The 57,671-nt window shown below is 71.1% G+C and carries 42 protein-coding genes (1 of these 42 running past the window's edge); 22 read left to right on the forward strand and 20 right to left on the reverse strand.

The genetic code is table 11. The features are described from left to right. Positions 1-285: 285 nt before the first annotated feature. The 3 genes from IE226_RS17555 (at position 286) to IE226_RS17565 (ending at position 3,819) form a co-directional block, all read left to right on the forward strand. The gene (locus IE226_RS17555) at positions 286-1,113 is read left to right on the forward strand and encodes a TIM barrel protein (RefSeq protein WP_190082205.1); all 828 of its coding nucleotides are present in this window, start codon (positions 286-288) and stop codon (positions 1,111-1,113) included. Positions 1,114-1,203: 90 nt separating this feature from the next. Continuing rightward, positions 1,204-2,094, forward strand: a complete 891-nt coding sequence (locus tag IE226_RS17560) for a 2-hydroxy-3-oxopropionate reductase (RefSeq protein ID WP_190082206.1) — start codon at positions 1,204-1,206, stop codon at positions 2,092-2,094. A 258-nt stretch (positions 2,095-2,352) separates the two neighbouring features. Next, on the forward strand, positions 2,353-3,819 hold the full coding sequence (locus IE226_RS17565) for a catalase (RefSeq protein WP_190082207.1): 1,467 nt from the start codon (positions 2,353-2,355) through the stop codon (positions 3,817-3,819). 458 nt (positions 3,820-4,277) lie between these two features. Here IE226_RS17565 and IE226_RS17570 read toward each other — a convergent pair whose 3' ends face one another. Both IE226_RS17570 and gcl read right to left on the reverse strand, forming a co-directional pair. Beyond that, a complete protein-coding gene (locus IE226_RS17570) occupies positions 4,278-4,856 on the reverse strand; it encodes a YdeI/OmpD-associated family protein (protein ID WP_190082208.1) in 579 nt (192 codons plus the stop codon). 70 nt (positions 4,857-4,926) lie between these two features. Beyond that, positions 4,927-6,714, reverse strand: coding sequence for a glyoxylate carboligase (gene gcl / locus IE226_RS17575; RefSeq protein ID WP_190082209.1), 1,788 nt, complete (start codon positions 6,712-6,714; stop codon positions 4,927-4,929). A gap of 290 nt (positions 6,715-7,004) precedes the next feature. On the opposite strand from gcl, the gene IE226_RS17580 reads away from it, so the two are divergent. After that, positions 7,005-7,943, forward strand: coding sequence for a protein kinase domain-containing protein (locus IE226_RS17580; RefSeq protein WP_190082210.1), 939 nt, complete (start codon positions 7,005-7,007; stop codon positions 7,941-7,943). 18 nt (positions 7,944-7,961) lie between these two features. Continuing rightward, a complete protein-coding gene (locus tag IE226_RS17585; RefSeq protein ID WP_190082211.1) occupies positions 7,962-8,687 on the forward strand; it encodes a hypothetical protein in 726 nt (241 codons plus the stop codon). A gap of 33 nt (positions 8,688-8,720) precedes the next feature. On the opposite strand, the gene IE226_RS17590 is transcribed toward IE226_RS17585, so the two are convergent. Next, a complete protein-coding gene (locus IE226_RS17590) occupies positions 8,721-10,328 on the reverse strand; it encodes an AMP-binding protein (protein WP_190082212.1) in 1,608 nt (535 codons plus the stop codon). Positions 10,329-10,403: 75 nt separating this feature from the next. Beyond that, positions 10,404-11,693 carry an MFS transporter gene (locus tag IE226_RS17595; RefSeq protein WP_190082213.1) on the reverse strand — a complete coding sequence of 430 codons (1,290 nt, stop codon included), beginning with the start codon at positions 11,691-11,693 and terminating at the stop codon, positions 10,404-10,406. 148 nt (positions 11,694-11,841) lie between these two features. Between IE226_RS17595 and IE226_RS45065 the strand changes: the two genes are divergently transcribed. Beyond that, positions 11,842-12,870, forward strand: a complete 1,029-nt coding sequence (locus IE226_RS45065) for a LysR family transcriptional regulator (protein WP_190082214.1) — start codon at positions 11,842-11,844, stop codon at positions 12,868-12,870. Here IE226_RS45065 and IE226_RS17605 read toward each other — a convergent pair. The 5 genes from IE226_RS17605 to IE226_RS17625 form a co-directional block, all read right to left on the reverse strand. Further along, complete coding sequence (locus IE226_RS17605; protein WP_190082215.1) at positions 12,852-13,619, reverse strand: thioesterase II family protein; 768 nt, start codon at positions 13,617-13,619, stop codon at positions 12,852-12,854. The two genes, IE226_RS45065 and IE226_RS17605, sit on opposite strands and share 19 nt — an antisense overlap. Continuing rightward, complete coding sequence (locus tag IE226_RS17610; RefSeq protein WP_190082216.1) at positions 13,616-18,448, reverse strand: non-ribosomal peptide synthetase; 4,833 nt, start codon at positions 18,446-18,448, stop codon at positions 13,616-13,618. The genes IE226_RS17605 and IE226_RS17610 overlap by 4 nt, the downstream gene beginning before the upstream one ends. A gap of 108 nt (positions 18,449-18,556) precedes the next feature. Continuing rightward, complete coding sequence (locus IE226_RS17615) at positions 18,557-20,344, reverse strand: class I SAM-dependent methyltransferase (protein ID WP_190082217.1); 1,788 nt, start codon at positions 20,342-20,344, stop codon at positions 18,557-18,559. Next, positions 20,341-21,921, reverse strand: coding sequence for an AMP-binding protein (locus tag IE226_RS17620; RefSeq protein WP_190082218.1), 1,581 nt, complete (start codon positions 21,919-21,921; stop codon positions 20,341-20,343). Before IE226_RS17620 ends, IE226_RS17615 begins: the two co-directional genes overlap by 4 nt. Positions 21,922-22,068: 147 nt before the next feature. After that, entirely contained in the window at positions 22,069-23,193 is a 1,125-nt protein-coding gene (locus IE226_RS17625) for an SAM-dependent methyltransferase (protein WP_190082219.1), read from the reverse strand. A gap of 217 nt (positions 23,194-23,410) precedes the next feature. Here IE226_RS17625 and IE226_RS17630 point away from each other — a divergent pair, with 217 nt between their 5' ends. Genes IE226_RS17630 through IE226_RS17645 form a run of 4 tightly spaced genes read left to right on the forward strand, consistent with a single transcriptional unit; the run spans position 23,411 to position 31,506 of the window. Further along, entirely contained in the window at positions 23,411-25,924 is a 2,514-nt protein-coding gene (locus IE226_RS17630) for an AMP-binding protein (RefSeq protein ID WP_190082220.1), read from the forward strand. A 55-nt stretch (positions 25,925-25,979) separates the two neighbouring features. Further along, positions 25,980-27,041 carry a TauD/TfdA family dioxygenase gene (locus tag IE226_RS17635; protein ID WP_190082221.1) on the forward strand — a complete coding sequence of 354 codons (1,062 nt, stop codon included), beginning with the start codon at positions 25,980-25,982 and terminating at the stop codon, positions 27,039-27,041. Positions 27,042-27,101: 60 nt separating this feature from the next. Continuing rightward, complete coding sequence (locus tag IE226_RS17640; protein WP_190082222.1) at positions 27,102-28,316, forward strand: cytochrome P450; 1,215 nt, start codon at positions 27,102-27,104, stop codon at positions 28,314-28,316. A gap of 52 nt (positions 28,317-28,368) precedes the next feature. Then, entirely contained in the window at positions 28,369-31,506 is a 3,138-nt protein-coding gene (locus tag IE226_RS17645) for a non-ribosomal peptide synthetase (protein WP_190082223.1), read from the forward strand. A 48-nt stretch (positions 31,507-31,554) separates the two neighbouring features. Here IE226_RS17645 and IE226_RS17650 read toward each other — a convergent pair whose 3' ends face one another. Beyond that, positions 31,555-33,255 (reverse strand): AMP-binding protein, encoded by a 1,701-nt coding sequence (locus IE226_RS17650; protein ID WP_190082224.1) that lies wholly within the window; start codon positions 33,253-33,255, stop codon positions 31,555-31,557. 153 nt (positions 33,256-33,408) lie between these two features. Between IE226_RS17650 and IE226_RS17655 the strand changes: the two genes are divergently transcribed. Both IE226_RS17655 and IE226_RS17660 read left to right on the forward strand, forming a co-directional pair. Next, positions 33,409-34,245: a helix-turn-helix transcriptional regulator gene (locus IE226_RS17655; protein ID WP_190082225.1), complete on the forward strand. Its 837-nt coding sequence runs from the start codon at positions 33,409-33,411 to the stop codon at positions 34,243-34,245. Between the two features lie 59 nt (positions 34,246-34,304). Continuing rightward, the gene (locus IE226_RS17660) at positions 34,305-34,955 is read left to right on the forward strand and encodes a LysE family translocator (protein ID WP_190082226.1); all 651 of its coding nucleotides are present in this window, start codon (positions 34,305-34,307) and stop codon (positions 34,953-34,955) included. A 44-nt stretch (positions 34,956-34,999) separates the two neighbouring features. Here IE226_RS17660 and IE226_RS17665 read toward each other — a convergent pair whose 3' ends face one another. Continuing rightward, the gene (locus IE226_RS17665) at positions 35,000-36,163 is read right to left on the reverse strand and encodes a winged helix DNA-binding domain-containing protein (RefSeq protein WP_229871140.1); all 1,164 of its coding nucleotides are present in this window, start codon (positions 36,161-36,163) and stop codon (positions 35,000-35,002) included. A 207-nt stretch (positions 36,164-36,370) separates the two neighbouring features. On the opposite strand from IE226_RS17665, the gene IE226_RS17670 reads away from it, so the two are divergent. After that, positions 36,371-37,543: a magnesium and cobalt transport protein CorA gene (locus IE226_RS17670; RefSeq protein WP_190082228.1), complete on the forward strand. Its 1,173-nt coding sequence runs from the start codon at positions 36,371-36,373 to the stop codon at positions 37,541-37,543. Between the two features lie 33 nt (positions 37,544-37,576). Here IE226_RS17670 and IE226_RS17675 read toward each other — a convergent pair whose 3' ends face one another. The 3 genes from IE226_RS17675 to IE226_RS17685 are packed head-to-tail and all read right to left on the reverse strand — an operon-like array spanning position 37,577 to position 41,072. Then, entirely contained in the window at positions 37,577-38,647 is a 1,071-nt protein-coding gene (locus tag IE226_RS17675; protein WP_229871142.1) for an LCP family protein, read from the reverse strand. Further along, complete coding sequence (locus tag IE226_RS17680; protein ID WP_190082230.1) at positions 38,644-40,740, reverse strand: bifunctional polysaccharide deacetylase/glycosyltransferase family 2 protein; 2,097 nt, start codon at positions 40,738-40,740, stop codon at positions 38,644-38,646. The genes IE226_RS17675 and IE226_RS17680 overlap by 4 nt, the downstream gene beginning before the upstream one ends. Next, positions 40,737-41,072, reverse strand: a complete 336-nt coding sequence (locus IE226_RS17685) for a hypothetical protein (RefSeq protein WP_190082231.1) — start codon at positions 41,070-41,072, stop codon at positions 40,737-40,739. Before IE226_RS17685 ends, IE226_RS17680 begins: the two co-directional genes overlap by 4 nt. 680 nt (positions 41,073-41,752) lie before the next feature. On the opposite strand from IE226_RS17685, the gene IE226_RS17690 reads away from it, so the two are divergent. The 9 genes from IE226_RS17690 (at position 41,753) to IE226_RS17730 (ending at position 52,235) form a co-directional block, all read left to right on the forward strand. Continuing rightward, positions 41,753-43,096 carry a phytase gene (locus IE226_RS17690; RefSeq protein WP_190082232.1) on the forward strand — a complete coding sequence of 448 codons (1,344 nt, stop codon included), beginning with the start codon at positions 41,753-41,755 and terminating at the stop codon, positions 43,094-43,096. A gap of 749 nt (positions 43,097-43,845) precedes the next feature. After that, on the forward strand, positions 43,846-45,372 hold the full coding sequence (locus IE226_RS17695; protein WP_190082233.1) for a pyridoxal phosphate-dependent decarboxylase family protein: 1,527 nt from the start codon (positions 43,846-43,848) through the stop codon (positions 45,370-45,372). A 9-nt stretch (positions 45,373-45,381) separates the two neighbouring features. Then, positions 45,382-46,959 carry a phenylacetate--CoA ligase family protein gene (locus IE226_RS17700; RefSeq protein ID WP_190082234.1) on the forward strand — a complete coding sequence of 526 codons (1,578 nt, stop codon included), beginning with the start codon at positions 45,382-45,384 and terminating at the stop codon, positions 46,957-46,959. A 20-nt stretch (positions 46,960-46,979) separates the two neighbouring features. After that, on the forward strand, positions 46,980-47,498 hold the full coding sequence (locus IE226_RS17705) for a DUF8788 domain-containing protein (protein ID WP_190082235.1): 519 nt from the start codon (positions 46,980-46,982) through the stop codon (positions 47,496-47,498). A gap of 57 nt (positions 47,499-47,555) precedes the next feature. Next, positions 47,556-48,371, forward strand: a complete 816-nt coding sequence (locus IE226_RS17710; RefSeq protein WP_190082236.1) for a DUF8788 domain-containing protein — start codon at positions 47,556-47,558, stop codon at positions 48,369-48,371. 33 nt (positions 48,372-48,404) lie between these two features. Further along, positions 48,405-48,845, forward strand: a complete 441-nt coding sequence (locus IE226_RS17715; protein WP_190082237.1) for a DUF8788 domain-containing protein — start codon at positions 48,405-48,407, stop codon at positions 48,843-48,845. Between the two features lie 34 nt (positions 48,846-48,879). Next, positions 48,880-49,446, forward strand: a complete 567-nt coding sequence (locus IE226_RS17720; protein ID WP_190082238.1) for a DUF8788 domain-containing protein — start codon at positions 48,880-48,882, stop codon at positions 49,444-49,446. A 93-nt stretch (positions 49,447-49,539) separates the two neighbouring features. Continuing rightward, positions 49,540-51,282 carry a CotH kinase family protein gene (locus IE226_RS17725; RefSeq protein ID WP_190082239.1) on the forward strand — a complete coding sequence of 581 codons (1,743 nt, stop codon included), beginning with the start codon at positions 49,540-49,542 and terminating at the stop codon, positions 51,280-51,282. Continuing rightward, complete coding sequence (locus tag IE226_RS17730) at positions 51,279-52,235, forward strand: SdiA-regulated/phytase-like domain-containing protein (protein ID WP_190082240.1); 957 nt, start codon at positions 51,279-51,281, stop codon at positions 52,233-52,235. The genes IE226_RS17725 and IE226_RS17730 overlap by 4 nt, the downstream gene beginning before the upstream one ends. A gap of 31 nt (positions 52,236-52,266) precedes the next feature. Here the strand turns inward: IE226_RS17730 and IE226_RS17735 are convergent, their stop codons facing one another. From IE226_RS17735 to IE226_RS17760, 6 genes are all read right to left on the reverse strand, one after another. After that, positions 52,267-52,971 (reverse strand): GntR family transcriptional regulator, encoded by a 705-nt coding sequence (locus tag IE226_RS17735; protein WP_190082241.1) that lies wholly within the window; start codon positions 52,969-52,971, stop codon positions 52,267-52,269. Between the two features lie 77 nt (positions 52,972-53,048). Beyond that, on the reverse strand, positions 53,049-54,050 hold the full coding sequence (locus IE226_RS17740; protein WP_190082242.1) for a proline racemase family protein: 1,002 nt from the start codon (positions 54,048-54,050) through the stop codon (positions 53,049-53,051). 37 nt (positions 54,051-54,087) lie between these two features. Continuing rightward, positions 54,088-54,996 carry a dihydrodipicolinate synthase family protein gene (locus IE226_RS17745; protein ID WP_190082243.1) on the reverse strand — a complete coding sequence of 303 codons (909 nt, stop codon included), beginning with the start codon at positions 54,994-54,996 and terminating at the stop codon, positions 54,088-54,090. A 29-nt stretch (positions 54,997-55,025) separates the two neighbouring features. Beyond that, positions 55,026-56,522, reverse strand: a complete 1,497-nt coding sequence (locus IE226_RS17750) for an FAD-dependent oxidoreductase (RefSeq protein WP_190082244.1) — start codon at positions 56,520-56,522, stop codon at positions 55,026-55,028. After that, positions 56,519-56,848 carry a (2Fe-2S)-binding protein gene (locus tag IE226_RS17755; protein WP_190082245.1) on the reverse strand — a complete coding sequence of 110 codons (330 nt, stop codon included), beginning with the start codon at positions 56,846-56,848 and terminating at the stop codon, positions 56,519-56,521. Before IE226_RS17755 ends, IE226_RS17750 begins: the two co-directional genes overlap by 4 nt. Further along, a protein-coding gene (locus IE226_RS17760; protein WP_190082246.1) for an NAD(P)/FAD-dependent oxidoreductase crosses the window boundary here: on the reverse strand, positions 56,845-57,671 show its 3' portion. The gene runs 352 nt beyond the window's last position; only the last 827 of its 1,179 coding nucleotides appear in the window; its start codon lies beyond the right edge, outside the window; its stop codon occupies positions 56,845-56,847. Before IE226_RS17760 ends, IE226_RS17755 begins: the two co-directional genes overlap by 4 nt.

Genomic DNA, 57,671 nt, shown 5'->3' on the forward strand with positions numbered 1-57,671 from the left:
GCAAGGCCAAATCATCCCAACCCCGACAGGGGCGCCTTGACGAAGGACATAGAGGCACCCCCCCGCTGCCCCCGCTACTTCTCGCCGCTCCCCGCCGCTTTCCGCCCGCGCAAGGCCCCGATGGCCGCCTCCCCGGAGGCGGCCATCGGGCCTTTCCCGACCCGCGGCCTCGGGTGGGCGTGGCGTTTTTCCGCAGGACCCCTCTTGACAAGAGCGGAGACTCGACGGCAATCTTCCATCAGACAGAAATTAACTTCCGCAATACGGAAGGAGCGCGGAAGCCCCATGGGATACTCCGACCAGCGCTTCAATGTGAACCTGTCGACCCTCTTCACGGAACTCCCGCTCCTGGAGCGCCCCGCGGCCGCCGCCGCGGCGGGCTTCACGGCGGTCGAGCTGTGGTGGCCCTGGGTCGACGCCCCCACCCCCGAGCAGTCCGAGCTCGACGCCCTTCGGGCCGCGATCACGGACGCCGGCGTACAGCTGGTGGGCCTGAACTTCTACGCCGGCCAGCTGCCGGGACCGGACCGCGGCGCCCTGTCGATCCCTGGCGAGGAGAGCGAGAAGTTCCGCGCGAACCTCCCGGTGGCGGCGGACTTCGCCGAGTCCCTCGGCTGCAAGGCGCTCAACGCCCTTTACGGCAACCGGGTCGAGGGCGTGGACCCCGCGGTCCAGGACGAACTCGCCCTGGAGAACCTGGTGCTCGCGGCCCGCGAGGCCGACCGCGTGGGTGCGGTGCTGCTGATCGAGGCCCTGAACAAGCCCGAGTCGCCGCGCTGCCCGATCGTCAGCGCGGACGCCGCGATCGCCGTGGTGGACAAGGTGAACTCCGCGACCGGGCTCGGCAACGCGAAGTTCCTCATGGACCTGTACCACCTGTCCATGAACGGCGAGGACCTGCCGGCCGTCATCGATCGGTACGTCGCCCAGACCGCGCACGTGCAGATCGCCGACAATCCTGGCCGTGGGGCCCCGGGCACGGGGTCGCTGCCTCTGGAGGAGCTGTTGGATCAGCTCCAGAAGGCCGGTTACGAGGGGTACGTCGGCCTGGAGTACAAGGCCGGAGACCGTCCCAGCTCCGAAGCCTTCGGCTGGCTGCCGACTGCGGACTAGCCGCCGCTTCGCGGCGAATTTCTCCCGCACACCCACCCGGCACCCAGCACCCGATTCGTTGCAGCAGAAGAGTTTTCAGAGAGGTCCGTCATGAGCAACCTTCCCAAGATCGCGTGGATCGGACTCGGCATCATGGGGTCCCCCATGTCCGAGAACCTGATCAAGGCTGGTTACTCCGTCACCGGCTTCACCCTCGAGCAGGACAAGCTGGACCGCCTCGCCGCGGCCGGCGGCACCGCCGCCAAGTCGATCGCGGAGGCCGTCAAGGACGCCGACGTCATCGTGACGATGGTGCCCGCGTCGCCGCAGGTGGAGGCCATCGCGTACGGCGAGGACGGCATCCTGGAGAACGCGAAGTCGGGCGCGCTGATCATCGACATGTCGTCGATCACCCCGCAGACTTCCGTGGACCTGGCCAAGGCCGCCAAGGACAAGGGCATCCGCGTCCTGGACGCCCCCGTCTCGGGTGGCGAGGCCGGTGCCATCGAGGCCGTGCTCTCCATCATGGTCGGCGGCGAGCAGGCCGACTTCGACGAGGCCAAGCCCCTCCTCGACGCCCTCGGCAAGACCATCGTGCTGTGCGGTCCGCACGGCTCGGGGCAGACCGTGAAGGCCGCCAACCAGCTCATCGTCGCCGTGAACATCCAGGCGTGCGCCGAGGCCGTCGTCTTCCTGGAGAAGTCCGGGGTGGACCTGACCGCCGCCCTCGACGTCCTGAACGGAGGGCTTGCGGGCTCGACCGTCCTGACCCGCAAGAAGGACAACTTCCTCAAGCGCGACTTCAAGCCCGGCTTCCGGATCGACCTGCACCACAAGGACATGGGCATCGTCACCGACGCCGCCCGCAATGTCGGTGCCTCGCTCCCGGTCGGCGCCGTGGTCGCCCAGCTCGTCGCCTCGCTGCGCACGCAGGGTGACGGCGGTCTTGACCACTCCGCGCTCCTGCGCGGTGTCGAGCGCCTCTCGGGCGCCGAGCTCTGAGCAGCCTCACGAGGCTCTAGCTGCTCACTGAGGCTCTAGCGAGTCACGAGGCCCAAGAGGCTCAGAGAGCTCCCTCGACTTCCGGGTCGCGGCGGCGCTGACACCTGTCCTGTCGCGCCCAGGCGTCGCCGCGGCCCGGAACCCATGCCTCATCGAAAACTTCAACAAACTGTTGACGCAGCTGGTCAGGCGTACTTACGCTCACGTCACCTCACTCAGCAGTTTCAGTAGTCCGTACGGAAGGTCAACTCCGCCACCATGTCGAAGCGTGTGCTCACGACCGAGTCCGGCGCCCCCGTCGCCGACAACCAGAACTCCGCCACCGCCGGCGTCGGTGGCCCGCTTCTCCTCCAGGACCAGCACCTCCTCGAGAAGCTCGCCCGCTTCAACCGCGAGCGCATCCCGGAGCGCGTCGTGCACGCCCGCGGTTCCGGTGCCTACGGCTACTTCGAGGTGACCGACGACGTCACCGCGTACACCTCGGCCGACTTCCTGAGCACCGTCGGCAAGCGCACCGAGACGTTCCTGCGCTTCTCCACGGTGGCGGACAGCCTCGGCGGCGCGGACGCGGTCCGCGACCCGCGCGGCTTCGCGCTGAAGTTCTACACCGAAGAGGGCAACTACGACCTCGTCGGCAACAACACCCCGGTGTTCTTCATCAAGGACCCGATCAAGTTCCCCGACTTCATCCACTCCCAGAAGCGCGACCCCTTCACGGGCAAGCAGGAGCCGGACAACGTCTGGGACTTCTGGGCGCACTCCCCCGAGGCCACGCACCAGGTGACGTGGCTGATGGGTGACCGCGGCATCCCCGCGTCATACCGCCACATGAACGGCTACGGCTCGCACACCTACCAGTGGACGAACGAGGCGGGCGAGGCCTTCTTCGTGAAGTACCACTTCAAGACGAACCAGGGCGTACGCAGCCTGTCGTCGGAGCAGGCCGCCGAGCTGGCCGGCAAGGACGCCAACTCGCACCAGACGGACCTTCTCCAGGCCATCGAGCGCGGCGTGAACCCGTCCTGGACGCTGCACGTGCAGATCATGCCCGCGGCGGAGGCGGCCGACTACCGCTTCAACCCCTTCGACCTGACGAAGGTGTGGCCGCACAGCGACTACCCGCTGCAGCGCGTGGGCCGTCTGGTCCTCGACCGCAACCCCGACAACGTCTTCGCCGAGGTCGAGCAGGCCGCCTTCTCCCCGAACAACTTCGTTCCGGGCATCGGCCCCTCCCCCGACAAGATGCTCCAGGGCCGCCTGTTCGCCTACGCGGACGCGCACCGCTACCGCCTGGGCGTCAACCACACCCTGCTCGCGGTGAACGCGCCGAAGGCCGTGCTCGGCGGCAAGGCCGACAACTACGGCCGTGACGGCCTGATGGCGTCCAACGCGTACGGCCGTGACCGCAAGAACTACGAGCCCAACTCGTACGACGGCCCCGCCGAGACCGGCAAGGCCCTCTCGGCCCCGCTCGCCGTCAACGGCCACACGGGCACGCACGAGGCGCCGCTGCACACCAAGGACGACCACTTCTTCCAGGCGGGCGAGCTGTACCGCCTGATGTCGGCCGAGGAGCAGGCCCGTCTGGTGGCGAACATCGCCGGCAGCCTCTCGCAGGTCACGCGCGACGACGTCATCGAGAAGAACCTGGCCCACTTCCACGCCGCCGACACCGACTACGGCAAGCGCGTGGAGGAGGCTGTCCGCGCCCTGCGCGAGGACTAGGACTCCGAGAACTCCCGGACTGCGCCGGGGAATTGACGGGAGGTCAGTTCCCCGGTGCTGCGCCCGCACCATCACGGACCCGGATGAGGGGTGGTCCCGTGGTGTACGGGCCGGACGAGGACCGCGGCGGCTTCGCGAGCCAGTGCGGTGGTGAAGGTCCGGCGGCTCCCTTCTCGACCTGAGGGAGGGGAATCCCGCCGAGCCATTCGCGGCCGCCGCGGTCCCAGCCGTTCTCTGGCCCCCGGGCCTTGGGTTTCATGTGACTCCGTCCGGCGGCGCGTATGCATGTTCCGCCAGTCGCGCGCGGTCGGACGGCTACAACTTCACACGGCAGTACGGCATTTCAGCTGAGCCAGAGCGCCGAGTACGGACGGTCCCGTACTCGGCGTTCTTTGTTGTCCGCGAGTGCGTGGGGACTGCGCGAGCAACCACGACGCGCCCGCAGAGGCACGCCGGCCTCAGCGCACCCTCTCGCCCGAAGCCAGCTTCGCGACCATCCGCTCCAGGCGGGCAGCACGCGTACCCGGCGTCTTGGCCGTCATCAGCCTGTGCAACACCACGTACTGGTCCGTCTTGCCCAGGGCCTCGAAGGTCTGGCGAGCCCCCGGGCTGGCCGCGAGGGCCGCGGCCAGGTCGTCCGGGACCGTCGCCGTCCGCTGAGACGCGTACGCCGCCTCCCAGCGCCCGTCAGCCCGCGCCGCGGCCACCTCCGCGAGGCCCGGCTCGCGCATGCGGCCCTCCGCGGTCAGCTCCTCGACCCGGTCGATGTTCACCTGTGACCACAGGCTGCGCGGGCGGCGGCGGGTGATCTTCTGCAGGTAGTGGACGTCGTCGTACGCCTTCCGGTGGCCGGTGATCCAGCCGTAGCAGAGCGCCACGTCATTGACCTCCGCAGCCGTCACTGAGGCCACTCCCGAATTCTTCTTGGCGAGCTTCACCCAGATTCCGGGCGAGGCGGCGTGGTGCTCGTCCAGCCAGGCCTCCAACTCGGCCCGGTCCGCGCAGGTCACGACCTTCAGCTCAGCGAGCGATTCCATCCGCCCAAGATAAAGGGGCGGCCCACCCTCCACGGGTGGACCGCCCCTTTCGACGCTCAGCGCCGGGGGGTCACACCTTCAGCGGCCGGATGGCCGTGGGCGCGTGGCCCGGCTCGGTGGCGAGCTCCTCGAACTCCTTGACCGCGCTGATGTCGGCCGTGGGGCTCATGGAGATGTTGGTGATGCGTTCCAGGATGGCCTCGACGACGACCGGGACCTGGTGCTCCTGGGCCAGCTTCTTGGCCTGCTCGAAGGCCTCGCCAAGGTCGTTCGGGTCGGTGACGCGGATGGCCTTGCAGCCCAGGCCCTCGGCGACCTTGACGTGGTCGACGCCGTAGACGCCCAGCTCGGGGCTGTTCTGGTTCTCGAATTCCAGGTTGACCTGGAAGTTGATGTCCAGGCCGATCTGCGCCTGGCGGATCAGGCCCAGGTAGGCGTTGTTCACCAGGACGTGGACGTACGGGATGCGGTGCTGCGCGCCGACCGCCAGCTCCTCGATCATGAACTGGAAGTCGTAGTCACCGGAGAGCGCGACGACCGGGGTGTCGCGGTCCGCGGTGGCGACGCCGAGCGCGGCCGGGATCGTCCAGCCGAGGGGGCCCGCCTGGCCGCAGTTGATCCAGTGGCGCGGCTTGTAGACGTGCAGCATCTGGGCGCCCGCGATCTGCGAGAGGCCGATGGTGGTGACGAAGCGCGTGTCCGGGCCGAAGGCCTTGTTCATCTCCTCGTAGACGCGCTGCGGCTTCATGGGGATGTTGTCGAAGTGCGTGCGGCGCTGGAGGGTCTCCTTGCGCTCCAGGTGGGAGGCGACCCACGCGGAACGGTCCGGGAGCTTGCCCGCGGCCTTGAGCTCCTTGGCGACCTCGACGAAGAGCTCCAGGGCGACCTTGGCGTCGGAGGCGATCCCGTAGTCCGGCGCGAAGATCTTGCCGATCTGGGTCGGCTCGATGTCGACGTGCACGAACTTGCGGCCCTGGGTGTAGACGTCCAGCTTGTAGCCGGTGTGGCGGTTGGCCCAGCGGTTGCCGATGCCGAGGACGAAGTCCGACTCCAGGAACGTGGCGTTGCCGTAGCGGTGGCCGGTCTGCTGGCCGACCATGCCCGCGTTCAGGTCGTGGTCGTCGGGGATGGTGCCCCAGCCCATCAGGGTCGGCACCACCGGGGTGTTGGTGATCTCGGCGAACTCGACCAGGAGGTCGGAGGCGTCGGCGTTGATGATGCCGCCGCCGGCGACGATCAGCGGACGCTCGGACTCGACCAGGAAGGTGATGGCCTTCTCGATCTGCGCGCGGGTCGCGGTCGGCTTGTAGACCGGCAGCGGCTCGTACGTGTCGATGTCGAACTCGATCTCGGTCTGCTGGACGTCGATCGGCAGGTCGATGAGGACGGGACCCGGGCGGCCGGAGCGCATCAGGTGGAAGGCCTGCTGGAAGATGCCGGGGACCTGGGCGGCCTCCAGGACCGTGACGGCCATCTTGGTGACCGGCTTGGCGATCGTCGCGATGTCGACGGCCTGGAAGTCCTCCTTGTGGAGCAGGTGCGTCGGTGCCTGGCCCGTGATGCAGAGGATCGGGATCGAGTCACCGATGGCGGAGTACAGACCGGTGATCATGTCGGTGCCCGCCGGGCCCGACGTACCGATGCAGACGCCGATGTTGCCGGGGTTGGCGCGGGTGTAGCCCTCGGCCATGTGCGAGGCGCCCTCGACGTGCCGGGCGAGCGTGTGGTCGATGCCACCGCCCTCCTGGAGCGCCTTGTAGAACGGGTTGATCGCGGCGCCGGGCACACCGAACGCGTTGGTGACGCCCTCGCGCTTGAGGATCTCAACTGCCGCGCGGACAGCGGTCATACGAGCCATGGGGTTCTCCTGCTTCGACAACAGCTTCGACAGCTGCATCAGCTATTCGGCTGACGGATACGGCTGGCGGATCCGGCTCCCGTCGCGCCCCGCGGTGAGCTTCTGTTTCCGCATTGTGGAAATTTTGTTCTGCTATATGGAAGCAATGTAGGCGGGTGCGGTGGAGACCGTCAAGAGAGATCCGGGAACCGGGCCGCGCGGGGAGCGCGTCCCAGTCGTTGAATCCGGCATTGAATTCCCGGCTTGAATTCCCGGCACTGAATTCGGGGCACACCATCGGGGGGTGTCGCGTGGCCACTTCACCGGACGCGCCGCCTGCCGGGCAGGGACGGCCGAGCGGCCGGCGGTACGGCCGCTGGGCGGCCGGGCCGCTGCTCGGGCAGGGCAGCCTCGGTCCGGTCTACCTCGCGCACGACGGGACGGGGCGGGCCGCCTCGCTGCGGGTGGTGCGTGCCTCGCTCGCTGGTGACGCGTCGTTCCGTACGCGCTTGGCCCGCGAGGTCCTCGCGCTCGGCGCGGTGCGGGGGCGCGGGGTCGCCGCGCTGCTCGACGCCGATGCGTACGGGGTGGTGCCGTGGCTCGCCGTGGAGTACGTCGCCGGTCCGACGCTGGCCGCGCGCGTGGGGAGGGGCGGTGGGCCACTGGGTACGGCGGGGCTTCGCGCCTTGGCGAGCGCACTCGCGGGGGCGCTGGACGACATTCACCGGGCGGGGCTCGTACACGGGGGCTTGCGGCCGTCGAACGTGCTCCTGGGCGCTGACGGGCCGCACGTGACTGATTTCGGCGTGAGCGCGGGGGCAGATGTGAGCGCGGGGGCAGACGTGTCTGCGGGGGCAGAAGCGGGGACACCGGGATTCACCGCGCCGGAGACCCTGGCGCAGGGCGTGGCCAAGCCGCCCGCGGACATCTTCTCGCTGGGCGCGGTCCTCGCCTACGCGGCGACGGGGCGGGGGCCTTCCGAGCCCGGAGACGGAAGCGGGGAGGACGTGCCGGGAGTACAGAGCCTGACGGGGGTCCCGGAGGAGCTTCTCCCTCTCGTCACCGCATGTCTCTCCAGGCACCCCGCGGCCAGGCCCGCGCCGCGCACCGTCGCCCGTATGGCGGGGCTCCCGCTGCCGGGCTCCCGCCGCCGGGCACTGACCCTGGCCGGCGCCCTGTTCTTGGCTCAACTAGCTGCCGTGGCATACCCATTTGGTGGACGATGGGAAGGACGAACCGGCGTGCGGTGACGGTGACGGGTGAGGGTGATGACGGACAGCTGCGTCCCGGTGAGGTGCCCGGTCTGTAGACGCGACCATACGTACGCCCCACCGTCCTATCCCTGTGCGTGCGGTGCCCCGGTGGTGCCGCCGATGGCGCGCGGCGCGACGGTGACTCCGGTGACGGACCGGACCTGGGCGGACGAGTGGGTCACCGTCCGGTGCCGGACGTGCGGTCGCCGGGACCAGTGGCCGCATCCCGAGCTGGAGTGCGGCTGCGGAGCGGTGCTGCGTATCCCGGTGCGAGCGGTACAGGCACCTACGGCAACACCTCCCGCCCCCACGACACCCCCGGCCACCACCCCGCCGGCCCTGCCCCGTAGCGCCCCACGCCCCCGCCCCGCCTTCCAGCCCGTGCCGGTGCGGACGGCGCAGGACGCGGTGACGGTGGCGGCGCTGTACCTGCGGTGGCTGGGGTTCGGCGACATCCGGGGCGGGGTCAAGCGGGCGCCTTCGGGGGTGCGGGTGGCGGCGCGGGGCTTGATCGCCCTGATCGAGCCGTCCGTGCAGCCGTCGTCGCTGCGTGACGTGGAGTGCGTGTGGCTCAGCGCGATGGCCGAGTCCGTCACTTGCGTCTGCTTCTCCCTGGCGGGCTACGAGGAAGCCGCCCGAACCCGCGCGGACGCCCTGTCCATCCCCCTGTTCGTCATCGACCTCACCGGAACTCCCCAGCCGGTGAACAACGCGGCAGCAGAACTGACACCGCCGGGGTAGGGGCACGCGGGGCAAAGCCCCACCCCGGCGGGATCACCCCCCGTACCGCTCCCTGAGTTCGATCTTCCGTACCTTTCCGGACACCGTCATGGGGAAGCTCTCCAGGATGCGCAGCCCGGCCGGGATCTTGTAGTGCGCCAGCCGCCCCGCGCAGAAGTCCCGCAGTTCCTCCGGCGTCGGCGGGTCCTGGGCGTCCCGCGGGATCACGCAGGCCAGCGGAACCTCCCCGTACCGTTCGTCCGCGACGCCCACCACCTGCACGTCCGCGATCTTCGGGTGGCCGTAGAGGAACTCCTCGATCTCGCGCGGGTAGATGTTCTCGCCACCCCGGATGATCATGTCCTTGATGCGGCCGACGATCTGGACGTACCCGTCCTCCCGCATGACCGCCAGGTCCCCGGTGTGCATCCACCGCCCGGCGTCGATCACCTCCGACGTACGCGAAGGCTCGTCCCAGTAGCCCAGCATCACGCTGTAGCCCCGGGTGCACAGCTCTCCGGACGCACCCCGCGGCAGGGTCACGCCGCTGACCGGGTCGACCACCTTCACCTCGATGTGCGGAAGGACGCGTCCCACCGTGCCGGTCCGCCGCTCCAGGTCGTCCGTGCGGCGCGTCTGCGTCGAGACGGGGGACGTCTCCGTCATGCCGTAACAGATGGAGACCTCCTCCATGTGCATCTCGGCGACCACCCGCTTCATCACCTCGACCGGGCAGGGCGAGCCCGCCATGATGCCGGTGCGCAGCGAACTCAGGTCGTACGTCGCGAAGTCGGCGAGGTTCAGTTCCGCGATGAACATCGTCGGCACCCCGTACAGCGAGGTGCACCGCTCGCGCTCGACCGCCCGCAGCGTGGCGGCCGGATCGAAGGACGGGGCGGGGATGACGATGCAGGCACCGTGCGAGGTGGCTCCCAGATTTCCCATCACCATGCCGAAGCAGTGATAGAAGGGCACGGGCAGGCACACCCGGTCCTGCTCCGTGTAGCCGACCGTACGGCCCACCCAGTAACCGTTGTTGAGGATGTTGTGATGGGAGAGGGTCGCCCCCTTGGGGAAGCCGGTCGTTCCCGAGGTGTACTGGATGTTGACCGGGTCGTCGCAGCTCAACTCCGCCTCGCGGGCCAGCAGTTCGACTGCCGTAACCGACTCGGCTGCGCCCGTCAGCTCGTCCCACGAGCCGTCGCCGATGTAGTGGACGGACCGCAGCCCGGGGCAGGAGGGCCGCACCTGCTCCACCAGCGCGCGGTAGTCGCTCGACTTGTGCGACTGCGAGGCCACCAGGACCGACACCCCGGCCTGCTTGAGCACGTACTCCAGCTCATGGGCCCGGTAAGCGGGGTTGATGTTCACCATGATCGCGCCGATCCGCGCGGTGGCGTACTGCACGAGCACCCACTCGGCGCAGTTCACCGCCCAGATGCCGACCCGGTCCCCCTTGGCGACCCCGGCACCCATGAAGCCGCGCGCCAACTCCTCGACTGCGGCACCGAATTCGGCGTACGTCCAGCGCGTTCCCGCCGCCACGTCCACCAGCGCGTCCCGCTCGGGCCACGTCTCGACCGCCCGGCCGAGATTGCGCCCGATGGTGTCACCGAGCAGGGGCGTACCGCTCACACCGTGCGCGTACGAGAGTTCACTCACCGGTCAGTCCTCCTCGCGGACTCGGCGTCGGAGCCCGCGGGCCTTGCGAAGCACGACGCCAAGTGTGACCCGAGGTCAGCGCCGCGTCGACCCCTCCGCGCCCTCGCGTGTGTCCGTCAGGGCGGTCAGCTCGTCGGCCCCCGGGTCAGCGGCGGCCCGCGGCTTGGCGGGCGGTCCGAACGCCAGCGGAGCCAGTGCGGACAGCAGCAGGGGTCCGGCGGCCAGGGCGAAGCAGGCGGGCAGGGGCAGGGCCCCGACGAGGAAGCCCGCGCCGGCCGCGCCCGCCGCGTTGCCGAGGTTGAAGGCGGTGGTGACCCAGGTGCCGACGCGGGTGCGGTTCTGGTCGGTGGCTTGTTCGTCGGCGAGCAGGTAGGCGGTGGTCAGGGTGGGGGCGACCAGCAGGCCGGTGACGGCCGTCGCGGCCATCATGGCGGGCAAACCGGACGAGGTGCCCGCGAGGGCCAGGGGCGCGGCGAGCGCCGCGGCCAGGACCGCCAGGCGGGTACGGGCGGAGGTGCGCCAGTCGAGGCTGCCGTAGAGGAGCCCGCCCACCACGCTGCCGACGGCGAGTGCGGCTTCGATCCAGGCGACGGAGGCGAGCTGGCCGTGCCGCCCGGCGAAGGCGACCACGAACAGGTTGAGTGAGCCGAGCGCAAGGCCCAGCGCGGCGGCGACCGACAGGGGCCCCGGCGTCATGCCGTGCCGGTCACCGGCCGCGTCGGGTGCGGCCGGGGCAGGCATCGCGAGGGTTCCGCGCTGGGCGCGTACGGCCGGCGTCCTGACGAAGGCCAGTGTGCCGACGAGGACCAGGGCCGCGCTGACGGCGATGCCGAGCGGTGGGTCCGCCACGATCACGAGCAGGCCGACGAGCAACGGCCCTGTCACGTAGAGGACTTCCTCGCAGACCGTGTCCAGGCTGTAGGCCCGCTGGAGCATCCGCGCGTCGGGCAGCAGGTCGCTCCAGACGGTGCGCATCACCGGGCCGAGCGGCGGTGCGCAGGCGCCCGCGGCGGCGGCCACGGGCACGAGCAGCCAGGCGTCCGTCGCGCCGCTCCAGGTGAGGGCGGCGAGCACGGCGAGCAGGAGCGCGTAGGCGACGCCCATGGGCAGCAGCAGCCGGGCGGATCCGTGCCGGTCGATGAGGCCGGAGCGCAACGGCGCGAGGAGGGAGTTGGCGAGGCCGAACACGGCCACCGCGGCACCGGCCACGACGTAGGACCCCGTGCTCGACGTGATGGCGAGGGTGAGGGACAGGAAGACGATGCCGTAGGAAAGCCGCCCGACGAGCGACACCTGGAACGTGCGCCCCGCCGTCGGGGTGCGCAACACGGCCTGATAGGAAGGCGGTTGGTCGGGCAAGGCCATCGGGGTACTCCTCGGCGACGTCGACAGCGTGACGACCTTGCGATGTTCCGCAAGGCTTGTTCTTTTGGCTGGAAGGTTGCTCGCACCCGGCTCGAGCCAGCCGGAGGGCCCCTCGTTCGGGCGGCGCGGGTGCCTGACCATGTGCCCCATGAATGAGATGAACTGGGTAGACCTCACGACCTTCAGGATCGTCGCGGAGGAGTTGTCCTTCACCCGGGCGGCGCGGCGTCTGCTGGTGTCCGTGTCGGCCGTCTCGCAGCGCGTGCGCCGCCTGGAGCGATGTCTTGGGCGGCGGCTCCTGGCCCGTACCACCACCCATGTGAAGCTGACGGAGGCCGGCGCGCTCGCACTGCGGTCCATCGCGTCCATCGAGACACAGTGGACCCAGACCAGAGCCCAGATCTCGGGCCTTCAGGAGCCTCTTCCGGCGCTGCGCCGGCCCCTGCGTACGGCCCTGTACCGCCTGGCGCCGTGCGACCTGCCGGAGCGGATGGCGACGACGGCGGCGCCGGGCGCGAGCGAGGTGCGCCACTACCGCTCGGTGGCCCTCGGCCTCGATCAGCTGCGGCGCGGCGAGGTCGACTTCCTGTGGTGGCGCACCTGGCACCGGCCCCACACCGGGATCGGCGAGGACCTGCGCGAGCTGCGCGGACACGAGGTGGTGACGGAGGACGCCTGGGCCTACCTCGACTGCGAGCATCCCCTCGCCGGCAGTCCCGGCCTCAGCCTCGGGCAGCTCGCGGGCTTCGCCCTGGTCGCGCCGCCGGAGGAGAGTGCCGTGGCGGTACCGCGCCAGTTGCGCGAAGTCAGCGGGCACGAGCAGGAGTTCGTGCACTATCCCGAGTCCCAGGAACTGGCCCACGAGCTCCTTCGCACCTCGACGGCGGTGAGCCTGGGCGGGCCGAGCGAACCGCTTCCCGCCGGTCTGCACCGGCTGCCGCTGTCCTCCGGGGCGCGGATCCGCTACATGCTGAGCTGGCGCGACCATCCGGCGGTGGAGCGGCTCGCCCCCGCGGTCCTCGACCTCTACCGGCGGTGGTACGTGGAGCGCACCGTCGCGTGCAATCCGCACCACCACCGGCGCATGCTGAGCGACCCGGAGGGCTATCCGGGGCTGCCGGTCACCGGCTACTACCCGAGCGACCCGCGGCCGATGGCTCACGCGGCCCTCGGGTGAGCGCCGACGGAGCCGTGCGTGGCCAGGTACGGCGCCGCCCTGCGGGACAGATCCGCGAGGAGTTCCGCCGACCGCTCCTGGTGGACGACGTGCCCGCCCTCGAGCCAGACCGTCTCGGTCGTGCCGGTGGTGTGCCGCGTCCAGGGTGCGGGCGGGAGACCGTCCTGCGAGGCGTAGTACGAGACGACGGGGCAGGCGAGGACCGGCCGTTCGGGGGCCGTCCAGCGTCCGGCCAGCGTCAGATCGGCGTGGAAGACGGGCACCGTGAGCTCGACGAGTTCGTCGAGGCACTCCGGGTCGGTGAGTCCCTGGTCCATGAGGAGGCCGCGGATGAAGAGCCGGTCCTCCGTGTCGTCGGGTTCCTCCATGCCCGAGGCGCCGCCGGGCTCCGGGGGCGCGCACGCGACCGTGGCCACCAGGGCCGGCGGGCGCGCGAGCCTGCCCCCCGCCTCAAGGGCCCACAGTGCGCCCAGGCTGTGCCCGAGCAGCACCACGGGGGCCGGCCCGAGGCAGTCGACGGCGTCCACCACGGAGGCGAGGACGGCATAGGGGTCCTCTGGCAGGGGCTCGTCGAAGCGGTGACCGCGCCCCGGCAGGCACACCGAGCTCAGCCGCCAGGAAGGCGGCAGGTACGGGGGCAGGGTGCGCGCGGTGGTGGGGCCGTCGCCCGCTCCGGGCACCATGACCAGTTCGACTCCGGGTTCGGCCGGGCCCGACAGCGGTACGAGCCAGCCTTCTTGCTTTCTCATCGGCTCTGTCCCATCAGAAGCTCTGTCCCGTCAGAACGGCGGCCTGCTCGGACGTGCCGTGCCGCGAGCGGCGTCCCTCGCGTCGTCAGGTCGGGCAGCTCGGAGAGCCGCCGGGCCGCGTCCCCCGCCACCTCTGTCACCAGTTGTGTGAAGGCGCCCGCGAGCAGCGCGGTCTCCTGCGCGGTGAAGGCCGTGCTGTCGCAGTGGAACCAGCCGCGCAGTCCTTCCCCGGCGCGGAACATGTCCAGCGAGAGGTCGAAGCGCGGGGCGCTGGAGCTGATGTCGACCGGCGCGCTGCGCAGTCCGTGCAGGGCGAACCCGGCGTCGATCTCCTCCTCGAAGAGCTGGAAGGTCGCCTGGAGCAGCGGTTGCAGGCCCAGATCGCGTTCCGGGTTCACCGCCTCCACCAGGAGTTCGAACGGCAGGTCCTGGTGGGCGAAGCCGCCGAGCACCACGTCCCGTACGCGACCCACCAGATCGGTGAAGTCCGGGTCGTCACGCAGGTCCGCGCGCAGCGCCAGCATGTTGACGAAGAACCCGACGACGCCCTCCGCCTCGGGGTGGGTGCGCCCGGCCACCGGTACGCCGACGAGCAGGTCGCGCTCGCCGCTGACCCGCGAGACCAGGACCTCGAACGCCGCGAGCAGGGTCATGAACAAGGTGGCGCCCGATGCCCGCGAAAGCGCCCGCAGCTCCCGGGTGACGTCGGGTGACAGCGTGAACTCGACCGTACTGGTGCCTTGTTCGGTGCTGCCGGGCTGTGCCGCGATGGCGGGCAGATGGGTGGGGGCACCGTCGATGTGCCCCTTCCAGTAGGCGAGGAGTTCCGTGAGGGCGGGTCCGGCGAGTTCGGTCCGCTGCCAGGCGGAGAAGTCGCGGTAGCGCACCGGCTGCGGCGGGTGCGCCCTGCCCGGGGCGGCGGCCTCGTAGTCCCCGGCGAGTTCCTCCAGGAGGAGGGTCATGGACCAGCCGTCGCACACGATGTGGTGCATGCCGAGGGACAGCACATGGTCCTGCGGGCCCAGGCGCAGCAGCCGGGCCCGGAACAGCGGGCCGTTCTCCAGGTCGTAGGGGTCTTCCAGTACGCGGCGGCAGAAGCCGTCGACGGCCGCGTCCTGTCCGGGCCCCGGGGCAGCCGCGGATTCGTGCTGTTCCAGCGTGCCGTTCCAGCGTTCGTCGACGATCTGTACCGGGCCGCCGTCCGCGACGTCGAAGCGGGTGCGCAGCGATTCGTGCCGCTGCGCGAGCCCGGCGACGGCCGCTGTCAGGGCCGCTATGTCGAGAGGGCCGGTGAGCCGGAAGGACTCCCCCATGTGGTACGCCGTTGATTCGGGGTCCAGTTCGTGCATGAACCACAGCCGGGCCTGGGCGTACGACACGGGGGTGGCCGGGCCGTGCGTGGTGCGCACCAGGGGTTGCCGTTCGGGCCGGGTGCTCCGCTCGACGGCGGCGGCGAACTCGGCCACCGTGGGCGCGTCGAACAGTGTCCTGACCGACACCTCGGTGCCGAAGAGCTGTCGTATCCGGGACACCACGCGCCCGGCGCGCAGCGAGTGTCCGCCGATCCGGAAGAAGTCGTCGTCGCGCCCGACCCTGTCGAGCCCGAGCACCTCGGCCATCACCTGCGCGACCAGTTCCTCGGCGCCGGGCCTGGGTGCGGCGAACTCCGTGGCGGACGCTTCGTCGGCCTTCGGCAGGCCCCGCACGTCGACCTTGCCGCTGGGCAGCAGGGGCAGGGTCGCCAGGGACACGAAGGCCGTCGGCACCATGGCGGTGGGCAGCCGGGCGGCCAGCGCGTCCCGCAGTCCGGCGAGCTGCCCGTCCCCGGCGGTCGGGGAGAGGTAGGCGGTCAGGGCGCCGTCGTGGTGGACGACGACGGCCTGGCGCACCCCCGGGTGTGCCAGGACCGCGGCCTCGACTTCGGACAGCTCCACCCGGTGCCCGCGCACCTTGACCTGCCGGTCGAGACGGCCGAGGAAGCGTACGGCGCCTTCGGCGGTGTACGAGCCGCGGTCACCCGTGCGGTACATGCGCGCACCCGACCGGTCGGCGAAGGGGTCGGGGAGGAATCTCGCCTCGGTCTCCCCGGGCAGATCCAGGTAGCCGCGGCCGACGTGGGCGCCGGACAGGTAGAGCTCACCGGCGACGCCCGGCGGGAGCAGGTGCCCGGCCGCGTCCAGGACACGGACTTGGGTGTTGGCCACCGGGCGGCCGATCAGGGGCGTCTCGCTGTCGTCGAGCGGCCAGGCGAGGGCGTCGATGGTGCATTCGGTGGGCCCGTAGAGGTTCCACGCCGTGACCCCGGGTGTCGCGCGCAACCGCTGCCACAGCGGGGTCGGGATCGCGTCGCCGCCCAGGAGCAGCAGGCCGGGGCGGTGGGCGGCCTTCTCGTCGAGCAGGCCGATGTCGAGCAGTTGCGGGAGCTGTGCGGGCGGTACGTCGAGGACGTCGATGCCCGCGGCGCGCACGAAGTCGAGCAGCGCGTGCGGGTCGCGGCGGGTGTCCTCGCCGGCCACATGCAGTTCGTGCCCGGCGAGCAGCCACAGGAACTGGTCGATGGTGGCGTCGAACGCGAACGAGGCCGTCCAGGCCACCCGGCGGCGGGTGTCGGTGTGCCACCCGGTCTTCTGGTGGGCGGCGAGGAGGTTGGCGAGGCCGCCGTGTTCGAGGGAGATCCCCTTCGGCGTCCCGGTGGTTCCCGAGGTGAAGAGCATCAGCGCGAGATCGTCCGGCGCGGGTCCGCGGACTTCCGGCGCCGGTGGCGTCGCCGCGGTGGGAGAGGCCACCGCCTCCGCGATGTCGATCACCGCGAGGCCGGCCCCGCTGCCGAGTGAGGCAGCCGCGGCATCGCACAGGAACGCCGAGGCCCCGCTCGCGGCAAGGACGGACCGCAGCCGCCCTGGCGGGTCGCTCAGCTCCAGGGGTACGGCAGCGGCGCCCGCCTGCCACACGCCGAGGAGGGCGGCGACCATCAGCCGTGAGCGGTGCCCCGCCACGGCCACGACCGGCCCGTGTGCGGCCACCGCGCCGGCCACGCCCCGTGCGGCGGCGCCGAGTTCGGCGAAGGTCCAGGTGCCGTCGGCGTCGGTCACCGCGGCCTTGTCGGGGGTTGCGGCCACCTGACGCCACAGCGCGTCAAGGACCGAGCTGTCGGTCACGGGTACGTCGGGTCCCGCGCCCAGGGCCAGGATTTCCGCGGCATGTGCCGTGCCCACCAGCGGGAGCTGCGAGACGGGGCGCCCCGGATCGGCGACGACCTCGGCGGCCAGGTTCACGAAGCTCCGCACGAGCCATTCGGCCTCGGCGGGGCCGAGCAGGGCGCGGTCGTAGGTGAACAGGCCGCGCAGTTCGTCGCCGTGCCGGTGGAGGTCCATGGCGAGGGGCAGATCGGGGTCCTCGCGGCCGGGCGGGTTGACCGCGTGGACGTCCCGGACGCCGCTGAGCCGCAGGGGGCTGTGCGCCGCGTCGTCCTCGAAGTACTGGAAGGCCGACTGGACGAGCGGCATGCCGGAGGTGCGCTCGGGATTGACGGCCTCCACGAGGCGCTCGAACGGCAGGTCCTGGTGGGCGAACCCGTCGAGGACCACCTCCCGTACCCGGCCCACCAGACGGGTGAAGTCCGGGTCGTCGCGCAGGTCGGCGCGGAGCGCCAGCATGTTGACGAAGAACCCGACGACGTCCTCCACCTCGGGGTGCGTGCGCCCGGAGACGAGGGTGCCCACCAGCAGGTCGCTCTCGCCGCTGTACCGCGACATGAGGACCTCGAACACCGCGAGCAGGCTCATGAACATGGTGGCGCCGGAGGCACGCGAAAGGTCCCGCAGGGCCCGGGTCACCTCCGGTGACAGGGTGAAGCGCACCTCGCCCTCGGTGCGCGGTCCCGCGGCGCCCTCGCGCGGGGTGGCGAACTCCAGGATGGTGGGGGCGCCTTCGATGTGCGCCGTCCAGTAGTCGAGGAGCTCTTGCAGGGCTGAGCCCGTCAGTTCGGTCTGCTGCCAGGCGGCGAAGTCGCGGTAGCGGACGCCGTCGGGCACCGGGGCGGCGCTCCGGCCGGTCAGCGCGGCCTCGTACAGGTCGCCGAGCTCCTGGAGGAGCAGCGTCATGGACCAGCCGTCGCACACGATGTGGTGCATGGCGAGCGACAGCACATGGTCCTGCGGGCCCAGGCGCAGCAGCCGGGCCCGGAACAGCGGTCCCTGGCCGAGGTCGAAGGGGTCCGCGTGCATGCGGCGGCAGAAGTCGGCGACGGCCGCGGCGCGCTCCTCTTCGCCGTGCGGTTGCCCGCCGGGGGCCTCGATCAGTTCGAGGGTGCCGTTCCACTGCTCGTCGACGCTCTGGACGGGCACGCCGTCGGCGACGGAGAAGCGGGTGCGCAGCGATTCGTGGCGCTGGGCGAGCGCGGCGACAGCGGTGGTGAGCGCGGCCATGTCCAGCGGTCCTTCGATCCGGAAGGACTCGCCCATGTGGTACGCCGTCGAGTCCGTCTCCAGTTCTTGCAGGAACCACAGGCGGCGCTGTGCGGAGGAGACCGCGGCCTCCGGGCCGTGGGACGTACGAGCCAGGGGGCGCTGCCGGATGCTGCTCCCCCGTGCCACCTGCGCGGCGAACTCGGCCGCCGTGGGCGCGTCGAAGAGCAGCTTGACCGGCAGGTCGACCCCGAACAGCTCGCGGGCGCGGGCGACCAGGCGCACGGCGGGCAGCGAGTGGCCTCCGATCTTGAAGAAGTCGTCGTGCCTGCCCACCCGCTCGCAGCCCAGGACGTCGGCCATCATCATGGCGACCAGCTGCTCGGCGCCCGCCCTCGGTTCCACGTAACCGGCCTTGGTCATCTGCCTCTCCGCTTCTCGTTGCCGGCCGGTGGTGCCGACCGTGTGCGTGCGCTGTGTCGGGTGGGGTGCGGGTGACGTCTTCGCGTGCGACTTGCGCCTTCGACGCGATTACGCCTTCGCCGCGATGTGATCGGCCAGGGCGCGTGCCGTGCCGCACTGGTAGATGTCGCGCACGGTCACCTTGAGCCCCTGTTCGCGCAGGCGCCGGACGCACATCGCCGCCTTGAGCGACCCGCCGCCCACGGCGAAGAACTTGTCGTCGGGGCCGCAGGCGCCCGCCGTCAGCTGCTGGGCGAAGGCCTCGAGGACGAGGCCGAGCAGATCGCCGCCCCGTGCGGCGTCGGCCTTGCGGGACGCGGTCTCCACGCCGGGGCGGGGCAGCGGCAGCGCGGACGCGTCGGCGGGTGCCTCGGGCAGGGCGGTGACCAGCACCAGGTCGAGGGGTTCCACGGGCGTGGACAGGCGGCGCGCGAGGTGTTCGCGCAGCCCGTCGCCGGCCGTCTTCACGGTGCGCGGCGGGTACGGCACCACGGAGGCGACACGGGCGGCGGTCCCGGTGGTGGCCGCGGTGTGCGCGGCTTCGGCGCCGGCGAGCGTGAAGTGGTCCGCGTCCGTGGAGCCGGCCGCCGGGAAGAACACGTCGAACGCGCCGTCCGGATCGCCGGATGCCCAGCTGATACGGGCGGGGCGGGTCAGTTCTTCGCCGAGCCGCCAGACCTGCTCCGGGTCCAGGCCGGTGCTCGGCACATCGCCGGGTGATACGCCGTCGCGGGCACCCAGCGCCTCGTGCAGCCGGCGGTTGGCGACGCCACGGCAGACGACCGGGCCGGGTTCGCGTTCCAGAAGGGCGCGCAGGTCTTCCGACGCGGGCGGGGGCTGTACGAGGGTGGCGGGCTGTACGGGGTCGGCGGGCTGCGGCGGGCAGTCGACGTGCAGGAGGGCGTCGTAGCGGAAGAGCGTCATCTCGTTGGCGTGGATGCCGCGCCGGGGGGCGACCTCCGCGTGGGAGACGCGCTCGACGCGAGTGGGCGTCGCCGCCAACCAGGCCGGATCGAGGCTCAGTTCACCGTCGGCGGCGAGTTCGGCCTGCCGGGCCTCCTCCGCCGTGACCGCCGCTTGGCCGACGACCCCGGCGGCAGGCGCGCTCCGCGCGGCCTTGAGCGCCGCGAACGCCTCCGCGAGCCGCGCGTTGCGCAGGTCGCCGAGCAGGATGTGACCGCCCGGCCGGACCACCGCCGCGGCCCGGCGCACCACTTCCTCGAAGTAGTACAGGGAGGGGAAGTACTGGGCCACGGAGTTGATGACGACGGTGTCGTACATCTCGTCGACGACCTGCGGCGCCCGCAGCGCGTCGGCCTGACATACCGTCACCCGTACGCCGGTGTCCGGGACATCGGCGGTCAGCTCCGCGGCACGCTGGTCGAGCAGGTCGACGGAGCGGGCCGAGAAGTCCGTCGCCACGTAGTGCTCGACAGGGGCTCCGGCGAGGAGCCGTCGCATGATGATCCCGGTCCCCGCGCCGATCTCCAGGACTCTGCGGGGCTGGAGCGCGAGTACGCGGCGGACGGACTCCTCCGCCCACTCGGCCATGCCCTGCGCGGGGATCGCCTCGCCGGTGAAGCTGTCGACCCAGCCGGAGTTCTCGCCGTCGCCGTCCGGCTCGTCGGCGCCCTCGTAGGTGTCGTCGAAGACGTTCTGCCAGGACTCCAGGACGTCGCCCGCACCCCACCCGGCGCGGCCGGTGTCCGCGGCAGGCTCGGGCACGACATAGGCGACCGTGCGGGTTCCGTCGTCGGTGCGGCGGGTCAGCAGGGCCGCCTCGCGCACCCGGGCGTGAGCGGTCAGCGCCGTTTCGATGTCCTGAGCGGATGTGGTGGCGACGACGGTGTCGGTCATCGGTTTCCTCCGGTCTGCCGGGCGATCGCCGCCCGGTCGGTCTTGCCGCTGGGGCTGCGCGGCAGCGTCCGCAGCACGGTGACGGTCAGCGGCACCGAGGCGGCGGGCAGCAGTTCCGCCAGTCGGCGCAGGAGTTCGGCGGGTTCCGGGTCCGCCGCCCCGGCCGCCGGGGTGACGGCGGCGTGCAGGGTGCGGCCCCCTTCGGGGCGTTCGGGTGCCACGCAGACCGCCTCGCCCACGGCGGGCAGCTCGCGCAGACAGGCCTCGACCTCCAGGAGGTTGACCCGGTAGCCCCGGATCTTGACCTCCTGGTCGAGGCGGCCGACGAAGCGCAGGGCGCCTTCCTCGACGCGGACCAGATCGCCGGTACGGAAGGCGCGGGTGTGGCCGTGCGGGGTGCGCTCGACGCTGATGTAGCGCTCCGCGCTCAGCTCCGGCTCGTTGAGGTACTCGCCGGACATCGGCAGCCCCGCGACCAGGAGTTCACCGGTGCCGGAGCCGGAGCCGGACGGCGCGTCGCCCTGCTGCCCGGCTTCGTCGACCGGGGCGATCAGCAGTTCGCAGCCGGGCAGGGGGCGGCCGATGGGCGGGTGCACCGGCCAGTCCGCGGCGGGCCCCCGCAGGGTGTGCACGGTGACCATCGCCGACTCGCTCTGCCCGTAGTGGTTGTTCAGGACGCAGTCCCGCAGCCGGGTGAACAGCTCGCGCACCGGGCCCGAGCACACCAGTTGTTCGCCCGCGGTGTTGATCTCGACGAGCGCGAGGTCGTCCAGGCTCGCCTCCAGGCCCGCGGCGACAGCCAGCATGTTCAGTGCGAGGCAGGGCAGGAACAGCCGCTCGATCCGCTGTCGGCGCAGCCAGCCGAGGAGTTCGAAGGGGTCGGACCGCAGCCGCTCGGGGACGGTCACCAGCGTGCCGCCGCCTGCGAGGGTGCCGAGGACCTCCTGGAACCACACGTCGAAGTTCATCGGCGCGAACTGCGCCGTGCGCAGATCACCGCGCCGGGAGTGGCTGTGCTGCCACTCGGCCATGTTGTCCACACAACTGTGGGGCAGCGCGACGCCCTTGGGCCGGCCGGTGGATCCGGAGGTGTAGATCACGTACACCGGACGGTCCGGCACGCACGCGACGGGTGCCGGACCGGTGTCCTGCCCACCGCGCTCCGGCGGCGGGATCCGCAGGGCCGGGCAGCCCTCCGCGACGGCGGGCAGGCCACCGCTGTGCAGCAGCACGGCCGGGCTGCTGTCGGCCAGCATGTGGGCGAGGCGCCGCTCGGGGTAGGAGGCGTCCAGCGGCACGCAGGCGGCGCCGAGCCGGATCGCGGCGAGCGTCGCGGCGACCACGTCGGTGCCGCGCGGGCCGGTGACGGCGACCCGGTCCCCGGCGCGTACACCGCGGGCCCGCAGCAGCGCCGCGATCTGCCCGGACCACGCGAGCAGCTCGCCGTAGGTGACCTCGCGCTCCTCGTCGGCGACGGCGATCCGCTCGCCGTGCCGGGCCGCGGAACGGGCCAAGGACTCCAGGAAGCACGGGGGCCGGGCCTCGCCGCCCCACAGGGTGTGCGGGTAGGTGCTCATGCGCCGGCCGCCCCGTGGAGCGAGGGGGACATGTGACCGTGCTCTCCACGGACATCAGGAATGGGCATGACAGACCTTTCTGGAGGCGGGGCGGGGGCCGGGGCGGGGGCGATGGGTCGGGGGCGATGGGTTCTGGGGGGACTCCGGCTAGGACTCCTCGGCGAACAGGGCCCTGTGCAGCGCGCTGGCCCTGAAAGGCCCTCCGGCGTACGGGGAGTGCGCCGACAGCGGCACGCGGGAGCCGCCGGCCCGGACCAGGGCGCCGGTGAAGGTGTATTCGGGGTGCAGGCCGTCGGCCGCCGGGCGTGCGGCACAGTCCAGTTCGAGGACGTCGCCGGGTGCTGCCGCGATCGGCGCGGGCACGTCGAAGGGCACGTACACCGGCAGCCAGTTGGTGACCGTGTCCAGGCTGTCGAGCAGCGGACCGTCCGGGGTGCAGCGCATGGCCAGCCACAGCAGAAGGCCGTCGACCGGGCCGGGCGCGGTGATCTCGAGCCGGGCGGACGGGAAGTGTGCCAGCCCCTCGTCCAGGCGCAGATCCTCCACCAGGCAATCGGTGCTGCGCAGCGCGGAACGGTCCACGTTGCCCAGGCACATCCGCAGGTCGAAGGGGCCGCCCGCGCTGGTGAGGACCTCGGCGACATAGTCGGCGAAGTCCACGTCCACCGCGAAATCTCCTTCGAGCAGCTCCTCGGCGCAGACGGCGGCGGCCCGGGTGCCGACGACGGCGGGGATCACCGCGGCGCCCGGTGTCAGATGCCGTTCGCGTACGTCGTCCAGGACGGCGGCGATGCCCTCGGCGCCGCCGATGCTGCCCACCAGTTCGGCGACGCAGACCTCGGCGCGTTCGGGCACGTCGACCGTGGTCGCCTCACCGGGCAGGACCTCGATGTGGTACCGGGGCTTTTTCCGCGCGAGTTCGGCGGCGCGCGCGGCGCTTTCCGGAATGCTCTCGATGGCGCGTACGGTACGGGCGCCGCATTCGGCGGCGTGCAGCGACCACAGGAGATCGGGTCCGCAGCCGACTTCCAGGACGCTCGCATCCGGAGCTTGTGCCGCGATCGCATCCCGGAATATTTTGTTGCGCGGCTCGTCCTCCAGCATCACGTGGTAGAGGAAGTCGTCGTACAGGGGATATTCGCCGACCGACGGCCACAGATAGGGCCGTCCGCCCAGCGCCGCATCCCGCTTCACCCGCAGGCGCAACCGCCGGCCACCGACCGTGACGGTGTGCCAGGAGGAACCGCTGACTGCGACCGGGAATTCACTCATGCCGCCATCGTCGCGGCGCGGCGATCCGCAGTGAATACACGAAATTCTTCACGCACGGCAGCCGGTATGAAGCACAGCTCCACAACCCGGCCCGACCAGCAGTATGTACGCCGGCGAAAAAGCAGTCCCCGGCCTTGCAATTTCCGACGGATAGCCAGGACTTTTGCGCCGGTGTTACCAATGGGCCAGTTGGCATCCGCCGCATTGGGGAGTTTTCGTGCACCCGTTGACGAGTTCGTCGATCAGTCCCTCCACAAGCCCCGCCGCCGGTCTCGTCGCCGGCCCCTCCGCACCCGAGGGCGTGTGGAACGAGACGCACAGGGCGTTCCGTTCCGACGCTCTCCTGCACGACCTCGTGGGCGAGGCGGCGCACCGCTGGAGCCACCGCCCGGCCCTGCTCACCGACGACGGCACGCTCACCCACGGCGACCTGCACACCTGGTCGGGCAGGATCGCCCGGCACCTGTGCGACCTCGGAGTCTCTCCCGGAAGTTATGTCGCCGTGCTCGGCGACCACGCCCCGCACACCGTCGCCGCGCTCCTCGGCGTGGTGCGTGCCGGTGCCGCCTACATCCCCCTGGACCCCCGCTGGCCCGCCGCACGCCTCGCGGCGATGCTGTCCGCGCAGCGGGTCACCTGCCTGGTCGTGGACCGGGTCAACTACCGCGTTGCGAACGAGATCTGCTGGTCGCTGCCCGACCTGGCCCACCTGGTGTGCGTCGACGAGCCCGAAGTCCGGCCGTGGCAGGGGGAGTTCTCGGCGGAGACGGTCGCGGACCTGTGGGACTGGGTCGCCGATGACGACGACGAACTGCGCGCCGCGGGCTTCAACCGGGCCGACGACGGGCCCCGGTACACCACCGACGAGGTCACCGCCTACACCCGTCACGTGGCCGGCCTGGTCGCACCCCATCTGGATGCCGCGTCACGGGTCCTCGAAGCCGGCAGCGGCATCGGGATGATCCTTGGGGAAGTCGCCCCCGGGGTGGCCCGCTACGTCGGCGTCGACCCCTCCCCCGTGGCCGCGGACAAGGCCCGTGAGCGGGCCCGACGACACGCGCCGCACGCCGAGATCGTCACCGGCTTCGCCCACGAGGCCGCCCGTCTGGCCCCGGGCCCCTACGACGTGGCCCTCCTGGCGAGCACCGTTCAGTTCTTCCCCGGCACCGACTATCTGCGCGACGTCCTCGACAGCCTCGCCGACCAGCTCGACGACACCGGCACGCTCGTCCTCTCGGATCTCGTCGCGCCGGACGAGGAGGAGCACGACGGTCTGCGCGTGCGGCCCGACTTCTTCACCGAGCTGGCCGCCCGGGACCCGCGCTACGCCGAGGCCCGCATCCTGCACAGGGACGGCGCCGGCCTGCCCCACGAACTCGCCCGCCGCTACGACGTGGTGCTCCGCGTCGACAAGCGCCGCGGCGCGCAGTACGCGCGTACCGGTCCTGCGCCGCTGACCGTGACCACCGGACACCACATCGCGCGCTGCTCACCTGAGCCTGTGCCGGTGGCGGTGGACCCCGCCGCCATCGCCTACGCGATCTTCACCTCCGGTTCCACCGGCGCCCCCAAGGCGGTCGCCGTCAGCCACCGCAGCGTCGTCAACCTCATCGAGTGGGTGAACGGCACCTACCGGGTGACGCCCGACGACCGGCTCCTCATGGTCACCTCGTTCTGCTTCGACCTGTCGGTGTACGACGTCTTCGGGATTCTCGCGGCGGGCGGCTCGATCCGGCTCGTCGCGGACTCCGAGTCCGGCGACCCCGACCGCCTCACGGAGATCTTGCAGGACGAGCCCATCACCTTCTGGGACTCCGCTCCCGCCGCGATGTCCGTACCCCTTTCCTTCCTCGAACTCGACGAGCCCCGCGGCCGCGACACGCTGCGGCTCGTCTTCCTCAGCGGCGACTGGGTGCCGCTGACGATGCCCGGACGGCTGCGCGAGACCTTCCCCCGCGTCCAAGTGGTCGCCCTCGGCGGGGCGACGGAGTGCACGGTGTGGTCTAACCACTTCCCGGTGGACACCGTGGACCCCGCCTGGCCGAGCGTTCCGTACGGCACCCCGATGCCCAATGCCCGGTACTACGTCCTCGACGAACGCCTGCGGGTCTGCGCCGCCGGCGAGAGCGGCGACCTGTACATCGGCGGCGTCTGCGTGGCCGCCGGTTACGCGGGCGCCCCGGGACTGACCGCGCACAAGTTCCTGCCGGACCCCTTCAGCGCCGTGCCCGCCCCGCCCGGCGAGGGCCGCATGTACCGCACCGGCGACCGGGCCTGCTGGCTGCCGGACGGCAACCTGCGGTTCCTGGGGCGCGTCGACGACCAGATCAAGGTGAACGGCTACCGCATCGAACTGGCCGAGGTGCAGGCCGCGCTCAACCGGTGCCGGGAGCACATCCTCGAAGCCGTAGCCGTCGCGGTGGCGGGACCGCACGGCCCCGAGCTCGCCGCTTTCTACGTGCCTGCGGCTGCCGACGACGGCAGCGGTGCCGACCGTACGGACGCCGACGGTACGGGCGCTGACAGCACGGGCGTCGGCAGCACCGGTGACGGCAGCACCGGTGCGGAGCCCAAGGACCGGCGGGATCCCCGCCCCGCCGTGGCCCAACTGCTGCCCACCTACATGCTTCCGGACCACTTCATCCCGGTCAGCCGCATCCCCGTCTCCGCGACGGGCAAGGCGGACCGCGCGGCCCTGCTCAAGGACTCCGGCTTCACCCCGCACCGCTGAGGGGCCTTCGCGGCACCTCGCCCACGACAGCCCCCGAGAACCGGGAGAGACCAGCATGACTGACACCGCCCTTCGTCCCGCCGTGCCCGGCGTCACCGCGGGCGTCGGCCCGGTCCGTCTCCCCTCGCCCGGCACTCGACGCGCCCTCGGCCACGCCGTGCAGCACCTCGTCCGCACCGGTGCCACCGCCGGGAGCGTCGTCGCACAGCCGCGCCACCAGCTGCCGCCCGACCTGGTATGCCGGCTCACCGAGCTGATCGGGCCGCCCGCCGATTGGCGCGGCTACCGGGTCCTGCGCGGCCTCTTCGACGGCCTGGGCGAACCGGGCCCCACCCCTGTGCACTGGTCCGAACCGACGGGTCCCGCCGATCTGCCCCACGAACTCGCGCTCGCCCTCGTCGGCCGCCTGCTCGGGGAGGTCTTCGGCTGGGCCAACCAGCAGGACGGCCGCCTGGTGCACAACATCCTGCCGAGTCCCGGCCAGGAGACCCGACAGGTCGGCGCCAGCAGCACGCTCGCCCTTGCCTGGCACACCGAGGACGGGTTCCATCCGGAACGCGCCGACTTCCTGCTCCTGGCCTGCCTGCGCAATCCCGGCCTGACCGGCACCCGCCTCGCCTGCGTACGCGACATCGAACTGAGCGACGAGGACGCCGCGCTTCTCGGCCGCCCCGGGTTGGTCATCGACCCCGACGACAGTTACGAGCCCGACCCCCGCGAGGGTGACCACGCGCCCGGCATCCGCACCGTGTGGGGCGCCCCGGACGCCCGGTGCGTGCGCTATGACCCCGCCTACACCCGGCTGCTCGCCCGGGACCCCGACTTCGCACAGGCTTACGCGCGACTGCAACCGGCCTTCGACCGGCACGCCGTCGAGATCGGCCTGGCCCCCGGCGACCTGCTGCTCGTCGACAACGACGTGATGGTGCACGGGCGTTCGGCCTTCCCGCCGCGCTATGACGGCTCGGACCGCTGGCTCAAGCGGGTTCTGGTCCGCTCGACCGGCACCGGACGCCCGGCCAGGCCCCCGCAGGAGGAGCTGGAACACGGCTTCGGCCAGCACCGCGTCCGGCCGGCCCGCGGCACTATCCCGCCCCTACCGACTACGGACCACTGACCACTGACCGCTGACCGCTGACCGCTGACCCATCGAGGACCGAGGACCGAGGACATCGCCGTGCTGCCAGAGACCCTCACGCTGACCGACCCCCGGCTCTACGCGACCGGCGACCCTCACCCGCTCTGGCGTGCCCTGCGCCGCGAAGAGCCCGTCCGGTGGCATCAGCCGGCCGACGCGTCCGGCTTCTGGGCGGTCACCGGGTACGAACCCGGACTGCGGGTGCTCCAGGAGTGGGAGATCTTCAGCTCCGCTCAGGGCACGATGCTGCGCCGCGACCTGACCGAGCCCTACCCGGGTGCGGGGAAGATGCTCGCCCTCACCGACCCGCCGCGCCACACGGTCCTGCGCCGTGCGGTGGGCCGGCTCTTCACACCGCGTTCGCTGGCCCGCCTGGAGGGCAAGGCACGCTCGATCGTCCGGCCGCTGGTGGCCGACGCGGTGGCCGCCGGGCACTGCGACTTCGCGACGGACGTCGCCGCGCGCATCCCCCTCGCGCTGGCGGCCGACCTGCTCGGCGTGCCGGTCGAAGACGTCAGCAAGGTAGCCGCGGCGGCGGCCCGTATCTCCTCCCGCGACCAGGACGACGGCGGCCTCGACGCCCGGATCGCGCACCTGGAACTCCTCGACTACTACAGCCAGGTCATGGAGTCACGCCGCGCGAACCCCGGCGACGACCTCATGTCCGCGCTGGTCGTCGCGCAGGCGGACGGCGCGGGCCTCACCGACGAGGAAGCCATCCTCACCTGCGACAACGTGATCGTCGCCGTGGGCGACACGACCCGCGCGGCAGCGGCGGGCGGCATGCTGGCGCTGCTCGAACACCCCGACCAGTGGGCCGCGTTGAAGTCGGGCCTGGCGGACCCGGCCCGCGCCGTGGACGAGATCCTGCGCTGGGCACCCCCCGCCACCCACCTGCTGCGCACCGCGGTACGGGACACCGACCTCGGCGGTCAGCACATCGCGGCCGGGGACCCGGTCACCGTGTGGATTCCCTCGCTCAACCGCGACGAGTCGGTGTTCGGCGACGGCGACGTCTTCCGCCTCGACCGCACCCCCAACCGGCACCTCACCTTCGGCGGCGGCGTGCACTTCTGCCTGGGCGCGGCCCTCGCACGGCTGGTCCTGCGGGTGCTCCTGGAGGAACTGGTGACCGGCACCGGAGACATCGCCCTGGCCGGTGAACCGCGGCGGCTCGCCTCGTACACGGTGGGCGGCCTCGCCGCCCTCCCCCTGCGCCTCACGGCCCCCGCCGCCTCCGCCCCAGCCACCTGATCCGCGGCGCAGCTCTCCCGCGCCCCCGCTGAACCCCCTCCGAGGAGCCCTCATGTCCGCCACTCCCGCGCCCGCGTACGCGCAGCACGACGCCACGGTGCACGACCTGGTGGCGGCCAGGGCCGCCACCCACCCGGACGCCGTGGCGCTCCTCGCGCCCGGCCAACCACCGTGCACGTACCGGCAGTTGGACGAGCAATCCACCGCGATGGCCCGGCGTCTGGTGGCCGGAGGCCTGCGCCCCGGTCAGTACGTGGCCCTCCGCATGGGCCGCACCCCGGCCTTCGTCGTGGCCCTGCTGGCCGTCCTGAAGGCCGGCGGCGTCTACGCGGCCATGGACCCGAACTGGCCCGAGACGCGCGTACAGCACCTGGTGCGGCAGGCGGACGCCCACGTCCTGACCGACGAGAGCCCGGATGCCGCCTTCGAACCGCACCCCGCGCCGGGACGCCACCGGCTGCACCTGCAAGGGCCCCCGGTACCCCCCGAGAGCGCCCCGCTGCCGGTGACGGCGCCCGGCGACGGCTGCGCGGTGATGTTCACCTCCGGCAGTACCGGCGAGCCGAAGGGTTCCGTCTCCCCGCACCGCGCGGTGGTGAGCCGGTTCGTCGGGGTGGACTACGCGGACTTCGGACCGGGCCGCACCGTCCTGCAGGCCGCCCCGGTGTGCTGGGACGCCATGATGATCGAGCTGTGGTCGGTCCTGATGAACGGCGGCACCTCCCTGCTGCTCGGCGACGGTCTGCACCTGTCCCCCGCCCTCGTCCGCGAGTACGTCACGGCGGCGGGCCTGGACACCCTGTGGCTCACCGCGGCGCTCTTCAACGCCTTCGTCGACGACGACCCCGGCTGCTTCGCCGGCCTGCGTCAGGTCCTCACCGGCGGCGAGCGTCTTTCACCGGGACACGTGGCCGGATTCCGCGCCGCGCACCCCTCGATCCGCATCGTCAACGGCTACGGCCCCGTGGAGACCACGGTGTTCGCCACGACCAGGGTCATCGAGGACGGTGACGCCGCACGCTACGGGCAGATCCCGCTGGGGACCGCGCTGCCCGGCACACGCATCCACGTCCTCGACGCGCGGGACCGCCCCTGCCCGCCCGGCACGACCGGAGAGATCTGCATCGGCGGAAGCAGCCTCGCCCTCGGATACCTGGGCGACGAGGAACTGACGGCGCGCAAGTTCCAGACGCTTCCCGGCGGCGAGCGCGTGTACCGCTCCGGCGATCTCGGCAGCCTGCACCCCGACGGACTTCTGCTCTACGCCGGGCGCCGGGACCGTCAGGTCAAGATCCGGGGACAGCGCGTGGAGCCCGCCGAGCTCGAACAGTTCCTGGAGCGTATCGGTGTGCCGCAGGCCGCCGTCACCGTCCTGCGCGACCCGGGCGGCGCCGCCACCGGCCTCGCCGCCCACTGCCTCGACCCCGGCGACGGCCGCACCGCCGAGGACCTGCGCGCCCGCTGTGAGCGCGAACTGCCGTCCTGTCTGCGCCCCCGGCAACTGGTGCTGCTCGACGCCTTTCCGCTGACCGCGAGCGGCAAGGTCGATCTCAGGGCCCTGGCCGAGCGCCTCGACGCGGACCGCGTGGACGCCCCGGCCTCCGGGGTGCCGGGGCCGGACAGCGAGGCCCACGCATCCCGCCCTTCCCTCTTGGAGGCGGTGCTGACCGAGGCCGCGGCACTGACGGGCCGCTCCGTCGGACCGGACGAGGACGTCTTCCTGTCGGGCGGCGACTCGCTGTACGCCATGCAGCTCACCAGCCGCCTCGAGCGGCATCACCGCGTGCGCGTCGCTCTGGGCGCCGTCCACGAGGGCCGCACTCCGCGGGCCATCGCCGCCGCTGCGGAGCAACTGGCCGTACCGGCGGTGCCGGAGCAGGACAGCCCGGCCGAGCCCGGGCAGGGCCGGGTCGTGGAGGACAGCCGACAGGACCTGTGGCTCCAGGAACAGCTCGCGCCCGGCGACCCCGCCCACCTCCTTGTCCTCTCCTTCACCGTCGCCCCGGCCGTGGACATCGGGGCACTGCGCACCGCCCTGGACTCCGTCGCCGCCCGCCACCCCGCGCTGCGTACCGTCTTCCGACTCGACGGCCCGTCCGTCGTGGCCCACGAACTGCCCGAGGCGCACATCCCCGTACAGGAGACCGAGCGCGACGCCGGCCTCACGGGCGGCCTGCCTTCCGCGTGGCTCACCCCCTTCGACCTGGCCACAGACCCGCCCCTGCGCTGCTTCGTCACGCCCTGCGACGCCGGGTCGGTGCTCACCCTCGTGCTCCATCACATCGCCTACGACGGCTGGTCGGAGCGCGCCTTCCTCACCGACCTGGGCAGGGCGTACGCCGGGGCGGGTGCGGTGAGCGCGGCGGGCGGCCCCGTCCACCGCGTCCAGGCACCCGCGCCCGTACGGGACGAGGCAGCGGTGGCGCGGGCCCGCGGACACTGGGGGCACGCGCTGCGATCGGCCGAGCCGTTGGCCCTGCCGTCCGGAGCGCCGGGTACGCCTGGTACTCCGGGTACGCAGGGAGAACGCGCCCGGTACGCGCGGCGGCACCTGTCGCTCGACGCGGCGGAAGTACGTGCCCTGTGCGCGCGCGTCCACCGCTCACCGCACTTCTCGGCGCTCGCCTGGTACGGCTCGGCTCTGCACCGGCTCACCGGAACCGAGCGCTTCACCGTCGCCACCTACCACGCGGGCCGGGAGCGCGTCGCCGAGGACGTGGTCGGCTATTTCGTACGGCCCATTCCGCTCGTACTCGACTTCGGCCCGGGCCAGGGGCCGGCCGAGGTGGCGGCGGCGGCCCGTCGGGACTGGCTGGCGGGCGTCGGTCTCGCGCCGCTGCCGTTGTCCGACCTCGCGGCCGTCGCGCCGCGACCCGACGATCCCCGGCTGCCCCCGGTCTTCCAGGCCGCGGTGATCTACCAGAACGCCCCCGCCGCCGACCTGCGCCTCCGCGGCCACACGACGACCCGCCGCGATGTCCCGCCGCCCGCTGCTTCCCTGCCGCTGCTCGTCCAGTTCTGGCCGTCCGCCGACGGCGCCTGGGACATCTGGCTGGAGTGCGACCCGACCCGCGTCCCGGAAACCGTCCTGGACGAACTCGCCGCCCACCTGACGGACTTCCTGGCGACGCCCGACTCCCCGGGGCCGGAGCCGGGGGTGGCATCCCCGGCAGGGCGCACCATCTCATGACGCGCCGTGGGTGCCGGCTGCTTCCGGGGATCGGTCCGCGCCGGATTCTCACCCCTTCGCCTGCTCCAGCCACTCCTCCGTCGACCCCTCCGCCGTCCGCTCCCGCAGATCGACCCGCCGGATCTTGCCGGAGATGGTCTTGGGCAGTTCCTCCGTGAACTCGATGCGGCGGATGCGCTTGTAGGGCGCGAGGACCGACCGGGTGTACTCGAAGATCGCCGCCGCCGTCTCGTCCCCCGGCGACCAGCCCTTCGCCAGGACGACGTACGCCTTCGGGACGGCGAGCCGCAGCGCGTCCGGCGCGGGGACGACCGCGGCCTCCACCACCGCTTCGTGTTCGAGCAGCGCGCTCTCCAGCTCGAAGGGCGAGACCTTGTAGTCGGACGACTTGAAGACGTCGTCGCTGCGGCCGACGTAGGTGAGGTACCCGTCCGCGTCCAGCGAGCCGATGTCGCCCGTGCGGTAGTAGCCGCCCGCCATCGCCTCGGCGGTGCGCTCGGCGTCCCCGTGGTAGCCGGTCATCAGGCCCACCGGCCACGCCGAGAGGTCCAGGGAGATCTCTCCCTCCGCCGCTCCCGGCTCACCCGTGACCGGGTCCAGGAGCGTGACCTTGTAGCCGGGGCTCGGCCGGCCCATCGAGCCGGGTGTCAGGCGCTGGCCCGGCGAATTGGCCACCTGGACCGCGGTCTCCGTCTGGCCGAAGCCGTCCCGGATCACCACACCCCAGGCGCGGTTCACGGCCTCGATCACCTCGGGGTTCAGCGGCTCACCCGCCGCCACGATCTCCCGCGGCGGCGTACGCAGCTGGCCCAGGTCCGCCTGGATCAGCATCCGCCACACCGTGGGCGGCGCGCAGAAGCTGGTGACGCCCACCCGGTCCATCTCCGCCATCAGGCGGCCCGCGTCGAAGCGCGTGTAGTTGTAGATGAAGACCGTCGCCTCGGCGTTCCACGGGGCGAAGAGATTCGACCAGGCGTGCTTGGCCCAGCCCGGCGACGAGATGTTGAGATGGACGTCGCCGGGCTTCAGACCGATCCAGTACATCGTCGCCAGGTGTCCGACGGGGTACGACACATGGGTGTGCTCCACCAGCTTGGGCCGCGAGGTGGTCCCCGAGGTGAAGTAGAGCATCAGCGGGTCGTCGGCGGCCGTGGGCCCGTCCGGCTCGAAGTCCCGGGCGGCCGACGCCGTGTCCGCGTAGGACAGCCACCCCTCGCCCGGCGGCTCTTCCCCGACCACGATCCTCGTGTACGTGCCGGACACACCGGCGAACTTCTCGACGTCCTCGCCCCGCACGATCACATGCCGCGCCCTGCCCCGCTCGATCCGGTCCCGCAGATCGACCGGCCCGAGCAGCGGCGTCGCCGGGATCATCACGGCGCGCAGCTTCATCGCGGCGAGCGCCGTCTCCCACAGCTCCACCTGGTTGCCGAGCATCACCAGGATCCGGTCGCCTGCCGCGACGCCCTGCGCCCGCAGCCAGTTGGCCACCTGGTTCGAGCGCGCCGACATCCCGGCGAAGCTGAACCGCTGCTCGCCGCCGCCTTCCTCGGCGATGTGGAGGGCCGTGCGGTCATTGCCCTCGGCGATCGCGTCGAACCAGTCGAGCGCCCAGTTGAACTGCTCGAACCGGGGCCAGTCGAACCCTTCGTACGCGGTCTCGTAGTCCTCACGGTGCCGCAGCAGGAAGTCCCGGGCCGCGCGGAACCGTTCCGTGCCGCTGCCGCTCGTCGTGCCCGTCGTCGTCATTGCGCTCTCCTCGTCACCGGTCCGGGGCCCGCAACCTCTGCCCGGCTCAGCTCTTCGCCGGGATCATTGCCGGACGCTACGTAGCATCGTGTAATTCGTGGTGCGGATTTCGCCACCCCCGGACGGGGGTGTCCGGAGTGAAGGGTCTTGCGCGTGACGGCTGACGGCGGTGAGGCGGTCGAGCTGCGGGCCGCGCTGCTGCGGCTGCGGCGCGTCACGGGGCTTCCGGTGGCCTTCGGAGGTCTCGTCGAGGGGCAGCGGCAGCTGCGGATCGGCGAGTTGACGGGCACGGGAACGCCTGCGCTGAGCGGGCTCGCGGTGTCGTCCGGGAACGGCCTTGGCGGCAAGGCGGTCGCGCTCTCGCGTCCTTGCGCCGTCACGGATTACCACGGCTCGCGCCACATCAGCCACGAGTACGACTCCGCCGTCGCCGCGGAGGGCCTGCGTTCGGTGCTCGCGGTGCCGGTGGTGGTACGACGCCGGGTGCGAGGCGTGCTGTACGGGGCTCTGCGCTCGGCCCGGCCGCTCGGTGACCGCACGCTGTCGGCGGCGGTGGACGCGGCGCGGGACGTGGAGCAGGCCCTCGTCGTACGGGACGAGGTGCACGCGCTCCTCGTCACGGCGCGGGAGCCGCAGGCGGGCGCTGGGCCTGCCAGGGAGCAGGTCCGCGAGGCGCACGCCGCGCTCCGGGCGCTGGCACCGCGCATCGCCGACCCGGCACTGCGGGCGGACATACTGGCGGTGTGCGGCCGTCTCGCCGCCGCGGCCACGCTGCCGCCGGCCCGGGAGCGGACGGTGTCGCTCGCGCCGCGTGAGGTGGACGTCCTCGCGTGCGTGGCCGGGGGCGTGACGAACGCGGTGGCGGCCGAGCGGCTCGGTCTGCGGCCGGAGACGGTGAAGGGGTATCTGCGGGCGGCCATGCGGAAGTTGGGCGCCCATACGCGCCTTGAGGCGGTGGTGGCGGCGCGCAGGGCGGGGCTGTTGCCGTAGGCGCCTTACCGAGCGGCGTCGGCGGAGGGTTGAATGGCCCCCGGTGGGGGGTGGCGGGCATGGTGTCCACGGACCGTTTTCTGGCCTTCGCGGCGATGTCGCTGCTGGTGATCGTGATCCCGGGGCCGAGCGTCCTGTTCGTGATCGGCCGGGCCCTTGCCCATGGCAGGCGCACTGCCGTGGCCACCGCGCTGGGCAACGTCCTCGGGTCGTACGTCCTGGTCCTCGCGGTCGCGTTCGGTGTCGGCTCGCTCGTGGAGCGGTCGGCCGCGGTGTTCATGGCGGTGAAGCTGGCGGGCGCCGCGTATCTGGTCTTCCTCGGTGTTCAGGCCTTCAGGCACCGCAAGGAGATGCGGGCACAGTCCGTCGGCGCGACCGCTCCCGGTGAGGCGGCGCGCTCCGACGTACGGACGGTCCTGGACGGCGCGCTCGTCGGCGTGACGAATCCGAAGGGCATCGTGTTCTTCGCGGCCGTACTGCCCCAGTTCGTCGACCACTCGGCGGGTCACCTGCCCGCGCAGATGCTGCTCCTCGGTCTCGTCCCGATCAGCATCGGGCTGATCACGGACACGCTGTGGGGCCTTACGGCGTCGGCGGCCCGCACCTGGTTCGCCCGCTCCGACCGGCGGCTCTCGATGATCGGCGGGGCCGGGGGCGTCACGATGATCGGGCTCGGCGTGACCGTCGCGGCGACGGGCCGGGCGGACTGAACTTCCGGCCGCCGCGGCGACCCCGGCTGCCGGGTCCTCGCCGTTCAGCGCTCGATGACCGTGCCGAAGCGGATGTCGTACGTGTCGGCCTCGCTCAGCGGTCCGCGCAGCAGCCGCTCGGCCTCCTCCGTCAGCTCGCGGCGCTGTGCCTTGTTCAGGGTGCCGAACGGTTCGACGGTGAGAACGGCGGACCCCTTGGCCTCCCCCGTCCCCTCCTCGACGCGCCAGACCCCGGCGAGGAAACCGTCGACCAGGAAGACGCTGTAGGAGAAGTTCCCCTTCCAGGTACGGCCCTTGTACTCGGCCGGTACGACGCGGCTGCGGTCGGCGTGCGAGAGAAGGAGGTTGTCGTACTCGGGAAGGAAGCGCGCCGGAGCCGGGGTGTCCGCGTCGGGGCGGGGCGCGTCGGGCAGGTCGAAGAGCTCGACGCCGCTCTCGTCCCGGAACGTACGAAGCTGGGGCCGCAGCCGCTCGAAGGCTTCCCGCAGCCGTGTCAGGCCGGCCCAGGTCTGCATGTCCTTGACGGAGGCGGGCCCGAAGGCGGCGAGGTAGCGCAGGACGGTGGCGTCGGGTGCGGGCGCCGGCTCGCTCGGGCGGCCGAGCCAGTGCTCGGCGGTGGTGAGCGCGACCTGCCCGCTGCGCCGCCACAGACCGCGCGGGGTGACCTGGACCAGCGGCAGCGAGCAGCGGGCGGCGACGGCGAGCGACTGCGGATCGGCGTCGGGCCAGCGCGGCAACAGGACCTCCCGCAGCTGCTTCATCGTGCGGGGCTCCTCCTCGACGGCCGCGCGGGCGAGCGAGGCAAGCTCCTTCAGGTCGACGCCGGTCAGGCCGTTGCGGAAGGCGTGCAGCTCACGGTCGCGCGCGCCCTGCACCAGCGGACGCAGGGTGAGGGCGTCGTCGGCGGTGTGCAGGTGGATGGTGGAGCGCATGGTGACGATGCGTACGAGGTCGCGCGCGGCGAGGAGCCCGGACAGATCTTCCGGGTCGAACCCTTCGAGCCGGGCGGCGAGCGCGTAGTAGGGCGGCTTCACGTTCTGCGCCTGGAGTCCGAGGAGATGGGTGACGGCGTCCTCGACGGAGAGGGCCGTGGAGCGGCGCAGGAGGAGTTGCCGTTCGAGGGTGGCGCGGTTGAGGGCGCGCGTGCCGAGGACGGGGGCGGCGGCGGTGCGCGGCGGGGCACCGGCCGGCTTCGACGCACTAGGCACACTGAGCCCACTCGGCCCACTCGGCGTTCTCGACTCTCTCGGCGTTCTCGGCTCTCTCGGCATCTTCGTCATGCTCCGCACGCTAACGGAGCTTGCGGACATCTGCTGTCCGCAAGCGTGTCGGGACGGTGCCACGCTCGCGACTTTTGGCCCGTATATCCTCTCCGAGGCCGCAAAGACACACGTTCGACCTCGGAGGCAGCCAGCATGGCGGAGCGCCGGACCCGGCCCGTACCGGGCGAGAAGAGGCACGGCTGGCGGCGCGGCGCCACCGCCAAGACCGCTTCGGCATCGGGAAACGGAGCCTCGGGGAAACCCGGAGCCGCGCCCGCGGACCCCTCCCCCGCACCGGTGGACGCCGCGAGCATCGTGGAGGCCGCGCTCTACCGTGACGGAATCCGCGTCGCGACGCCCTCCTCCCTCGCCGACACCTTCCGGGAACTGCGCGAGCAGCAGGACGGCATGGCATGGATCGGTCTCGCGCGCCCCACCGAGGCCGAACTCCACTCCCTGGCCGCCGAGTTCGACCTGCACGAACTCGCCGTCGAGGACGCGATGGAGGCCCACCAGCGACCGAAGCTCGAACGCTACGGCGAGACCCTGTTCGTCGTCCTGCGCGCGGCCCGCTATCTGGACGCCCCGGAGGAGGTCGACTTCGGCGAGCTGCACGTGTTCGTGGGCCCCGACTTCGTCATCACGGTGCGGCACGACGCCGCCCCGGACCTGACCGCCGTACGGCGCCGCATGGAGGAGAGCCCGGAACTCCTCAAGCTCGGCCCGGAGGCGGTCCTTTACGCGATCCTGGACGCGGTGGTCGACGGTTACGCTCCGGTCGTCGCCGGCGTCCAGAACGACATCGACGAGATCGAGACCGAGGTCTTCCGGGGCGACCCCGCCGTCTCCCGCCGCATCTACGAACTCTCCCGCGAAATGGTGGAGTTCCAGCGCGCCACCCGCCCCCTGGTGGCCATGCTGCACTCCCTGATGGCGGGCTTCGCGAAGTACCGCACCGACGAGGAACTCCAGCGCTACCTACGGGACGTCGCCGACCACGTCACGCACACCAGCGAACGCGTGGACGGCTTCCGCCAGGCCCTCACGGACATCCTCACGGTCAACTCGACACTGGTCACACAGCAGCAGAACGCGGAGATGCGGGCGTTGGCCGAGGCGGGCTTCGAGCAGAACGAGGAGATCAAGAAGATCTCCTCCTGGGCCGCCATCCTCTTCGCCCCCACCCTCGTCGGCACGATCTACGGCATGAACTTCGACGAAATGCCGGAACTGCACTGGGCCTTCGGCTACCCCTTCGCGATCGGCCTGATGGCAGTGGTCTGCGTGAGTCTGTACTTCATCTTCAAGCGGCGGGACTGGCTGTAAGAGCCCCGGGACCTGATGAGCTGACAGCGGTCGTCACCGGGGTGACTTGTCCGTCTCCCGCACCGGCCTGTCGTGGCGCAGGTCGTCGAAGAGGCGGGCCGACCGCTCGGGGTCCCACTTCAGTACGTTGCCCTTGGAGGTCGGGACACCGAAGCCGGACACCGGCACGTTGATGCGCTTGCCCTTTCCGCCCGAGACGCTCTGCACGGCGCGGAACATCTTGCTGAGGTCGGGCAGGCTCATGTCCTCGTCGACGATCAGGGTGTCAAGGCCCGCCCGCACGGCCGGGCCCATCTGCGTCGGGTCGAGGAGGGTGTCGGGGCGGGCCGCCTGGTGGGCGAGGGTCGACAGCAGTTTCTGCTGGTTCCTCGACCGGCCCAGGTCGCCCTCCCGCTCCTGGTGCCGCTGGCGGACGAAGGCCAGCGCCTGCTTGCCGTTCAGGGTCTGGCAGCCCTTGCGCAGGTCCGCGCCCGACTTCTCGTCCTTGATGTCCCGGTCCAGGCACATCCGTACGCCGCCGATGGCGTCGACGATGTTCACGAACCCCGCGAAGCCGATCTCCGCGTAGTGGTCGATGCGCAGCCCGGTGTTCTTCTCGACGGTGTGCACGAGGAGTTCGGGGCCGCCGTAGGAGAAGGCGGCGTTCAGTTTGTCGCCCTCGGGCCGCTTCGTCTTGCCCGTCGTCGTGTCGAGGCGGCCGGGCAGCGTGACCCAGGAGTCGCGCGGCAGGCTGACCAGGCTGGCTCCGTTGGCACCCGTGTGCAGCAGCATCATCGAGTCGGTGCGCCGCCCGCCGCCCCCGCCGGCGCGCAGGTCCTGCACCGCGTCCTCGGACAGACCGTCACGGCTGTCCGAGCCCACGATGAGGTAGTTGGTGCCTTCGCCGGCCGGCGGGCGGTCTCCGTACGCCCCGAGGTCGACGTCACGGTCGAGCCGGGTCTCCGCCCAGCCGTACGTGCCGCCCGCCGCGAGGACCACGACGCCGAGCAGGACGAGCACCGCCCGCCGCAGCCGCCGGTGCTTCTTCGGCTTCCGGGCATGGGCGCGCCGGGGTCCGTAACGGGAGCTGGGGCGTTCGGCGAACCGCTCGAGGGGGTCTGTCATGGACGGCTCCCTTGCAGGCTCCGCCGCTCCTCTTCGGGCGGCGCTTCGAGGAGATACGGATCGGCGGTTCCCGTGCGCTGCATGCTGTGCCATTTCAGACGGGTGCCGAGCAGCGCCGTGATCACGGAGTGGATGACCACGAGGTACATCAACTGCCGGTAGACGAACTGCTGGAGAGGCAGCACCCACAGCACGCGCAGCCGTTCGCGGTCGAGCCGCAACGCGTACGCGGCGGTGATCAGCTGGACCGAGAGGAAACCGAGCCAGACGAGCGCGGCCTCCACGGGATCGCGGAACAGGAGCCCGAACAGGGCGAACATGTCCACGACCGGAGCGCACAGCGGGAGGATGATCTGGAACAGCGTGACGTAGAGCAGCACGCGACGGCCGAAGCGTCCGGCGGGCCCGACTTCCACCGCCGCGCGGCGGTGCTTCCACATCGACTGGAGGGTTCCGTAACACCAGCGGTAGCGCTGTCGCCACAACTGCCGGATGGTGACGGGCACTTCGGTCCAGGCGACCGCCGACTCCTCGTAGACGACGCGCCAGCCGGCCCGCCAGAGGGCCATCGTGAGGTCGGTGTCCTCGGCCAGGGTCTCGTCACTGACACCCCCGACACCCATCAGGGCATCCCTGCGGAAGGCGCCGATCGCCCCCGGCACCGTCGGCATGCACTCCAGGACCTCGAACATCCGCCGGTCGAGGTTGAAGCCGAGTACGTACTCCAGGTGCTGCCATTTGCCGAGCAGCCGGCGCCGGTTGCCGACCTTGGTGTTGCCGCTCACCGCGCCGACCGCCGGGTGGGCGAGCGGCTGGACGAGGCGGGCGAGGGCCTCGGGTTCGAAGATGGTGTCCGCGTCGACCATCACGATGATGTCGTGGCGGGCGTACGCGAGACCGGTGTTGAGGGCACTGGGTTTGCCGCCGTTGGGCTGCCGGATCACCGTCACCCGGGGGTCGTCGATGTCCTCGGCGATGTCGGCGGTGGCGTCGGTCGAGCCGTCGTCGATCACGATGATCTGGAAGTGCGGGTGGGTGGAGGCGAGCAGTGAGTACACGGTGGAGGCGATGCCCGCCTCCTCGTTGTACGCGGGGACGAGGACCGTCACCGGGTCCCGCACCTCGCGCAGCCGTGGCGCGCCGGGCCGGTACCGGCGCAGCCTGCGCACGTGGAGCCGGGCGAACAGCATGAACAGAAGCATCCGCAGGACGCCGAGCACGCCCGCGAGCGTCAGGGTCCACACCATCACGGTGAGGAAGGCGCGCCCGAGCTTCTGCGTCCAGATCAGCCCCTCGCCCTTGACCTCCCGGGTGAGGGGCGCCTTGTCGACGAAGGAGGCGCTGCCGAGGCCGCCGCTGACGGTGGTGAACCATGTCACCCCGCGGTCCTTCAGGAGGTCTTCGGCCTCGCGGTAGCCGAGGTCGGTCTGGCTGTGCTGCGACACGAGGCCGCGCCGGGGCTTGCGGTCCTTGTGGTCCGAGGCGACCACCAGGTAGCCCTGTGCCGCCGCGCTCCGCGCGGCCGTCCACTCGGGGCCGCAGAGCGTGTCCGCGGCCGTGGTGTGGGGCAGCCGCAGCAGCGTGGTGCTGACCCCGGCCGCGCCCGCGAAGGCGGTCTGCGTCAGGGAGAGTTCGAGGCGTGCGCGCAGCGGCGAGGCGACGCCCAGGTCGCCTCCGCTGTAGGTGTACGAGCCGATCTCGTGGCCCTCGCGCACGATGCGCCGCATCAGATCCGGATGCCGGGCGGCGTCCTTCCCGTAGACGAAGAAGGTCGCCCGTGCGTGGTGTCTGCGCAGCAGGTCGAGCAGGCGCGGCGTCCATACCGGGTCGGGCCCGCCGTCGAAGGTGAGCGCGACGGTCCGCGGCGGCATGGCCGCGGTGGCGACACCCTGCGGACCGAATCGCAGGATCGGCTTTCCGTCGTCCGCCTCGCGCGGGATCGGCCTTGTGCACGGCGGTTTGGTGCGTGCGGCGTCGACCTGGTGGGTCGTCCAGCCCTCGAAGACGAGGGTGGCGGCGACCACCAGGAGGACCAGCAGGAGGACGAGCCAGTGTCCGCGCGGCGGGCGGTGGACAGCGGCCTGCCGGCTCACTGCCCCCGGCCTCCGGCCGGCGGGGCGGTTCTGCCCGCGGGCGGGCGGCGGCGGTCGTGGCGGTCCGCGCGGACCCCGCCCCGCGATGGGGCCCCGGCCTGCGATCCTCCGGCGTCGGCCCTTGCCGGTGTGCCGGAGCCGCGCTGCGACGCGCCGGTGTCCGGGCCGGCGGGCGCCGGTGCGTTCGTACTCGGCGGCTGTGTGCCGACGGGCTCCAGGAGGCCGCTGATCAGCGTGCCGACGAACAGCAGATACCCGAGGCAGGCGCCGCCCACGACCAGGGCCATGCCTTGCAGCGTCCGCTTGCGCAGGCCCGACTGGTCGATGAACACGGGGACTTGTGGCGCGGCGGGCCGGGGCCGGCGCCGCACGGGGCCCGCTTGTGGTGCAGGCTCAGGCGCAGGCACCTGTCCTGGCGGGCCCGGCGGGCCCGGCATGCGGAGGTGTGCGGGCGACAATCGCCCGTCGTGCGGTGTGCTGGCTATGTGGGGGGTGCCCTGCACTGGTGCTCCTGGTCTGTGGCCGCGCACGCGCGACTCTTTATGTGTGGGGGACGGGCCCGGAGGCCCGCTGTACTGCCTGGTGTCGCCCGTGAGGCGTCAGGAGCCGCACCCGCGAAGCCCGGCGCGCACGGGTGGGCTCCCGTACGCGCGCATGCCCTGCGCCCTCTCCGGGTGGGGCCGGAGAAGCCGCGTGCGCATGTGCCCCGCCAGGGGCCGGGAGGCCGGAGTGCAGCCGTCAGCCGTCACGCAGCCCCCGACCCTACTCGGGCGGACCGGGTCGGGCACCCCCGAACGGACGGTGGCGACGGTCACTCGGGGATGCGGCAACACACCGTTAACCGGTCAGTAACGCGGCCTGCTCACCGCTGGGCGGACAGTCGGAGGCGGGCCGCACCGGCCGTTCACCTCGCGGCCCGCTGTCCGACGCCGTATCTGCCGGGAAGGCTTTACGGCAAGATCACATAGTGCTGTCTGTCATTAAATGCCCATGACAGACAGGATGCCCTTTCATGGCCAAGTCCCGTACAGAACAGCCCCGCAGGAACCAGCCCGGCAGACGCCGGCCCTCTTACGGCCGGCTCGCTCTCGTCACGGCCGTCGCGGCCCTCGCCGCGACCGTGCCGCTGAACTCCGGCGCCTTCGCCGCCTCGGCCCTGCCCGCGGTCGAGCCGCGCGCCGAGACCCCCGCCCTGCACGACGACGAAGCGGGCGGCGACGCGGACGCCGACGACCCGGCGATCTGGCGCAACCCCGCCGACCCCGACCGCAGCCTCGTCGTCGCGACCGCCAAGCAGGGCGGGCTTCGCGTCTACGACCTCGACGCGCGCGAGGTGCAATCCGTGCCGGCGCCCGCCGCGCCGGGCCCGGACGACGCCCCCGGCCGCTTCAACAACGTCGCCCTGGTGCACGGTCTGCGCCTTTCGTCGGGCCGCGCGGACCTGGCGGTGACCAGCGACCGCGGCAGCGACCGGCTGCGCGTCTACCGCATCGACCGCGACCGCGCGGGCGGCCCGCTCACCGATGTCACCGACCCCGCCGCGGCGCCCGTCTTCTCGTCCTCGCAGGAGGAGATCAACGAGCAGCGCACCGCATACGGCCTCGCGACCTGGACCGATCCCTCGACGGGCCGGTCCTACGCCCTGGTCAGCCAGCGGGAGCGGACCCGTCTCGCGCTTCTCGAACTGACCCCGAAGAGCGACGGCAAGGTCGGCTACCGCAAGGTCCGCACGCTCGACCTGCCTGCCGACTTCCGCATGCCGGACGGGAGTTCGTGGTCGCCGTGCGGCGAGCCGGGTGAGCTGCCGCAGGTCGAGGGCATGGTGGTGGATCCGGCCAACGGCACGCTGTACGCGGGCCAGGAGGACGTCGGCATCTGGCGCCTGCGCGCCGACCTCACCGGCAAGCCGCAACTCCTGGACAAGGTGCGCGAGTACGGAGTCCCGGGGACGTACGACCCCTCGACCGAGGAGTGCGTGGCGGGCACCGACCCCGGCTACGGCGGCAAGCGCCTCACGGCCGACGTGGAGGGCCTCACGCTCCTGCACCAGGACGACGGCGACGGATATCTGCTGGCCTCAAGCCAGGGTGACAACACCTTCGCCGCCTATGACCGCGAGCTGTCCGACCGCAACGAGTACGAGGGCGGCTTCCGCGTCACCGCCGCCTCCTCGGCGCTCGACGGCTCCGAGGAGTGCGACGGCGCGGCGGTCCTGGGCGAGCCGCTCGGCGCCAGGTACCCGCACGGGCTGCTCGTCGTGCAGGACGGTCACGACGCACCCGGTGATCCCGAAAGGCCCTCCACGAACTTCAAGTTCGTGGCCCTGGGGGACGTGCTCGACGCGGTCGACGACTGAGACCGCGACGCACACCCCGGTGAGCGAGGACGGCGGCCCTGCGGGGCCGCCGTTCTTTTTTTGTTTCGATGGGGACAATTCCTTCTTCAAGTTGAATTGGCTATGAATACACGCGGTTTCAGACCATGGCCTGAATTCCGCCCGCCCGGAACAAGACGCTCCCCCTGCCGGAACGTCGGCGTGTTCGTCCGGCACATGACAATGACACACGTCACTCGCTCTTGACTCGTTCTTTTCCGCGCACTCCTCTTGCATCCCCTGGCACGGACGGGAACCGGCATGCCAGCCCCTTGTCCGAAAAGCGAGTCCGCCGCACGGCGCGTGGGACGCGTGTGAAAACAGAAGTGGCCAACCGCGGTTGCCGCCCCATCAGGAACGCCTCGACTTTTTCGGACATACCACGGGAGGGGTCGCCCATTGGAACCATTTGGCTCTACGGTTCTTCACGTGGGGGGAGCCACGAGGGGCACGAGGGGGGATACGCCGATCGTGTCGGTGCGCCGCGTATACCGGGGGGTACACGCAAGCACGTGACGACGGCGGCCTTTCTTTCGAGTAGGCCCCGTGCGGCAACGACCGAACCACTGCCGCCGGGGCAGATGACGCTGTCCGGTCCGACCAGCCGGACGCATCCTCGGTAATGAAGTCCTTCTGCCCACCGCCATGCTCAAAAATCAGGACTTTGCGCAGGTTGTGTCCGCCCACACATTCACGTCGGGCAACACAGGGACTTCAAGAAGGAGACCCCCGTGACGGAATCTCAACCTAACGACCCCGCTTCCGCAGGGAGTGGGCTGCTGCTCGAAGCGTTTGACCCGCAGTTGTTCCGGGAAACTTCCGAAACCGCCCTTGCGAAGCTGGAGAAACACCTTTCCGATCTCTCCATCAGGGGGCTCGAACTGACCGATCCCTCGACGTTGTCACAGGCGGCGAAAGCCTTGATGACGACGGAGCGGGAGCGGGTGGCGGCGTTCGACGAGGAAAAGCTGGCCGGAATCATCGACCTGTACATCAGGACCGGGATCCAGGTGCACTCGCCCGGATACATGGGCCGTCAGTTCTCGGGCGTCGTGCCGCTCGCCGGCGTCATCGACTTCGTCAGCTCGGTGGTCAACCAGCCGGCCTCGTTCTACGAGGCGGCGCAGCTGCCGAACGCGGTGGAACGGATCATGGCCGATGAGCTCAACAAGTTCATCGGCTGGGATCCGGCCCGGTTCACCATGGTGACCACGTCGGGCGGGTCCCTGGCCAACCTCACCGCGCTTCTCGCGGCCCGCAACCAGAAGCTGCCCGGGTACTGGTCGGAAGGCGGTTCCTCGTTGCGGGGCCAGCCGCGTCCCGCCATCGCGGTGGGTGCCGACGTGCACTACAGCGTCGCGCGGGCGGCCGGTGTGATGGGGATCGGCGAGGCCCAGCTCGTCCGGCTGCCGCTGAACAGCCGCGGGCAGATCTGCGTGGCGGACGCACGGCCCGCCCTGGACGCGGCCGAGCGGCAGAACCTGAAGGTGTTCTGCCTCGTCGCGTCGGCCGGCAGCACGTCGGTGGGCGCCTTCGATCCCCTCGACGAGCTCGCGCCGCTGGCCAGGGAGAGGGATCTCTGGCTGCACGTCGACGGCGCCCACGGAGCGAGTCTCCTGGTGTCGGACACCCTGCGCGAGAAACTGCGGGGAATCGACCAGGCGGATTCCCTGACATGGGACGCGCACAAGATGATGTTCGTGCCCGCGCCCTGCACGATGCTCTTCTACCGCGACAAGGAAGCAAGCCGCACCGCGTTCCGGCAGAAGGCCAGTTATGTGTTCGACGAGGAGCCGGACATATACACCGCGTTCGACAGCGGCGGCAAGAACTTCGAGTGCACGAAACGCCCGATGATCATGACCCTGTGGTCTCTCTGGGCCATGTACGGGCCCGCCCTGTTCGCGGAGAAGATCGAGTACCTCTGTCAATTGACGGAGGAGGCCCACGGCATCATAAGGGCGGAGCCCGACTTCGAGGCGATTCACCGTCCGGAAGCGAACATCCTGTGCTTCCGCTATCACCCGGCCGGGATCAGGAAAGAGGAAGTCCACCGTCTCCAGATCGCCATACGCAACAGCGTGAAGCTGCGGGGAAACTTCTTCATATCCAAAGTGAACGTCGACGGAGTGGCCGCACTGCGTGTGGTCATGATGAATCATCAGGTCACTGCCGAGCATTTCCGGATGCTGATTTCCGAAATCAGAAGGACAGGCCAGGAACTGCTCAGCGAAGAAGCGGGAGCAGAAACAGCTTAGAGGGGACGGATGTTGAGTACATCGCATGTTCCACCGGCCACACACGTTCCGCCGGTCACGTCGTCGCCCGGTGGCGCCCGTGAACTGGCCAACTGGCTCATTCCCGACTGGGAGTTGCTGCCGGAATCAATTGAAGCCGTAACAGCACTTCCCTCGTTCGCGAGCAAGTTACGTGAATGCGAACGGGTCTGCCTGGCGCCGTACAGCGAGGTGTCGTACGAGGTCCAGGAAGCCGTCGTACTGCGCCGTCTGCAGCAGATGGTGAACACGGTGATGCTCAATCCGCTGTGGCGCGACCGCCTGCGCGACGCGGGGACCGTGCGCGCCCCCGAGACGTACGACGCGTGGCAGCGGATCCCGCTCTCCGACAAGGACACCCAGCGCGACTTCTTCATGGAGTCACGGCCCGGCATGGTGGTGCCCCTCACCCGCGGCGAGTTCGAGATCGTGGCCAGCGGCGGCACCAGCGGCGGGCGCCCGCTCGAAGTCGTTTACTCCCTGCGGGAGTTGAAGGACACGTACGAGATCGCGGGCCGTTTCATGGGCGCCTATCAGCTCGCCGGACACCTCGCGGGCGCCGACCCCAAGTGGCTGTTCACCACGCTGGCCGACTACCAGATGTGGAGCAGCGGCACGATGGTGGGCGGCGTGCTGCAACACGTGCCCGGCGTCAACTACGTCGGCGCGGGACCCGTCACGGCCCCGGTCCTCGAGCACATGTTCTCCTACAAGGGCCCCAAGGCCCTGATGGGCATCTCCGCGGGCATCGGCATCCTGAGCGAGCTCGGTGCGGGCATGCGCAAGGAGTCCAGGGAGAGCTTCCGTGTCGCCCTGTACGGCAGCGGGGTGCTCTCGCAGCGCAAGCGGGTGGAGCTGCGGGCGCTGTATCCGAACCTGTCGATCCTCAGCTACTTCGCCGCCACCCAGGCGGAGACCATCGGGCTGCAACTCGACCACGCGTCGCCCTACCTGTCGGCGGTGCCGGGACTGCACTTCATCGAGATCGTCGACGAGAACGGGCGCTGGGTCCCCGAGGGCGAGGAGGGTGAACTGGTCGTCACCCGCCTGCACGCCCACGAGGCGCCGCTGCTCCGCCTCAAGCTCGGCGACCGCATGATCCGACGGCCGCGGACCGAGGGCCCCGGCCTGAAGACCCAGCAGTTCGAGTTCGCGGGCCGCACCGGCGACGTGCTCCACATCAACGACAGCCAGTACTCGGCCGCCCGCGCCTACGACGCCGTGCGCGACGAGCTGAAGGCCGCCGAGGCGGTTGACCTGGACGCCGTGGCGCACGACGTCCAATTCGTGAACCACCGCGAGAGCAGGACGATCACGCTGTTCGCCTCGGTCGACGACGTGCTCGGCATCTCCTACCGGACGGACACGGCCCTCGGCCCCTACGGCGTGCAGCAGGTGTTCGTGAACGCCCTGCCGCGGTCCCTCTCGCTGTTCAACCACGGGGAGGCGAACCCCGCCTCGATCGAGAGGACCGGTTACAGCTTCCAGCTCAAGTTCGTGCCCCGCCTCTCGGCCGAGATCGAGCGGACGGCCGTCGGCAAGGTCCCGCTGGTGCGGGACCGGGGTTAGCACCTACAGGAGGAGTGAGGATGAAGCCGCAAGTCAACATCATCGCGGTCGTCGACGTCATCGGAGCGCTCTCGGGCAGCACCCTGCTCGACGGCAATCTCTGCATGATGGACGACGGCGAGCACAGCAGCGCCCATCAGGGGACGCCGGACCTGTGCACCGTGGTCCAGCCGGGACAGGTCGTCTCGTGGACCGCCCTGGCCGTGGACCTCCAGACGCCGGTCGAGATCAAGAACATCTCGTTCGTGCCCGCGGACGACCGCCACGCATCGGGCCAGGGCCAGGGCCAGGCACAGGGCCGGCCGCACGGCCAGGGGCAGAGCCAGCCGCACGGGCAGGCGCAGGGCTACTCCAACGGACACGCGCAAGGCGAGCACTCCGAGGGCGACAAGCTCGACCTCGACGTGTGGACCGGCGTGGTGCCGGGCTGGCTTCAGCCCGGCGTGGCCTACCAGTACCGCCTGGAACTCCAGATGTACGAGGGCGAGAACAGCGTCATGCACATCGACACCCCCGCGTTGATGTGCCGGCAGCACTGACGGCCGGAGCGCGACGACAAGGGCCGGGAATCAAGTAGCGGCGACGAAGGCGGAAACATGCCCCAACAATTGGCGATCATCGTGCTCGTGGACGTCGGCAGTGCGCTGGAGTCCGAGTCACTCGAAGGCAACACCTACCTGTTCGACAACATGAAACTGCAGGGCTCCACCGGCCAGGGAACCGGCGAGCTCGTGACCGCGATCAACGGCTCCTACTGGCGGGACGGTTCGCAGGCCAGCGAGCAGGTGCTCAACTGGCTGCCGTACAGCCTGGGTTCCATCCCGCCGACCGTGCCCCGCGGCTATGAGGCCGACCGGGCGCGGCAGAGCGACGAGCAGGCCCTTGCCGCGCTCCAGGACCTCGCGAGCAAGTCCTCGGTCCCCGGCACCGACCAGTCCGAGCAGCTGAGCCAGGTCCGCAAGACCGTCGGTGCCCGCGTCAAGACCACGCGGCGCACGAGCGGCCGGCTGTCCGGGCAGAAGATCCTGGACGTCACCGGCAAGGTCGTCACCGAGGACAACACGGCGGCGTACACCTACCCCGCCCCCGTCATCACCGACATCTACGGCGAGGCCGTCGACTCGAAGATCATGTATCCGGCGGAGTACGGCTCCCCGGACCTGGTCACCGACGGCTGGTACTGGTCCGCGACGGTCGACACCTCGCGGCCCGGCACGTACTCGTACGTGATGCGTATCCAGCTGCACAAGCTGGTGGGGCTCAACGGCGAGCTGCGGTGGGAGGCGGTCAACCTGACCTGTCCCTCGGCCCTCAAGATCACGTCGGAGCCCCGGCGGAACGCCTTCACCAAGGCGGGCATGGGCATGCTGCCCATTCCTCCGGGAGCGGGGACACGGCCGGGCACCCCCTGATCCCGCACGGACTTCAGCCAGAAGGAGGAGCAGATGACCACCACCACGACCACGCCCAGGCGGCGCGAGAACAACACCGGGCGGCGGCCCGTCTCGATCACCGCCGTAGTGGACTGTGTGGGCGCCCTGGCAGCGGGCAACATGCAGGGCCACCTGTACATGTACGACACCAACAAGTCCGCGGGATCCACCGGCTTCGGCACCGAGGAGTTGCAGACGCGCGCCCGGAAGGGCGACCAGCTTCTGTGGAACGCCCTCGCGCTGGAGTGCGAGGCGTACGTCGCCATCGACGGCATCGAGATCGACAGCTCCATCTGCGTGCCGGAGCGCAAGGTCTATCCCGGCACCGACGTCGCCTACTGGATCGGGACGGTCAAGAAGGACGTCGCGAACGTCACGTACCGGATGAAGTTCAAGCTCGGCACGAGGGACGAACCGATCGCCACCACCCTGTCGTCGTCCCTCGTCGGCTAGGGCCGGACATGACGGCGTACGCGAAGGAGGAGCATTGACCAGCAGCGTGCAGGAGAAGTCGAGCGGCAGCGTGCACCACAAGCAGAACCCCGGGCAGCTGAACTCGGTCCAGCTGAACATCGTGACGCTCATCAACATGGAGCGAGCGGTGGAGACGGGCTCCCTGAGCGACTCGATGTACATGATGGACAACAGCATCGGCGGCAAGGGACAGGGCACGTCGTCCCTGGAGACGGTCTGCAAGCAGGGCCAGGTCCTGAACTGGATCGTGCGCCCGCTCGACATGGAGAAGCGCCCGGACGGCACTTGGCCCCCCATGCCGAAGATCAACAACATCACCTTCCTCGACACCGAACTGGGTGACGAGGAGGACGTGGCCGAACGGAAGATCTTCACCGAGCTGAAGATCTACGGCATGCCGGACCGCATGCGGGACCCCTTCACGCCGGTCTACTACTACTGGGCCGGCACGGTCCTGAGCACCGCCAAGCCGGGCGTGCACAGGTACCGGCTCGTGATGGAGCTCGAACAGGACCGCAAGAAGGAGAAGCTCTACCTGAACACGGCGATCCACCCGTCGATCAGGATTCTCGGGGTCTGACGACCGCGTGACCGCCAGGCCGGATATGGGCCTGGCGGTCATGTCGTGTCGGGCGTAGAGAGGAAGGTTCACCCAGGGCCCAGGGAGGCCGTCGTGGACAGGACCATCGGCAAGGGCACATTTCGGGACGCGTTCAAGAACCAGGTCATCGCGCTCTCCGCGCTCCCCTCGGGCACGGGTCGGCTGCTCGCCGAGCGGGCCAACGCGACAGCGGGACCCGCCGATGCCGCGCTGCGGACGAAAGCCGAGTTCAGCGCGTTGTACGACCTGCTGCTCACCGAGCAGGGCGACACCTCGGGGGACGGCAGCCTGGTCCTTCTCGACGCGCAGGGGCAGCTCACCCCGATCGGGCGGATCGTGGACGACTATCTCAACTCGGCAGAGAACAAAGCGGAGTTCTTCGCTCAGGACATGTATCAGGTCAAGGTCACCGGCTGGCCGCCCGGCGTCCTGACGGCCGACGAGGTGATGCAAGCTCCGCAAGGTGCCCGCCTCACCCTGGCCAGGAGCAGCAACCCGGAGGTCTTCCTGCTCGCGACGCCGTCGTTCTCGATGGTCAACAGCGGCAACCTGACGGCTCACGCGCCCAAGCGCTCCTGGAAGATCGACTTCGAGGTCGGCGAGAGCGAGGACCGGCTCTACGGCATGGAGCGGGTCAATCTCAAGGCGATGTACAACGACCCGTCGCAGATGCGCGAGGCCGTCGCCTGGCGGCTCCTGGAACGTGCGGGCATCCCGGCGGCGCAGCACACGTACGCGACGTTCTCGATCAACGACCGCTACATGGGACTCTTCTCGGTCATCGAGCAAGTCGACAAGAAGTTCCTCAAGGACCACTTCGGCAAGAACTCCGAGGGCAACCTCTACAAGGCGTACTGCGGCGACATCGGCTGCGCGACCCTGGAGCACCGCCCCGGCCGGGACGGCGCCGACAGCGGCCGGCAGTACTTCACCGCGGGCAGCCGGGAGGACGACCGCACGTACCGTCTGAAGACGAACGAGGACGTGCCGGCCACCGCAACGTACGACGACCTCGCCGCTCTCGTCCGCACCGTCAACGGAGTCCAACTGGGCAATGGCGAGGCCAAGTTCAGCACGGACGCCTTCCGGGACTCGGTCGAGCAGATCCTGAACGTACCGGCGTTCCTGCGCTGGGCGGGCGCCAACGTCCTGCTCGGCAGCTGGGACAACTACTTCGCCACGCCGTCGAACTACTACCTCTACAACTCCGGCCGGCTCGGCGACCCTTCGGGCTTCATGGACCGCCCGTACTTCACGTTCGTCCCCTGGGACTACGACAACAGCTCGGGCATCGACTTCTTCCAGACGCAGTGGCAGTACACCGACCTGCTCGACTGGCCCGCGATGACCCGCGACTACTGCCGGATCACGCACGCCCCGCACGAGGTCTCGCGCCTGCCGCTGTTCACGAACCTGCTGCGGCACCACGACTTCTGCCAGTACTACCTCGACCACCTCGAGTATCTCCTCGACACGGAGTTCGGGCCCGAGAGCGTCGCCGCGCTGCTCGGCACGGAGGACTCCGGGCGGACCGACGGCCTGTGGCAGCTCATCTCGTCCGCCGCGTACGGCGAGTCCACGAGCCCGCACGGACAGCCCTTCACGGGGCGGCAGTTCACCAACGACGAGGTGTACCGCGCCGCGTACCGCCAGTGGGAGCTGAGCCGCGGCTCGCAGTTCACGTACGGGATCTTCCACTACACACGCATGCGCTACGACCACGCACGCCGACAGCTTGCCGAACTGCGCAAGACCTATCCCAACGGAGCCAGCGGGGCCACGTTCCCCGGCGCGATGGAGGTACTGCCCTCATGACCGCGACCAAGAAGCAGGCGAAGGCCAAGGCGAAGCCCGACCCCAAGGCCGAGAAGGCGCGTGAGCTGCGCCTGGTCAAGGAGGCGAAGATCCAGGACCTGATCGGCGACAGTGCGGGCACCCGCCTGGAGGCGAGCGGTGTCCTCTACCGCGACGGCGCCTTCCTGATCGTCTGCGACAACCTGCCCTCCCTGATCCGGGTCAGCAGCGAGCTGTCGCCCAAGGCTCCGGAGAACGGGGTCATCAACGCCGACTGGACGAAGAAGAAGCCCGGTTCGGCCGCGACCGTGGGGTACGAGGACATCGCCCACGACGAGCGGCGCGATCGCTACTACACGCTGAGCGAGGCCGAGCCGGTCAAGCCCAAGGGCTTTCGCGCAAGCGTGCGGGAGTACGACGCGAAGCTGCGCCCGGTGGGACCGGCCGTGCATCTCGACTTCGACCTGGCGGACGCCAACAAGGGCATGGAAGGCCTGGAGTGGGTCGAGCGCTCCGGCACGGGCTACCTCCTCGCCCTGTGCGAGGGCAACCGGTGCGCGGGCGGCAAGAAGGGCAGGACACCGGGCGGCGGGCGCATCCAGGTCTTCCGGCGCGGCGGCAAGCGCTGGATCAACACGGCCACGATCCGGCTTCCCGAGTCACTGCCCTTCGAGGACTACGCCGGCGTGTCCGTGCGCGACGGACGCATCGCCGTCCTGTCGCAGGCCTCGTCCGCGCTCTGGGTGGGCCGCATCGACACCAAGAAGTGGCAGGTCGACGAGGGCATGGTGCACCGGCTGCCCACCGACGCCAAGGCCCGTGCGATGTACGGCAATCCGGAGGGCGTGTCCTGGGTCTCGTCCGACTACGTGGTGATCGTGTCCGACCGTGCGAAGAAGGGCGCGGCGAACGCGCGGTTCAAGGAGAAGGACCAGTCGGTCCACCTGTTCCTGATCCCGGGCAACAACCGCTGAGCCGCCGTGCGCCGGACTCTCGCGGGCGGGGCTAAGGCGCGCCGGGCCGGTCGGCCGCCCACAGGCCGCGTACGTGGCCGAGGTGGCGGGTCATCACGGCGCGCACGGCGTCCTCGTCGCGGGCGAGCAGCGCGTCGAGGATCTCCAGGTGCTCCTCGGCCGAGGCTTCGAGCCGGCCCGCGTCGACCAGTGCCTGGAGCCCGTACAGGCGCGAACGCTTGCGCAGGTCGCCGACCACTTCGACCAGGTGGTCGTTGCCTTGAAGCGCGAGCAGACCGAGGTGGAAGCGGATGTCGGCCTCGACGTACGCGATGAGGTCGCCGTCCGCCGCCGCGGTCACGATCGCCCGCGCGGCCGGGCGCAGTGCTTCGAGCGCGGCGGGGTCCGCCGACGTGGCGAGCTCCGCCGTGGTGGGGATCTCGATCAGTGCGCGGATGTGCTTGTACTCGTCGAGCTGCTTTTCGGAGACAGCGGTGACCCGGAAGCCCTTGTTCGGCACCGTGTCGACGAGGCCCTCCTTGGCGAGGTCGAGCATGGCCTCGCGCACCGGGGTGGCGGAGACGCCGAAGCGCACCGCGAGGGTGGGCGCGGAGTAGACCTCGCCCGGGCGCAGCTCGCCCGCGATGAGGGCGGCCCGGAGCGCGTCCGCGACCCGCTCGCGGTAGCTGCTGCGGGTGCCGCCCAGGCTCGGCAGGGCGGGGGCTGCGGACGGAGCGCGGTTGCGCTGGGCGGCCATGGGGGCGGTCCTCCTTGGTGCAATGTCACGTGCCGTGAGTATCCCGGGCCCGCGGTGCTCCGCGGACCCTCGCCGCTTCAGAGGACGAAGCCGGCGGGGAACGGGTCGTCCGGGTCGAGGAGGTACTGCGCGGTGCCGGTCACCCAGGCGCGTCCGGTGAAGCTGGGCAGGACGGCGGGGATGCCCGCGACGTCCGTGGTCCCGAGCAGGCGTCCGCCGAACTTCGTACCGATGAAGGACTCGTTGACGAACTCCGTGTCCAGGGGCAGTTCGCCGCGCGCGTGCAGCTGGGCCATGCGCGCGCTCGTCCCCGTCCCGCATGGCGAGCGGTCGAACCAGCCGGGGTGGATGGCCATCGCGTGCCGTGAGTGCCGGGCGGTGGCGCCGGGCGCGTAGAGGTGGACGTGGTGGCAGCCGCGGATGGACGCGTCCAGGGGGTGCACCGGTTCGCCCTCGGCGTTGATGGCCTCCATCAGCGAGAGACCCGCCGCGAGGATGTCGTCCTTCCGGTCGCGCTCGAAGGGGAGGCCGAACTGGTCCAGGGGCAGGATCGCGTAGAAGTTGCCGCCGTAGGCCAGGTCGTACGTCACCGTGCGGCCGTCGGGCAGGGTGATCTTGCGGTCGAGGGCGACGGCGAAGGACGGTACGTTCCGCAGGGTGACCGCCTTGGCCGCACCGTCCCGCACGGCGACCTCGGCGACGACGAGGCCCGCCGGGGTGTCGAGGCGGATCGTGGTGACCGGCTCGACGACCTCGACCATGCCGGTCTCGACGAGGACGGTGGCGACGCCGATGGTGCCGTGCCCGCACATCGGCAGATAGCCCGACACCTCGATGTAGATCACGCCGTAGTCGCAGTCGGCCCTGGTGGGCGGCTGGAGGATCGCGCCGCTCATCGCCGCGTGGCCCCGGGGTTCGTTCATCAGGAGCTGCTTGATGTCGTCGCGGTGCTCGCGGAAGTGGAGCCTGCGCTCGTTCATCGTCGCGCCGGGGACGGTGCCGATACCGCCGGTGATCACCCGCGTCGGCATGCCTTCGGTGTGCGAGTCGACCGCGTGCAGGACGAGTTTGCTGCGCATGTGCGGTGCCTTTCGTACGACGGCGGCGGGGCGTGCGTCAGGCGAGTCCGGCGGCGATGGCGCGCTCGCTCGCGGTGCGCACCGCCTTCTCCTGCTCGGGCAGCAACGGCACCCGCGGGGGGCGGCACGGGCCGCCGTGGCGTCCGGCGATGTCCATGGACAACTTGATGGCTTGCACGAACTCGGGTTTGGAGTCCCAGCGCAGCAGCGGGTGCAGCTGCCGGTAGAGCTTGCCCGCCGTCTCCAGGTCACCGGCCACCGCGGCGCGGTAGAGCTCGACACATGCCGCGGGGAGCATGTTCGGGTAGCCGGCGATCCAGCCCTTGGCGCCCGCGACGGCGAGTTCGAGCAGAACGTCGTCGGCGCCGGCCAACAGGTCCAGTTCCGGGGCGAGTTCGGCGATGCGGTACGCGCGGCGTACGTCGCCGGAGAACTCCTTGACGGCGTGGACGTAGCCGTCGGCGTGCAGCTTCGCGAGGAGTTCCGGCACGAGGTCGACCTTGGTGTCGACGGGGTTGTTGTACGCGACGACCGGCAGGCCGGCCCCGGCGACCTCCGCGTAGTGCGCGAGGACGGAGCGTTCGTCGGCGCGGTAGGCGTTCGGGGGCAGCAGCATCACTGACGCGCAGCCCGCGTCCTTGGCCTGCTCGGCCCAGCGGCGGGCCTCCGCGGAGCCGTACGCGGCGACACCGGGCAGCACGCGCTGCCCGCCGACCGCCGCGACGGCGGTCTCCACGACCTTGGCCCGCTCCTCTGGGGTGAGCACCTGGTACTCGCCGAGCGATCCGTTGGGCACGACGCCGTCACAGCCGTTCTCGACGAGCCAGGCACAGTGGTCGGCGAAGCGGCGGTAATCGACGGAGAGATCGTCGTTCAGCGGGAGCGCGGTGGCTACGAGGACGCCGTGCCAGGGGCGGGGGCGGGGGCGGTCTGCGGGGGCGTTCATGGGCGTGATCCCTTCGTTGCGGTGCGGGGCTATGAGGGGTTCTGTTCGTCGTCGGCGGGCCCGCCTTCGGGGGCCTGTTCGTCGGTGGCCCGTGCGAGCACGCCGAGAGGCACCGGCCTGGCGAACGGCCGCCGGGCGGACCGCTCCTCGCAGCCCGCGAGCCCGGCGACGGCCGCCGAGCACATCCGGCCCTGGCACCAGCCCATGCCGGCCCGGGTCAGGAGTTTCACGGACCGCGCGTCGGTGGCCCCGAGCTCCTCGACGGCCTCGCGGACGGCCGACGCGGGGACCTCCTCGCAGCGGCAGACGAGAGTGTCGTCGCGCAGCTGCTCGGCCCAGTGCGCGGGCGGTACGTACACGGCGGCGAGGGCTGCGGCGAACTTACGCGCTCGCGTACGGGACTTGGCGGCGGCAGCCCATGTGCGGGGGTCGGGTGCGGCGCCCCGGAGCCTCGCGGCGGCCGAGCGTCCGGCGATGTGTCCCTCGGCGAGCGAGAGGGCGGCGCCGCCGATACCGATGGTTTCGCCGGCGGCCCAGACGCCGGGTACGTCGGTGCGCTGCTCGGCGTCGACGGCGACGTTCACCCCGTCGACGCGGCAGCCGAGTCCTTCGGCGAGATCGGTGTGCGGCAGCATGCCGTGACCGACGGCGAGGGTGTCGCAGGCGATGCGCCGCTCGGTGCCGGGCCTGACGCGCCCGGCGGGGTCGAGCGCGGCGATGGTCACGGCCTCGACGGAGTCCTTGCCGTGCGCCTCGACGACGGTGTGCCGGGCGGCCAACGGCACGCGGTGACGCAGAAGTTGAGCGAGGTAGCCGACGCCTTCGGCAAGCTTGTCCGGATGGGCGGCGAGTGCGGCCGAGCGCCCCGCGAAGTGGCTCGGGCCCGCGGCCTCGACCAGGGCGGCCACCTCCGCACCGGCCGCCGCGAGCCCGACGGCGACGGGCATGAGCAGCGGCCCGGCCCCGGCCACGACGGCGGTACGCCCCGGCAGTACGAGCCCACCCTTGAGCATGGCCTGCGCACCACCGGCGGTGAGGACACCGGGCAGAGTCCAGCCGGGAAACGGCAGAACCTTCTCGTACCCCCCGGTGGCAAGGACCACGGCATCGGCGTACACGGCCACGGAGTCCTCCTGCTCCGGCCCGGGCAGCGCGTGCACGGCAAAGTGGCGTCGGTCGCTTCCGCCGGGGCCGCGTCCGTCGGGGTTGCCGGGGTCACGCCCCTCGGGCACCTCCCCGACGCGCTCCACGAACCAGACATGACGCTCCGTCATGTGCTGTACGCGGCCAGCCGAAACCTGCTGCGCGAGCCCGTCCCGCAGTCGCTCCCACGTCCGCCACTGATGATGCAGCGCCTTCGGATGCCGCGCACCGAGCGCCTCGGCGGGCTGTCGGTAGAACTGGCCGCCCGCCTGTGCGGCAGAGTCGAGCAGCGTCACCCGTACGCCGCGCAGGGCCGCCGCCAGCGCCGCCGAGAGCCCCGCGGGACCGGCGCCCACCACGGCGAGCGTGGGTGCGGGGCTCATCGCCGCTCCCCCGGCCCGTCCACACCGTGACCGTCACCGTCCTGCGTGCGGATCTCGTCGCCCGGCGCCGCGGGCACCAGACAAGCCCGTTGATTGATACGCCCGTTGACCTCTACCAGGCAGTCGAAGCAGACGCCGATGCCGCAGAAGACGCCCCTCGGTTCTCCCCGGTGTCGCGTGGTGCGCCAGGACACGACGCCCGCCGTCCAGAGCGCGGCAGCCACCGTCTGGCCCGGCAGGGCCGGGATCTCCCGGCCGTCGAACGTGACGGTGTGCGGCGGGCCCGGGCGGGCGCCGGCCAGGTTCAGGGGGGTGCGCTTGCTCATGACGCCTCCTCGGCCGGGCTGTCCGCGAAACGGTCGGGGCGGAAGGGGGTGAGGTCCAGGTCCGGGACTCCCCCGGCCATGACTTGGGCGATCAAGTGCCCGGTGCCCGCCGCCAGCCCGATCCCCGCCCCCTCGTGACCGCAGGCATGGAAGAGTCCCGGCACCCGGCTGTCGGCACCGATGGCGGGGAGGTGGTCCGGCATGTAGGGGCGGAAGCCCACGTACGCGCGCATCGCGCTGACGCCCGCCAGGAACGGGAAGAGCCGGGTCGCCCCCGCCGCGAGGGCCCGCATGACCGGCAGGGAGAAGGAGCGGTCGAAGCCGACGCGCTCGCGGCTCGCACCGATCAGGACCGGCCCCGCGGCCGTGCCCTCGACCACCGGCGACGTCTGGAGCGCGGCGGATCCGCTGGCCACGTCGGCCACATAGTCGGCGGCGTACACCTTGTGCCGGACCATCCGCGGCAGCGGTTCGGTGACCAGGACGAAGCCGCGCCGCGGCAGCACCGGCAGGCGCACTCCCGCGAGGGCGGCCACGTCCCCGCCCCAGGTACCGGCCGCGTTCACGACGTACGGGGCGTGGATCTCGCCGTGGTCGGTACGGACCCCGCGCACCTCTCCGCCGGTGGTGCGCAGCACGGCGGTGACGGTTCTGCCGGTGAGCAGGCGGGCACCCAAACCCCGCGCCGTACGCACCAGTTGCGCCGCAGCCAGCGACGGCATCACCTGGCAGTCCTGCGGGTAGAAGACGCCGCCCGGCGTGCCGGGAGCGAGATGCGGCTCCAGTTCGTACAGCTCGGCGTCCGTGACGACCCGCGCGTCGA

Source organism: Streptomyces longisporoflavus, from assembly GCF_014649775.1.
GTDB classification, from domain to species: domain Bacteria; phylum Actinomycetota; class Actinomycetes; order Streptomycetales; family Streptomycetaceae; genus Streptomyces; species Streptomyces longisporoflavus.

Excerpts from the sequence above, each read along its gene's own strand:
- IE226_RS17625 (WP_190082219.1), bottom strand. The coding sequence starts at position 23,193 with ATGAGTGAATTCCCGGTCGCAGTCAGCGGTTCCTCCTGGCACACCGTC.
- IE226_RS17675 (WP_229871142.1), bottom strand. The coding sequence starts at position 38,647 with ATGACAGACCCCCTCGAGCGGTTCGCCGAACGCCCCAGCTCCCGTTAC.
- IE226_RS17585 (WP_190082211.1), top strand. The coding sequence starts at position 7,962 with ATGACGGACAGCTGCGTCCCGGTGAGGTGCCCGGTCTGTAGACGCGAC.
- IE226_RS17645 (WP_190082223.1), top strand. The coding sequence starts at position 28,369 with ATGTCCGCCACTCCCGCGCCCGCGTACGCGCAGCACGACGCCACGGTG.
- IE226_RS17555 (WP_190082205.1), top strand. The coding sequence starts at position 286 with ATGGGATACTCCGACCAGCGCTTCAATGTGAACCTGTCGACCCTCTTC.
- IE226_RS17740 (WP_190082242.1), bottom strand. The coding sequence starts at position 54,050 with ATGCGCAGCAAACTCGTCCTGCACGCGGTCGACTCGCACACCGAAGGC.
- IE226_RS17750 (WP_190082244.1), bottom strand. The coding sequence starts at position 56,522 with ATGAGCCCCGCACCCACGCTCGCCGTGGTGGGCGCCGGTCCCGCGGGG.
- IE226_RS17755 (WP_190082245.1), bottom strand. The coding sequence starts at position 56,848 with ATGAGCAAGCGCACCCCCCTGAACCTGGCCGGCGCCCGCCCGGGCCCG.
- IE226_RS17615 (WP_190082217.1), bottom strand. The coding sequence starts at position 20,344 with ATGACCGACACCGTCGTCGCCACCACATCCGCTCAGGACATCGAAACG.
- gcl (WP_190082209.1), bottom strand. The coding sequence starts at position 6,714 with ATGGCTCGTATGACCGCTGTCCGCGCGGCAGTTGAGATCCTCAAGCGC.
- IE226_RS17745 (WP_190082243.1), bottom strand. The coding sequence starts at position 54,996 with ATGAACGCCCCCGCAGACCGCCCCCGCCCCCGCCCCTGGCACGGCGTC.
- IE226_RS17705 (WP_190082235.1), top strand. The coding sequence starts at position 46,980 with ATGAAGCCGCAAGTCAACATCATCGCGGTCGTCGACGTCATCGGAGCG.
- IE226_RS17650 (WP_190082224.1), bottom strand. The coding sequence starts at position 33,255 with ATGACGACGACGGGCACGACGAGCGGCAGCGGCACGGAACGGTTCCGC.
- IE226_RS17610 (WP_190082216.1), bottom strand. The coding sequence starts at position 18,448 with ATGACCAAGGCCGGTTACGTGGAACCGAGGGCGGGCGCCGAGCAGCTG.
- IE226_RS17690 (WP_190082232.1), top strand. The coding sequence starts at position 41,753 with ATGGCCAAGTCCCGTACAGAACAGCCCCGCAGGAACCAGCCCGGCAGA.
- IE226_RS17595 (WP_190082213.1), bottom strand. The coding sequence starts at position 11,693 with ATGGCCTTGCCCGACCAACCGCCTTCCTATCAGGCCGTGTTGCGCACC.
- IE226_RS17570 (WP_190082208.1), bottom strand. The coding sequence starts at position 4,856 with ATGGAATCGCTCGCTGAGCTGAAGGTCGTGACCTGCGCGGACCGGGCC.
- IE226_RS17730 (WP_190082240.1), top strand. The coding sequence starts at position 51,279 with ATGACCGCGACCAAGAAGCAGGCGAAGGCCAAGGCGAAGCCCGACCCC.
- IE226_RS17620 (WP_190082218.1), bottom strand. The coding sequence starts at position 21,921 with ATGAGCACCTACCCGCACACCCTGTGGGGCGGCGAGGCCCGGCCCCCG.
- IE226_RS17565 (WP_190082207.1), top strand. The coding sequence starts at position 2,353 with ATGTCGAAGCGTGTGCTCACGACCGAGTCCGGCGCCCCCGTCGCCGAC.
- IE226_RS17605 (WP_190082215.1), bottom strand. The coding sequence starts at position 13,619 with ATGAGAAAGCAAGAAGGCTGGCTCGTACCGCTGTCGGGCCCGGCCGAA.
- IE226_RS17700 (WP_190082234.1), top strand. The coding sequence starts at position 45,382 with ATGTTGAGTACATCGCATGTTCCACCGGCCACACACGTTCCGCCGGTC.
- IE226_RS17560 (WP_190082206.1), top strand. The coding sequence starts at position 1,204 with ATGAGCAACCTTCCCAAGATCGCGTGGATCGGACTCGGCATCATGGGG.
- IE226_RS17710 (WP_190082236.1), top strand. The coding sequence starts at position 47,556 with ATGCCCCAACAATTGGCGATCATCGTGCTCGTGGACGTCGGCAGTGCG.
- IE226_RS17660 (WP_190082226.1), top strand. The coding sequence starts at position 34,305 with ATGGTGTCCACGGACCGTTTTCTGGCCTTCGCGGCGATGTCGCTGCTG.
- IE226_RS17635 (WP_190082221.1), top strand. The coding sequence starts at position 25,980 with ATGACTGACACCGCCCTTCGTCCCGCCGTGCCCGGCGTCACCGCGGGC.
- IE226_RS17735 (WP_190082241.1), bottom strand. The coding sequence starts at position 52,971 with ATGGCCGCCCAGCGCAACCGCGCTCCGTCCGCAGCCCCCGCCCTGCCG.
- IE226_RS17670 (WP_190082228.1), top strand. The coding sequence starts at position 36,371 with ATGGCGGAGCGCCGGACCCGGCCCGTACCGGGCGAGAAGAGGCACGGC.
- IE226_RS45065 (WP_190082214.1), top strand. The coding sequence starts at position 11,842 with ATGAATGAGATGAACTGGGTAGACCTCACGACCTTCAGGATCGTCGCG.
- IE226_RS17715 (WP_190082237.1), top strand. The coding sequence starts at position 48,405 with ATGACCACCACCACGACCACGCCCAGGCGGCGCGAGAACAACACCGGG.